This window comes from Exiguobacterium sp. GL_137 (assembly GCF_057834585.1).
This window is the reverse complement of the sequence record NZ_CM174406.1, coordinates 2206800-2264470: the sequence shown is the minus strand read 5'-3', so window position 1 is coordinate 2264470 and position 57671 is coordinate 2206800. Positions and strand designations below refer to the sequence as shown.

General features: G+C 45.9%; 57 protein-coding genes and 1 other annotated feature (1 of these 58 only partly in view). Of the genes, 35 read left to right on the top strand and 22 right to left on the bottom strand.

Features of this window, described 5'->3' with window-relative positions:
• Positions 1-95 precede the first annotated feature (95 nt).
• The gene (locus AC3IRK_RS11885; protein ID WP_131972371.1) at positions 96-1760 is read left to right on the top strand and encodes a putative polysaccharide biosynthesis protein; all 1665 of its coding nucleotides are present in this window, start codon (positions 96-98) and stop codon (positions 1758-1760) included.
• Positions 1747-2466 carry a pseudouridine synthase gene (locus AC3IRK_RS11880; RefSeq protein ID WP_131502109.1) on the top strand — a complete coding sequence of 240 codons (720 nt, stop codon included), beginning with the start codon at positions 1747-1749 and terminating at the stop codon, positions 2464-2466. Before AC3IRK_RS11885 ends, AC3IRK_RS11880 begins: the two co-directional genes overlap by 14 nt.
• A gap of 77 nt (positions 2467-2543) precedes the next feature.
• Here AC3IRK_RS11880 and AC3IRK_RS11875 read toward each other — a convergent pair whose 3' ends face one another.
• Together AC3IRK_RS11875 and AC3IRK_RS11870 are read right to left on the bottom strand one after the other, a co-directional pair.
• Positions 2544-3176, bottom strand: coding sequence for an SDR family oxidoreductase (locus AC3IRK_RS11875; protein ID WP_131502108.1), 633 nt, complete (start codon positions 3174-3176; stop codon positions 2544-2546).
• A 110-nt stretch (positions 3177-3286) separates the two neighbouring features.
• Positions 3287-3505 carry a DeoR family transcriptional regulator gene (locus AC3IRK_RS11870; RefSeq protein ID WP_012371138.1) on the bottom strand — a complete coding sequence of 73 codons (219 nt, stop codon included), beginning with the start codon at positions 3503-3505 and terminating at the stop codon, positions 3287-3289.
• 306 nt (positions 3506-3811) lie between these two features.
• On the opposite strand from AC3IRK_RS11870, the gene pepV reads away from it, so the two are divergent.
• The 6 genes from pepV to AC3IRK_RS11840 all read left to right on the top strand — a co-directional run bounded on the left by pepV (position 3812) and on the right by AC3IRK_RS11840 (position 10897).
• On the top strand, positions 3812-5209 hold the full coding sequence (gene pepV / locus AC3IRK_RS11865; protein ID WP_489169998.1) for a dipeptidase PepV: 1398 nt from the start codon (positions 3812-3814) through the stop codon (positions 5207-5209).
• Between the two features lie 90 nt (positions 5210-5299).
• The gene (locus AC3IRK_RS11860) at positions 5300-6445 is read left to right on the top strand and encodes an MFS transporter (RefSeq protein ID WP_489169997.1); all 1146 of its coding nucleotides are present in this window, start codon (positions 5300-5302) and stop codon (positions 6443-6445) included.
• Between the two features lie 5 nt (positions 6446-6450).
• Positions 6451-6963 carry an RNA 2',3'-cyclic phosphodiesterase gene (thpR, locus tag AC3IRK_RS11855; protein WP_131502105.1) on the top strand — a complete coding sequence of 171 codons (513 nt, stop codon included), beginning with the start codon at positions 6451-6453 and terminating at the stop codon, positions 6961-6963.
• 13 nt (positions 6964-6976) lie between these two features.
• A complete protein-coding gene (locus AC3IRK_RS11850; RefSeq protein ID WP_489169996.1) occupies positions 6977-7843 on the top strand; it encodes a hypothetical protein in 867 nt (288 codons plus the stop codon).
• A gap of 24 nt (positions 7844-7867) precedes the next feature.
• Complete coding sequence (gene pulA, locus AC3IRK_RS11845; RefSeq protein ID WP_489169995.1) at positions 7868-10042, top strand: type I pullulanase; 2175 nt, start codon at positions 7868-7870, stop codon at positions 10040-10042.
• A gap of 51 nt (positions 10043-10093) precedes the next feature.
• A complete protein-coding gene (locus tag AC3IRK_RS11840) occupies positions 10094-10897 on the top strand; it encodes a phosphotransferase family protein (protein WP_131502102.1) in 804 nt (267 codons plus the stop codon).
• 86 nt (positions 10898-10983) lie between these two features.
• On the opposite strand, the gene budA is transcribed toward AC3IRK_RS11840, so the two are convergent.
• From budA to AC3IRK_RS11825, 3 genes are all read right to left on the bottom strand, one after another.
• Positions 10984-11697, bottom strand: a complete 714-nt coding sequence (gene budA / locus AC3IRK_RS11835; protein ID WP_489169994.1) for an acetolactate decarboxylase — start codon at positions 11695-11697, stop codon at positions 10984-10986.
• A gap of 16 nt (positions 11698-11713) precedes the next feature.
• The gene (gene alsS / locus AC3IRK_RS11830) at positions 11714-13408 is read right to left on the bottom strand and encodes an acetolactate synthase AlsS (RefSeq protein WP_131502100.1); all 1695 of its coding nucleotides are present in this window, start codon (positions 13406-13408) and stop codon (positions 11714-11716) included.
• Positions 13409-13571: 163 nt separating this feature from the next.
• The gene (locus tag AC3IRK_RS11825) at positions 13572-13673 is read right to left on the bottom strand and encodes a cytochrome bd oxidase small subunit CydS family protein (RefSeq protein ID WP_426353925.1); all 102 of its coding nucleotides are present in this window, start codon (positions 13671-13673) and stop codon (positions 13572-13574) included.
• A gap of 175 nt (positions 13674-13848) precedes the next feature.
• Here AC3IRK_RS11825 and trmB point away from each other — a divergent pair, with 175 nt between their 5' ends.
• Positions 13849-14490 (top strand): tRNA (guanosine(46)-N7)-methyltransferase TrmB, encoded by a 642-nt coding sequence (gene trmB / locus AC3IRK_RS11820; RefSeq protein ID WP_114595216.1) that lies wholly within the window; start codon positions 13849-13851, stop codon positions 14488-14490.
• 115 nt (positions 14491-14605) lie between these two features.
• On the top strand, positions 14606-15121 hold the full coding sequence (locus AC3IRK_RS11815; RefSeq protein ID WP_131502099.1) for a hypothetical protein: 516 nt from the start codon (positions 14606-14608) through the stop codon (positions 15119-15121).
• A 65-nt stretch (positions 15122-15186) separates the two neighbouring features.
• On the opposite strand, the gene AC3IRK_RS11810 is transcribed toward AC3IRK_RS11815, so the two are convergent.
• Together AC3IRK_RS11810 and AC3IRK_RS11805 are read right to left on the bottom strand one after the other, a co-directional pair.
• Positions 15187-15543, bottom strand: a complete 357-nt coding sequence (locus tag AC3IRK_RS11810; protein WP_188004604.1) for a DUF1304 domain-containing protein — start codon at positions 15541-15543, stop codon at positions 15187-15189.
• Between the two features lie 59 nt (positions 15544-15602).
• A complete protein-coding gene (locus AC3IRK_RS11805) occupies positions 15603-15905 on the bottom strand; it encodes a PepSY domain-containing protein (protein WP_012371126.1) in 303 nt (100 codons plus the stop codon).
• Positions 15906-16025: 120 nt separating this feature from the next.
• Here AC3IRK_RS11805 and AC3IRK_RS11800 point away from each other — a divergent pair, with 120 nt between their 5' ends.
• Both AC3IRK_RS11800 and AC3IRK_RS11795 read left to right on the top strand, forming a co-directional pair.
• The gene (locus AC3IRK_RS11800) at positions 16026-17096 is read left to right on the top strand and encodes a M42 family metallopeptidase (RefSeq protein WP_131502097.1); all 1071 of its coding nucleotides are present in this window, start codon (positions 16026-16028) and stop codon (positions 17094-17096) included.
• Positions 17097-17227: 131 nt separating this feature from the next.
• Positions 17228-18241, top strand: a complete 1014-nt coding sequence (locus AC3IRK_RS11795; RefSeq protein WP_489169993.1) for a PTS sugar transporter subunit IIC — start codon at positions 17228-17230, stop codon at positions 18239-18241.
• A gap of 99 nt (positions 18242-18340) precedes the next feature.
• Here the strand turns inward: AC3IRK_RS11795 and AC3IRK_RS11790 are convergent, their stop codons facing one another.
• The gene (locus AC3IRK_RS11790; RefSeq protein ID WP_026827701.1) at positions 18341-18631 is read right to left on the bottom strand and encodes a hypothetical protein; all 291 of its coding nucleotides are present in this window, start codon (positions 18629-18631) and stop codon (positions 18341-18343) included.
• A gap of 124 nt (positions 18632-18755) precedes the next feature.
• On the opposite strand from AC3IRK_RS11790, the gene AC3IRK_RS11785 reads away from it, so the two are divergent.
• From AC3IRK_RS11785 to AC3IRK_RS11755, 7 genes are all read left to right on the top strand, one after another.
• Positions 18756-19064, top strand: a complete 309-nt coding sequence (locus AC3IRK_RS11785; RefSeq protein ID WP_131972375.1) for a thioredoxin family protein — start codon at positions 18756-18758, stop codon at positions 19062-19064.
• Between the two features lie 54 nt (positions 19065-19118).
• Complete coding sequence (locus AC3IRK_RS11780; protein WP_131972376.1) at positions 19119-19916, top strand: DUF1444 domain-containing protein; 798 nt, start codon at positions 19119-19121, stop codon at positions 19914-19916.
• Positions 19917-19969: 53 nt separating this feature from the next.
• Positions 19970-20578, top strand: a complete 609-nt coding sequence (gene ytpR / locus AC3IRK_RS11775) for a YtpR family tRNA-binding protein (protein WP_131972377.1) — start codon at positions 19970-19972, stop codon at positions 20576-20578.
• Positions 20579-20615: 37 nt separating this feature from the next.
• Entirely contained in the window at positions 20616-21515 is a 900-nt protein-coding gene (locus AC3IRK_RS11770) for a hypothetical protein (protein WP_131502092.1), read from the top strand.
• 81 nt (positions 21516-21596) lie between these two features.
• Positions 21597-22892 carry a UDP-N-acetylmuramate--L-alanine ligase gene (murC, locus tag AC3IRK_RS11765; protein ID WP_131502091.1) on the top strand — a complete coding sequence of 432 codons (1296 nt, stop codon included), beginning with the start codon at positions 21597-21599 and terminating at the stop codon, positions 22890-22892.
• Between the two features lie 170 nt (positions 22893-23062).
• Complete coding sequence (locus tag AC3IRK_RS11760) at positions 23063-23578, top strand: DUF2179 domain-containing protein (RefSeq protein ID WP_026827707.1); 516 nt, start codon at positions 23063-23065, stop codon at positions 23576-23578.
• Between the two features lie 116 nt (positions 23579-23694).
• Positions 23695-24135 carry a Dps family protein gene (locus AC3IRK_RS11755; RefSeq protein WP_026827708.1) on the top strand — a complete coding sequence of 147 codons (441 nt, stop codon included), beginning with the start codon at positions 23695-23697 and terminating at the stop codon, positions 24133-24135.
• A 53-nt stretch (positions 24136-24188) separates the two neighbouring features.
• Here the strand turns inward: AC3IRK_RS11755 and AC3IRK_RS11750 are convergent, their stop codons facing one another.
• Entirely contained in the window at positions 24189-25301 is a 1113-nt protein-coding gene (locus tag AC3IRK_RS11750; RefSeq protein ID WP_131502090.1) for an aminopeptidase, read from the bottom strand.
• A gap of 140 nt (positions 25302-25441) precedes the next feature.
• Between AC3IRK_RS11750 and AC3IRK_RS11745 the strand changes: the two genes are divergently transcribed.
• From AC3IRK_RS11745 to ccpA, 4 genes are all read left to right on the top strand, one after another.
• Entirely contained in the window at positions 25442-26011 is a 570-nt protein-coding gene (locus tag AC3IRK_RS11745; RefSeq protein WP_114595229.1) for a DUF948 domain-containing protein, read from the top strand.
• The gene (locus AC3IRK_RS11740) at positions 26011-26577 is read left to right on the top strand and encodes a YtxH domain-containing protein (RefSeq protein WP_131972381.1); all 567 of its coding nucleotides are present in this window, start codon (positions 26011-26013) and stop codon (positions 26575-26577) included. The genes AC3IRK_RS11745 and AC3IRK_RS11740 overlap by 1 nt, the downstream gene beginning before the upstream one ends.
• Before the next feature lie 125 nt (positions 26578-26702).
• Positions 26703-27788 (top strand): bifunctional 3-deoxy-7-phosphoheptulonate synthase/chorismate mutase, encoded by a 1086-nt coding sequence (locus AC3IRK_RS11735; RefSeq protein WP_131502087.1) that lies wholly within the window; start codon positions 26703-26705, stop codon positions 27786-27788.
• A 157-nt stretch (positions 27789-27945) separates the two neighbouring features.
• Positions 27946-28956 (top strand): catabolite control protein A, encoded by a 1011-nt coding sequence (ccpA, locus tag AC3IRK_RS11730; RefSeq protein WP_131502086.1) that lies wholly within the window; start codon positions 27946-27948, stop codon positions 28954-28956.
• A 50-nt stretch (positions 28957-29006) separates the two neighbouring features.
• Here the strand turns inward: ccpA and AC3IRK_RS11725 are convergent, their stop codons facing one another.
• From AC3IRK_RS11725 to AC3IRK_RS11710, 4 genes are all read right to left on the bottom strand, one after another.
• Positions 29007-29771, bottom strand: a complete 765-nt coding sequence (locus tag AC3IRK_RS11725) for a FixH family protein (RefSeq protein ID WP_489169992.1) — start codon at positions 29769-29771, stop codon at positions 29007-29009.
• 106 nt (positions 29772-29877) lie between these two features.
• Positions 29878-31071, bottom strand: coding sequence for an acetoin utilization protein AcuC (locus AC3IRK_RS11720; RefSeq protein WP_426353917.1), 1194 nt, complete (start codon positions 31069-31071; stop codon positions 29878-29880).
• The gene (locus AC3IRK_RS11715) at positions 31068-31700 is read right to left on the bottom strand and encodes an acetoin utilization AcuB family protein (RefSeq protein ID WP_131502083.1); all 633 of its coding nucleotides are present in this window, start codon (positions 31698-31700) and stop codon (positions 31068-31070) included. Before AC3IRK_RS11715 ends, AC3IRK_RS11720 begins: the two co-directional genes overlap by 4 nt.
• Before the next feature lie 11 nt (positions 31701-31711).
• Positions 31712-32344 (bottom strand): GNAT family N-acetyltransferase, encoded by a 633-nt coding sequence (locus AC3IRK_RS11710; RefSeq protein ID WP_489169991.1) that lies wholly within the window; start codon positions 32342-32344, stop codon positions 31712-31714.
• Between the two features lie 146 nt (positions 32345-32490).
• On the opposite strand from AC3IRK_RS11710, the gene acsA reads away from it, so the two are divergent.
• On the top strand, positions 32491-34194 hold the full coding sequence (acsA, locus tag AC3IRK_RS11705; RefSeq protein ID WP_489169990.1) for an acetate--CoA ligase: 1704 nt from the start codon (positions 32491-32493) through the stop codon (positions 34192-34194).
• A 130-nt stretch (positions 34195-34324) separates the two neighbouring features.
• Here the strand turns inward: acsA and AC3IRK_RS11700 are convergent, their stop codons facing one another.
• Entirely contained in the window at positions 34325-36991 is a 2667-nt protein-coding gene (locus tag AC3IRK_RS11700; RefSeq protein WP_131502807.1) for a transglycosylase domain-containing protein, read from the bottom strand.
• Positions 36992-37141: 150 nt separating this feature from the next.
• Positions 37142-37343, top strand: a binding site (T-box leader).
• A 48-nt stretch (positions 37344-37391) separates the two neighbouring features.
• Here AC3IRK_RS11700 and tyrS point away from each other — a divergent pair.
• Positions 37392-38639, top strand: coding sequence for a tyrosine--tRNA ligase (gene tyrS, locus AC3IRK_RS11695; protein ID WP_426353911.1), 1248 nt, complete (start codon positions 37392-37394; stop codon positions 38637-38639).
• Between the two features lie 49 nt (positions 38640-38688).
• On the opposite strand, the gene AC3IRK_RS11690 is transcribed toward tyrS, so the two are convergent.
• The 3 genes from AC3IRK_RS11690 to AC3IRK_RS11680 form a co-directional block, all read right to left on the bottom strand.
• Positions 38689-39216: a biotin transporter BioY gene (locus AC3IRK_RS11690; RefSeq protein WP_131502805.1), complete on the bottom strand. Its 528-nt coding sequence runs from the start codon at positions 39214-39216 to the stop codon at positions 38689-38691.
• 115 nt (positions 39217-39331) lie between these two features.
• A complete protein-coding gene (gene rpsD, locus AC3IRK_RS11685; protein ID WP_012371102.1) occupies positions 39332-39931 on the bottom strand; it encodes a 30S ribosomal protein S4 in 600 nt (199 codons plus the stop codon).
• Between the two features lie 225 nt (positions 39932-40156).
• The gene (locus AC3IRK_RS11680) at positions 40157-40642 is read right to left on the bottom strand and encodes a GAF domain-containing protein (RefSeq protein ID WP_114595241.1); all 486 of its coding nucleotides are present in this window, start codon (positions 40640-40642) and stop codon (positions 40157-40159) included.
• A 219-nt stretch (positions 40643-40861) separates the two neighbouring features.
• Between AC3IRK_RS11680 and ezrA the strand changes: the two genes are divergently transcribed.
• Together ezrA and AC3IRK_RS11670 are read left to right on the top strand one after the other, a co-directional pair.
• Positions 40862-42568, top strand: coding sequence for a septation ring formation regulator EzrA (gene ezrA / locus AC3IRK_RS11675; protein WP_426353908.1), 1707 nt, complete (start codon positions 40862-40864; stop codon positions 42566-42568).
• A 67-nt stretch (positions 42569-42635) separates the two neighbouring features.
• Complete coding sequence (locus AC3IRK_RS11670; RefSeq protein ID WP_489169989.1) at positions 42636-44195, top strand: amidohydrolase; 1560 nt, start codon at positions 42636-42638, stop codon at positions 44193-44195.
• Between the two features lie 35 nt (positions 44196-44230).
• Here AC3IRK_RS11670 and AC3IRK_RS11665 read toward each other — a convergent pair whose 3' ends face one another.
• Positions 44231-45046 (bottom strand): NAD kinase, encoded by an 816-nt coding sequence (locus AC3IRK_RS11665; RefSeq protein WP_489169988.1) that lies wholly within the window; start codon positions 45044-45046, stop codon positions 44231-44233.
• Positions 45047-45210: 164 nt separating this feature from the next.
• Between AC3IRK_RS11665 and tpx the strand changes: the two genes are divergently transcribed.
• From tpx to AC3IRK_RS11645, 4 genes are all read left to right on the top strand, one after another.
• A complete protein-coding gene (gene tpx, locus AC3IRK_RS11660; protein ID WP_489170730.1) occupies positions 45211-45717 on the top strand; it encodes a thiol peroxidase in 507 nt (168 codons plus the stop codon).
• 103 nt (positions 45718-45820) lie between these two features.
• Positions 45821-46729 (top strand): class I SAM-dependent methyltransferase, encoded by a 909-nt coding sequence (locus AC3IRK_RS11655; protein WP_114595244.1) that lies wholly within the window; start codon positions 45821-45823, stop codon positions 46727-46729.
• A 120-nt stretch (positions 46730-46849) separates the two neighbouring features.
• On the top strand, positions 46850-48061 hold the full coding sequence (locus AC3IRK_RS11650; protein WP_114595245.1) for an acetate kinase: 1212 nt from the start codon (positions 46850-46852) through the stop codon (positions 48059-48061).
• 340 nt (positions 48062-48401) lie between these two features.
• Positions 48402-49007, top strand: a complete 606-nt coding sequence (locus AC3IRK_RS11645; RefSeq protein WP_233494505.1) for a 3D domain-containing protein — start codon at positions 48402-48404, stop codon at positions 49005-49007.
• Positions 49008-49100: 93 nt separating this feature from the next.
• On the opposite strand, the gene AC3IRK_RS11640 is transcribed toward AC3IRK_RS11645, so the two are convergent.
• A complete protein-coding gene (locus tag AC3IRK_RS11640; protein WP_026827730.1) occupies positions 49101-49538 on the bottom strand; it encodes a universal stress protein in 438 nt (145 codons plus the stop codon).
• Positions 49539-49690: 152 nt separating this feature from the next.
• Here AC3IRK_RS11640 and AC3IRK_RS11635 point away from each other — a divergent pair, with 152 nt between their 5' ends.
• Positions 49691-50416 carry an SDR family oxidoreductase gene (locus AC3IRK_RS11635; protein ID WP_131502801.1) on the top strand — a complete coding sequence of 242 codons (726 nt, stop codon included), beginning with the start codon at positions 49691-49693 and terminating at the stop codon, positions 50414-50416.
• A 109-nt stretch (positions 50417-50525) separates the two neighbouring features.
• Here AC3IRK_RS11635 and AC3IRK_RS11630 read toward each other — a convergent pair whose 3' ends face one another.
• Entirely contained in the window at positions 50526-51638 is a 1113-nt protein-coding gene (locus tag AC3IRK_RS11630; protein WP_131972390.1) for a M24 family metallopeptidase, read from the bottom strand.
• Positions 51639-51794: 156 nt separating this feature from the next.
• On the opposite strand from AC3IRK_RS11630, the gene AC3IRK_RS11625 reads away from it, so the two are divergent.
• Entirely contained in the window at positions 51795-53105 is a 1311-nt protein-coding gene (locus tag AC3IRK_RS11625) for a DRTGG domain-containing protein (RefSeq protein WP_026827733.1), read from the top strand.
• A 41-nt stretch (positions 53106-53146) separates the two neighbouring features.
• Here the strand turns inward: AC3IRK_RS11625 and AC3IRK_RS11620 are convergent, their stop codons facing one another.
• Positions 53147-53464: a YtpI family protein gene (locus AC3IRK_RS11620; protein ID WP_131502799.1), complete on the bottom strand. Its 318-nt coding sequence runs from the start codon at positions 53462-53464 to the stop codon at positions 53147-53149.
• 66 nt (positions 53465-53530) lie between these two features.
• Here AC3IRK_RS11620 and AC3IRK_RS11615 point away from each other — a divergent pair, with 66 nt between their 5' ends.
• Positions 53531-54466, top strand: coding sequence for a DHH family phosphoesterase (locus AC3IRK_RS11615; protein WP_131972391.1), 936 nt, complete (start codon positions 53531-53533; stop codon positions 54464-54466).
• 61 nt (positions 54467-54527) lie between these two features.
• On the opposite strand, the gene AC3IRK_RS11610 is transcribed toward AC3IRK_RS11615, so the two are convergent.
• Positions 54528-54722 (bottom strand): YtzJ family protein, encoded by a 195-nt coding sequence (locus tag AC3IRK_RS11610; protein WP_114595250.1) that lies wholly within the window; start codon positions 54720-54722, stop codon positions 54528-54530.
• A gap of 154 nt (positions 54723-54876) precedes the next feature.
• On the opposite strand from AC3IRK_RS11610, the gene dnaE reads away from it, so the two are divergent.
• On the top strand, positions 54877-57671 hold the 5' portion of the coding sequence (gene dnaE / locus AC3IRK_RS11605; protein WP_131502797.1) for a DNA polymerase III subunit alpha. It continues 373 nt past the right edge of the window; the window shows 2795 of its 3168 coding nt (coding positions 1-2795); it begins with the start codon at positions 54877-54879; its stop codon lies beyond the right edge, outside the window.

Below are 57671 nucleotides of genomic sequence, written 5' to 3'. Positions count from 1 at the left end.
AGCGGTATAATGATTTGCAATTGTGCAAGAGAGAACTTGTATATTGAGACGTTTATTGAGTTAAGAAAAAATAGAAAGTGCGAGGAAGGTTATCCATGTCGACTGTGAGCAAAAAGCAAGAAACTTCATCCAGTAATACCGGATTCGTTCGTGGAACGATGTTGTTATCCGGTGCATCACTCATTTCCCGTGCCCTTGGTCTGATTTATCTGTTTCCGTTTCAGTTCATGGTCGGAGCGACGGGAATCATGTTCTACACGTATGCCTATAATTATTATGCCATCATGATTGGTCTCGCAACAGCCGGTATTCCGGTCGCCGTTTCGAAGTTCGTCGCAAAGTATAATGCGATGGGGGAATACGACACAAGCGAACGATTATACCGATCCGGATTAAAAATCATGTCCATCACCGGTGTAGTTTCCTTTCTGGCCTTATTTTTACTGGCTCCGTATTTGGCTCACCGGGCAATACCCGGAGGAGATGTCGATTCGGCTTCATATGTCGATGCTGTCACGATGACGATCCGTGGTGTCAGCTTTGCCTTGATTCTGATTCCGGCGATGAGTATGACACGGGGTTATTTTCAAGGGTATCAATCGATGGGACCGACAGCGATTTCGCAGATCCTGGAGCAAATCGTGCGAATCATCTTTTTACTGGCCGGTGTCAGCATCGCGATTTATCTGTTTGACACGGATGCAGCGTGGGCAGCAACGATTGCGACGTTCAGTGCCTTCATCGGGGCAATCGGCAGTGTTGTCGTACTCGTTTATTATTTCCGAAAACGTGCACCCGGTTTAAAAGCCTTACGCGATGGTCAGACGACGATATCGCCGGATCGTCCGTTAGCAGGACTGTACAAAGAATTGTTGACGTATGCGATCCCAATCGTCATGGTCGGGTTATCAACACCGCTTTATCAGGTCATTGATCAAAACACGATGAATGCGGCTTTACAAAGTATTGGTTACACGCTGGAAGCAGCGGGGAATGCAACGGCCTATCTGATTGCAGATAGTCATAAGATTGTCCTGATTCCGGTTTCGGTCGCGACGGGGTTATCCTTATCCGCGACACCATTGTTGACGGCCTCGTTTACACAAGGGGATATGCGGAAAGTCCGGAAACAAATCTCGCAAATTTATCAACTGGCCTTTTTCGTAACAATTCCAGCGGTCGTCGGTATGATTTTGCTGAGTGAAGAGACGTTCCATGTCTTATTCCCGAAAGATCAGGCTGCCTGGGTCTATTTATTGAGTTATGCACCAAGTGCGCTGTTCCTTGCGCTGTATTCCGTCACGGCCGCTGTATTGCAAGGCATCAACCGGCAGTATTTCACGATTGTTGCGACATTGGCAGGATTGCTGACGAAATATCTGTTGAATGCTCCCCTGATTCACTGGACAGGAGACGGAACGGGTGCCGGATATGCAACGATTCTCGGATACGTCGTCGCGACGGGATTGATGTTCTTCCGGATTACGCAAACGGTTCAGTTTCCGTTCAGTACGGTCTTACGCCGGACGTCACTGATCATGATCATCAGTGCCATCATGGGTGCGAGCGTCGCGCTGGTGAAATGGGGATTATCGGTCATGTTACCCGCTACGACGGTCGGTTCGCTCGTCATTTTAATCGTCGGAGCAGGAATTGGAATCGTCGTCTTTGCAGGTCTTGCCATTTGGAGCGGATTAGCGGAAGCTGTATTAGGAAGAAAATTTTCAATGAAACGAGGACGAGGAAATGCGTCTAGATAAATTACTCTCAAACATGGGAGCCGGATCGCGGAAAGAAGTAAAACAATTACTCAAATCCGGTGCGATTCAAGTTGACGGAGAAATCGTGTATGATCCGAAGCAACATGTTGATACCGAACAGCAACACGTACTTTTATACGGGGAACCGGTCACGTATCAAAAGTTCATCTACTTGATGATGAACAAACCGCCGGGCGTAATCAGTGCGACTGAAGATAAGCGGGATCAAACCGTCATTGATTTACTGTTTGAAGATGTGACGTACTTTAAACCCTTTCCGGTCGGACGACTCGACAAGGATACGGAAGGATTGTTGCTGTTGACAAATGACGGATCCTTTAATCATGCGTTGATGTCACCGAAGAAACACGTTGAAAAAGTCTACTATGCGGAAGTCATCGGTACGCTGACGGAAGAGGACGTGGAAGAAGTTGCAGAAGGGGTCACGCTTGAAGACGGGTATAAAACAAAACCGGGAAAGCTGGTCATCCTGGAAGCGACGGATGAAACGTCTACACTCGAGCTGACGATTACCGAAGGGAAGTTCCATCAAGTCAAACGGATGATGTTGGCTCTCGGAAAAGAAGTGACGTATTTGAAACGCTTGTCGATTGGACAACTGCCGCTCGATTCGACACTCGAAGCAGGCGAATACCGGGAACTCACACGTGGTGAATTAGCCCTGTTCGACTGGAAACCGGAATAAGTAAAGACCCTCGAAACGAAAAAAGTTTCGAGGGTCTTTTTATTTAAAGCCGAGTTATGTCCCAGCCTCTTTGTCGATTACTGGTTACGAAGGGCTTCCGCAATCGGGAAGGGACCACTGAGTACTTCAAACTGACGTGTTTGAGTCGGATGATCAATCAATGTGACGAACAGAGCCGCAATATCATCTCGTGAGACTTCGCGTCCCTCATATGAATCAAAATGTTCTTGTGTCTCGATCGAGCCGCTCGGCTCATCGTAACTGAGTGGACCCGGCCGAACAATCGTATAATCAAGGCCACTGTCTTTTAAATGACGGTCCGCCGCACCCTTAGATTCCAGATAAACTTTCAAATCACCTTGCGGGTGATCAGCGCCAACTGAACTGAGCATCAAGAAACGCTCAATTCCGCTTGCTTTAGCCGCATCGATGACTTTGATTGCGCCATCCTGGTCAACGGCACGTGTCAATTCTTCGGAAGCGCCACCGGCACCAGCAGCGAAAATGACAACATCGGCATCTTTGACGACGTCCGTGACATCTTTCGTTAAATCACCAAGGCGGACTTCAGATGCTCCAAGTGCAATCAAGTCATTGATCTGGTTTTCTTCCCGGACTACAGCGATGGCTTGATGCTGACCTTGCTTGCCGATCAGCTCAACCATTTTCCGCCCGGTTGTTCCGTTTGCTCCAATAATTAAAATATTCATCTCATCATCTCCTTCTCAAACTAGATATACCCTGCCTGAAAAAAAAATAACAAAAAAAAGACGCGAAGAATTCGCGTCGTAACAGAAAATAGTCTGATGAAACATCTTAATCAGCCGGCTTGTCGTTGTTTTTTACTTGATGTCCAAGTACCGCGTCTTGGGCTTACAATGAGGTTGTTGTATTCAAGCACATTCAAGTCACGCTGGACGGTCCTTGAAGTAATGCCGAACTCTTCAACCAAGTCTGCTGTCGTAGTAGCTCCGTTCTCATTGATATAGAGATAAATCGATTTAATCCGGGTCAACATACGGTCTGTAGAATCTTTCATTGGTATAACCACTCCCCCAATGGATAGAATAGTGTTCTAAAGCTTCGGGTGACAAAAGACGATGATTAATTAAGTTGTTTCGCCTTTAGTATAACTCTTTTAGTATAGAATGCAAGTAATTTAACCGAACGTTTGCAAAAACAACACAAACTTTCAACACCCAATAGCGAATGAAAGATGTTTTTTATCTTTCAATGTTCGTTAAAAACGTAATAACAAAAGATTTGGTATTTTGGATGTTCGTAATTGTCAAATTTTCGCTATACTTAAAGGTGAACGAATCAGCGGATAAGGGAGAGAAGTCATATGGTCAATTGGAAAGAAGAAGTCATGGCACGACGCGAAGATCTTTTAGTTGATTTAAAGGAATTGTTACGCATACCTAGTATTCTCGATGAAACAACGATTCAGGAAGGAGCTCCATTCGGAACCGAAGTCAAACGTGCGCTCGATTGGATGCTCGCGCTCGGGGACCGCGATGGATTCATCACGAAAAACGTTGATGGGTATGCCGGTCACCTTGAATATGGTCAAGGAGATGAATTGCTCGGTATTCTTTGCCACTTGGACGTCGTCCCAGCGGGCGGGGATAACTGGACGTACGGCCCATTTAATCCGACATTGGCTGACGGAAAATTGATTGCGCGGGGTGCGATTGATGACAAAGGACCGACGATGGCAGCATATTATGCCTTAAAAATCGTTAAAGAGTTGGGACTTCCGCTTTCAAAACGAATTCGTCTGATTGCCGGCGGGGACGAAGAAAGTGAATGGCGGTGTGTGAATCATTACTTCAAGCATGAAGAAATGCCGACGCTTGGATTTGCACCGGATGCCGATTTTCCAATCATCAATGCAGAAAAAGGATTGTACGATGGTCTGCTGACTCAAGGTAAACCGGTTAAAGCCGCAGATACAGGCTACCAACTGATTCGCTTCGAAGGCGGAGAACGTCCGAATATGGTACCGGGTCACGCGACAGCGACGGTACATGTCGCTGAGCGGGGAACGGTTGAAGAAGATTTCCACCAGTATTTAGAAAAGCAAGGTGTGACAGGGACAATCAAGGAGACGGCAGAAGGCCTCATCTTTGATGTGATTGGCGTCGCCGCCCATGCGATGGAACCGGACAACGGGAAAAATGCCGCCCTTCATCTGGCGCGTTTCTTGCATACGCTCCACTTGGATTACAGCGGCCGCCGTTATCTTGAAATGATCGTGCACATGTTCCGCGACTCACGCGGTGTTGCACTCGGAGTGGCGGCATCTGATGAAACAGGCGACCTGACGATCAACGGTGGAGTGTTCCGTTACGAAAACGGACAAGGGACAGCTTCAATCAATATCCGTTACCCTTACAGTACCGATTTCACAGAACGGTTGCAATTGATTAAAGAAGCCGCGATTGCATACGGATTCGAACTTCAAACACGGACGCATATGCCACCGCATCACGTCGATCCGAACCATGAACTGATCCGGACGCTCAGTGCGGTTTACGAACGGCAAACGAATCAAAAGGCCGACTTAATTGCGATCGGCGGCGGAACCTATGCCCGTTCATTGACAGCAGGTGTCGCATTTGGACCTGTTTTCCCTGGTGGACCGGAAGTCGCGCACCAGGTGGATGAGTATGTTGATTTTGAAGAACTCTTATTAGCCGTTGCCATCTATGCAGAGGCGATTTACGAATTGGCGAAATAAGCATCAGTGCATCTTAAAAAAATAGTATAACGAAATGAATCCCCCAAATCCGTTGTGATAGGGGGATTGATTCTTGAAGGAGACTCAGTTGTGATCCATCGTCAAAAATATCATTTTCAAGCCCTTTATTTTTTCATCTTCTTTGGGCAAGGTGCACTTATTCCATACTTGGCACTCTATTTTTCCAATGATGCCTTTCAATTATCGGCATCCGAAATCGGAACGATTGTTGCAGTAGGTCCAGTGTTATCAATTGTTTTACAACCGGTTTGGGGCATGGCGGCAGACCGCTTCGGACGACCGAAACGTCTGTTGTTAGTGGCTTTACTCGCTGCGGGGCTCTTAACGCTCAGTTATTTATTGACGTCTGTCTACTTATTCCTGTTATTAATTTCTTCACTTTGGGCATTGTTCCAGTGTGCACATATTCCGCTTGTCGATACGTTGGCCATCGAATTTTCCAAAAGAAAATCAGTCGACTACGGAGCATTACGCTTATTTGGTTCCGCCGGTTTTGCACTGGCTGTCTTTATCCTTGGACAGGTAACGGAACAAGGATCACTCGGTGCGATTTTTTATGCTAGCGGAGCTGCGCTTGTTCTTGGATTTCTTGTGTTGATCGGAATTGAAGAAACGCCGGTTTCGACCGTCGAGCGTGAACATATTCCGCTGAAATCGTTATTTTCAAACAAACGTTTTTTACTGTTTTTAGCAGGTGGAAGTTTAGTATTCGGACCAATTTTTGCGAATAACTATTACTTTGGAAGTTATGTGACGATTCGTGGGGAATCAACAGCACTCGTCGGAACACTGTTTTTTGTCGCTGTCTTATGCGAAATACCGTTCATGCGGGTTGCGACGCGTGTCATGATGCGGTTTGGACCGATTCCTGTCCTGGTGTTCATCTCTGTTTTATCCGCGGTACGGACAGGGGTACTGGCGCTTGAGCCGCCGATTTTTACACTCTGGATATTGGCAGCATTACAAGGATTCATCATCGGTCTGTTGATTCCGGTCGCACTTGAGTATGTTCGCTCGCTCGTTCCACCTTCGACAGTGGCGACGGCAGTCAGTACATATATGGCGACGACGACCGGTCTTGCGACGGCATTGTTTAATTTAATGAGTGGGATTGTTTTTGATCAATGGACCATCTATGCCGTATTTTGGGTATATACAGGTAGTAGCTTGTTAGGTGCTTGTTTGTATCTGGTCAGCTCAAAAATCAAGGAGTGATCCGTATGCAAAAACACTACTTCATCGCTATTCCGGTTGCTGACGAGATGTTGACGCGATTCGCGGCTCCTCTAGCGCTTGGCCGTTATTACAAAACGGTGTACGAATCAGGCGAGTATCATCTGACGCTACGTTTTTTAGGAACGTTAACAGAGGACGAGTTGAGAAATTGGCGACGTCAACTGACGGAAATTGCTCAGCTCACTTTTGCTTTTACCTTGAAATTAGATCACCTTGAACGGTTTGGATCAGCCGAGAGGCCTCGTGTCTTTGCCGTCGGACCGGCATATGAGGAAAAACTGTTTCAGCTTGCCCGACGGATTGATCCGGATCCGGCTAAACCGTTTGTTCCGCACATTACTCTTGCGAAGAAGTGGAATCAAGAAGTGGCGCTCCATCCACCCGAACAAACACCTGGCGGCAGCTTGAATGTCAATGAAATCGTTCTGTATCAGATTTGCCCCGACGATCAGCCGCGGTATCAGGCAGACACACGATTTCCATTTGGGAAGAAATAACGAGGTGATATGATTGGCATTATTGATGAAACTTTATGATTTAGAAAGCCGATATGAACGAAATCCGTTGGAAGCTTCGAAGCGTTTCAAAGAACAACAGCTGGTGGATTATGCGAATGTCCTTAAAAAATGGGAGTCGGGTGAACTGTTTCCGGGTGAGACGATCATTCGGCCGAAAAAATGGTGGCAGCCTTTTAAAAAACCAGAGAGGTTTCAGGTGCCGGGAAAACAAATCTCAAAGCCGGCGTTTGATAAATGGTATAAAAAGCGAGTAGAAGTCCAAAAATTAATTTACGTGGCAGGCGGAGCGACGGAAGAAGACATCTGGCGCTTGCCTTTAAGACGCCATCTTGACTTTTATCAAATGTTGCATCTCTTGAACGATCAATTCGGCATGTTTTATCGTGCCGTCATTCAATACCAGCAAGGAGATGTTGAACTCAGTCCGTTTGTCGTAGGACCTTCTGCCATCTATATACTGGACTGGTTAGACGGGGAAGAAAGTATCTATCATATCAAGCGAAATAAACTGTGGCGGGAACAACCCTTTAAAGCCCCGCCAAAGAATATCGTCAATCCATTAATCAGCTTAAAGCGGACGGAGGATATTCTGCGATTGATTCTAGGTTCCGAATTCATATTACCAATCGAACGTGTTGTCATTGCATCGCAAGGTTACTTCGATCAAATTCCGAAAGAGACAACGACGACATATGTCAGTAAGGTGGACTTCACGGATTGGCTACGGAAAATGAATTTGTCGGCTGTGCATACAAAAGCTTCTCAAATGCGGGTATGCGAACAGATCTTAAAAGAAACGGTTTCGGTGACCTTTCAAATGGCGCTGAACAGTCAAGAAAACGGGCGGATTCAAAAATAGGGAGGGAAGCGGCAAGATGTTTGATTGTCGCGTAAACAGATGGTAAATAATGAATCGGAAACGCAGCAAGTCGGATTGTGTTCAGTTGAGTTCGTGACATTTCAAACCATTCTAATGGAGACGACGACACCGGTTGAACAAGGTGAGTTTTTGCTCGTCTGTGATGGTCAGCCGATGAACTATTTCATTGAACGTCGAGAAGATACGGACGGAACAATCAAATTGACACTGCTGCTCGACCGGGCGGTTGAAGTAGAACGGTGTTATGAAATCATCTTACCCGATCAGGAACGAGTCCGTGTATTGCCGAACCGGATTGTCCAAACGGCGGGATTCGACCGCAAATACAGTTATGAAGGACCTTTAGGTGCCGTCTATGACACGGAAATGATTTCTTTATACGTCTGGTCACCGCTGGCAGAGAGGTTGGAGTGTATTCGCTACGATCAAGCCGGTGTCGAAATCGACAGCCGGGACTTCGAACGGCAAGAACGTGGGGCGTATCGTTTAGTAGTTCCCCGAACATGGGAAAATAGCCTTTACCGTTACCGGGTCACGACGTATCGGGGAACACATGAAGTCGTCGATCCTTATGCAAAGGCAGTCAGCGTAAATGGACAGTTTGCTGTTTTGCTTGATGTCGAGCAAGAAATTAACCGGCAGTTTCCGCATCGACAAAAACGACCGCTGTTGATCAAACCGACAGATGCCATCATTTATGAAGCGCATATCCGGGATTTTACGATTGATTCGTCTTCCGGCTCGCATCATCCCGGACAATACATGGGGATGACGGAAACAGGAACCGTTTCACCGGAAGGACGTTCGACAGGCATTGATTATTTACTTGAGTTGGGGGTGACCCATCTTCAATTGTTACCGGTTCACCTGTTTACGACGACAGAGGAAGTCAGTCGTCTTCCTTATAACTGGGGATATGATCCTGTTCAATGGTTTTCACTGACCGGATGTTATGCCAGTAACCCGACTGATCCGAAAGTCCGGATTCTTGAATATGTCGAGATGATCGAACAGTTGCACGCGGCAGGAATTCGGGTGACGTTTGATGTTGTCATGAATCATGTCTATATTCGGGAGCAATCCGCACTCGAACATCTGGTACCGGGTTACTATTTCCGTTACGAAGTGGACGGGACACTTGCCAACGGAACAGGTGTCGGGAATGATACGGCATCGGAACGGTTTATGATGAGACGGATGATTGTTGATTGCCTGACGTATTTTGCGGACATTTTTCAGGTGGATGCTTTTCGCTTTGACCTGATGGGGATTCATGATGTTGAGACGATGAACCATGTCCGGGCAGCATTGGATCATATCGATCCGACCATTCTTGTTTATGGAGAAGGCTGGGACTTGGCGACACCTTTACCGCAACGTCAAAAGGCCATCAGTTCAGTTGCTTCGCAAATGCCTCGGATTGGTCATTTTAACGATGTTTTCCGGGATGCGTTAAAAGGCTCGACGTTCAATGAAACGGATTGTGGTTTTGTATCGGGTAATGGTTGGTGGGAAGGGGAAGTGCGAAACGGGATGGCTGGGAGTATCACATTGGACGGTCAAACGACCGGGCGTTTTCCTGAGCCGACGTATTCGATCAATTATGTCGAAGCACATGACAACCATACCTTGTATGATAAGTTAGCGCTCGCCCGACCGGATTTGGATGAAGTGACACGGTTACAAATGAGTCGACTGGCTCAGACGATTATTTTCTTAGCGGCCGGTATTCCGTTTATTCACGCCGGACAGGAGTTCGGACGGACAAAACAAGGGGTCGAGAACAGTTACAATGCACCTGATACGATCAATCGGATGGATTGGACGTTACGCGATCGCCATGCGCATATGGTCGATTATTTAAAAAATATCTTACAAATCCGTCGAATGCACGGAGGATTCCGATTACACCGAGCCAACCAGGTGCAAGAACTGATGCATTTTTTGCCGATGCATCCGGGTGTCATCGCCTACGAAGTAGGGGCCGTTCATTCATATGATGCCTGGCAACGGACGCTTGTCGTTCATAATGTGACGTTTGAAAAAATTGAAATTGTGCTCGATCATCCGAGATGGAATGTACATGTCCACGGCAACGAAGCATCCGTTACGCCACTTGAAAAGGGTGTTTCGCAGATCACGGTCCTTCCGTTGTCAACAACGATCGCCACATGTTAAGATAATCATTGTGCCTTAAGGCAAATCTACTAAAAAGTTGAGCGGATTATAATGGAATTAGATATTTTAGATGCGCTTGGCGAAGGCTGGACCCTTACGCCAGCAGGCGGAATCACGGGAGAAGCATATATTGCCTCGACAGGGCAGTCAAAACTCTTTTTAAAACGAAACTCCTCGCCATTTTTGGCGATTTTATCAGCGGATGGAATCGTACCGAAGCTGCTTTGGACGAAGCGGATTTATAGCGGAGATGTCATCAGTGCCCAACAATTCATTGAGGGACAAGAACTGGAACCGGAAATGATGGAACGGCCGGAAGTCGCAAGGTTGCTCGGAAAAATTCATGACTCGAAGGAATTGCTGTTCATGTTACAACAACTGGATCAGCGTCCGATCGAACCGGATGAACTTTTACGGCAATGCCGGCTGTATTTTCAACCTGCTGAACTGGAACAACCGGAATTGATTGAACAGGCAATCGACTATCTGTCAGAACAATTACCTTTTGTTAGAACGGACGAGCAAGTCGTTTGTCACTCGGATTTGAATCATAATAACTGGTTGGTCGGAACAGATGGACATCTGTATCTTAATGATTGGGATGATGCCATCATTGCGGATCGTGCTTATGATCTTGGAATGATGTTATACAGTTATGTCGACGAAGAGTGTTGGCCGGAATGGTTTGCGAATTACGGACATCCGTTGACGGCAGATCTGAAGCAGCGGATGTATTGGTATGTCGTGGCTCAGGCGGTACTCTCAATTTATTGGTATGAAGATACCGTGCATCCGGATGCAGCAGAGAGTTATCTTTTCTTGGCCCAACTGCTTGAGATGGAGCAGGAAGATTAAATCAGCGCTGGGTACTTTCGATATAACGAGCTTTAAAGGCTAAAAAAATGTGCGGACACAGAATCATTCTGTGTCCGCACATTTTTTTAGCCTTCAGCAATTTGTATTTCTTTTTCGATATCGTGATTTTCGAGATCCGCTTGACGATAAGCTTCTGTCGTCGGCAAACGTAAATCCAGCCTTGGTTTTTCTTCAAACGTGACCGTCACGTCCTGTACCGTATAGTCGAAAACATGTCCTCCACCGCTTCGTTCCTGGTCGATGAAATGAAGATGATAACCTGCGACTGCGATTCCATGACCGAACCGGGGTGTGAAGTAACCGGCCAGCGTCCCATCAATTTGTTCGAATGTCCGGGCACTTTGTGTCGCGACGGCTTCAGTAATCGGACGGAAGGGTTTTTCCTGTCGGGCGACGGTCCGTGTCTTGACCTCGGAAAATCGTCCTTCAATCCGTACCGCGTAAAAGCTGTTGACTGTACTCAGCTGCTCACTTAACCAGTGTTCGAAATCAGCTTTCGTCATCGTTTGCTTCACGGACAACGACTGTTCCGGAACAAATCGTGTCAGAGAACAGAACGGCGTCGTCGTCTCCGGATCGAGTGGACGTGCACTGCCGTCCGACCGTAATTGATAAAAGAAACCATCAAAACCGATCATTTCCCCGTCGAGATGATCAAATGTTCCGATCCCGAAATCATGTCCGGGAAGAATAGACTCGTAGCGTGTCTCACTTTCGAACACGCCGTCGAGTAAAGCCATCATTGTCGAAATCTGAAGTAACGTATCCTCGTGTTGCATCGCTTCCATCTCCTTATCAGTTCAGTTGATCCAAGTGTACCTCTTTGCCGAGTGTAATGTTATCGCTGTAGTCAATCGGGACATCAACGATTACAGGACCGTCTGTTTGCCATGCTTCTTCCATGACCGAGATGAGCTCTGACGGATGATTGACACGAAGTCCTTTTGCACCAAAACTTTCAGCATATTTCACTAAATCGACTTCACCGAACGATGTACCGGATTTTCGGTTGTACTTCATTTCCTGCTGGAATGCTACCATATCAAAGCCGCTGTCACGCCAGACGAAATGGACGAGCGGGGCATTCAGACGGACTGCCGTCTCCAGTTCCATTGCAGAAAAGAGGAAGCCGCCATCTCCGGAAATCGAGACGGCTTTTTTACCGGGACGAACGAGTGTCGCCGCAATCGCCCATGGTAATGCAACACCAAGCGTCTGCATCCCGTTACTGAATAGAAGGTGACGTGGTTCATACGAACGGAAGTGACGCGCCATCCAAATATAATGTGAACCGACATCGACTGTGACCGTCACATCGTCAGCAATTTGTTCGCGTAACGTTTTCATAAAGTAAAGCGGATGAGTGAGTGGCGAGTCTTTGACGATTGGCGGGATGTCCCGTTCTTCCAACCGTTGTTGAAGACCACGTAAAAACTCAGTTGAACTTTCTGGAAGTGTCAATGCGTTTAACCGTTCTGATAAAGCATTGATGGTTGCTGCGACATCACCGACAAGCTCGCGGTCAGGACGATAGAAATGATCAATTTCAGCCCGCATTTGATCGAGGTGGATTAATGTCCGCTCCTGAGACGGTTGATTCCAGAATTTCGGATCGTACCCAATTGGATCGTATCCGATCGACAAGACAAGATCGGCTTCAGCAAGCAAAGCATCTCCCGGTTGGTTACGGAAAAGACCGACTCGGCCATAAAAATTGGATTCAAGCTCGCGCGACAGTGTGCCGGCCGCTTGGAATGTCTGAACGACTGGAATCGAAACGCGTGTTAACAAAGCACGGATTGCTTCGACGACACGGGGTTGACTTGAACGCATACCAAGTAATAAGACCGGTAATTTCGCTTGTTCGATTAAGGTAGCTGTCTCATCGATCCATTCTTCCGGTGCAATTCCGAGTTTAGGGGTTTGGACGGCTTTAAACGAAGTGACGTTTGCTTCATTTAATCCGACATCTTGCGGAATGCTGACGAACGCAGCACCTGATGTCGTTTCGGCCGTCCGGAAAGCATTGGATAACACTTCGGGAATGTTATCGGCATCTTGAACTTCAGCACTGAAGTTCGTGATCGGTTTGAACAGTGCTTGGTTATCCATCGATTGATGTGTTCGTTTCAAACGATCAGCTCTTGTGACGGCGCCGGCAATCGCGACGACAGGATCGCCTTCAGAGTTTGCCGTGACAAGACCGGTCGCAAGATTCGAAGCACCTGGTCCTGACGTGACAAGAACCACACCGGGTTTATCCGTCAAGCGACCGATCGCCTGCGCCATGAAAGCAGCGTTCTGCTCATGACGTGCGACGATCAGTTCTGGTCCGCGGTCTTGCAAAACGTTAAAGACAGAATCAATTTTAGCTCCAGGAATTCCGAAAATGTAATCGACACCCTGTTCGATGAGAGTATCCACGACCAAATCGGCCCCTGTTTTCTTCTGTACTAATTCTTCTGATTCGCTGTTTTGTTTTTCAATCATTACAATTCTCCTTTTCTACCAGTAGTTTTGGTTGTTCGATAGCTGTAATATAAAAACTGTTTCGTGAAAAGTATACATCTGTTTTAATGAGAAACCAAGGTGAATCGTTCAGAAACTAAAAAAGACACCTTGTGATCTACACAAGATGTCTGACACGTCAGCATTATTCCGCATTAACTTTCCCGAATGTCGCCCAAACAAAGAGGGCTGCTACACCCATGACAAGGACGATCGGAGAACCCCAGGCAATTAAGAAGTCATCCATCATTAAAACCTCCTTCAAGAAACTTTGTACTGTAAGTGTAGTAGATTGCTCAGTTATTCTCAAGTGACGATCTGCTGAACTTTCTTTTTGGCGTCAATCAAGAACATCTTATATATTTACCCGAATCATGATAAACTTATCTGCGGATAATTTAAGAATCGAAAGGATGAACAATATGCGTTTACGCCACAAACCATGGGCGCTGGATTATATGAAAGAGCAATCCTCCATCTATATAGCAGACCCGTCGACTTTAAAAGGAAACTGGTCGAATGAATTTAAAAATGAAAATCCGATTTACATCGAAGTCGGATCAGGCAAAGGGGCCTTCATCACAGGGATGGCAAAACAGTATCCGGAGGTCAACTTTATCGCGATCGAGTTGTTTGAAAGCGTTGCGGTCGCAATCGTTCAAAAGATGGTGGAAGAACCACTTGAAAACGTTCGTGTCTTGACGGTTGATGCAAAAGATTTGCGTGACTTCTTTGAAAAAGGAGAGGTTGCCCGTGTTTATTTGAACTTCTCCGATCCTTGGCCGAAATCACGCCATGCCAAACGCCGCTTGACGTACAAAACGTTTTTAGCGACGTATGAAGATATTTTACCGGAAAAAGGGCAGATTCATTTTAAGACGGATAACCGGAAATTATTTGAATCCAGTCTGATGACGATGTCTGCTTACGGCATGACATTCGATTGGATGTCGCTTGATTTACATGCCAATGAGCCGGAAAATAACGTCAGAACGGAATACGAAGAACGTTTTTCAGCACTGGGTCAACCGATTTATCGGATGGAAGCAACGTATACGAAATAATTTAGACAAAAAGTTTTCTTATTTTCCTAGCATTTCTTTCACACTTTTTTCTTATTAATTGGTACAATGTTGTTGACTGAAGAACTGTATTTACAGGTAAAGGGGGAAATTGGGGATGTGGCAAAAAAGCTTAGCCTTCGTAACGGCACTCTTTCTCGCATTGAGTATCGGACAATCGGTATTCGCTGCGATTGATACGTCATCTATGCAAAAAGCACTTGACGAGGATTTGAAGAGTACACATTACGACTATAAAAAAGGTTCTGTAGAAATTGAAGATCCAAAAACATTCACTGGTGAAAAAGGTGAACAGATTATCGGCGGAATCGCGGTAATCGAGACTGTTCGTGATGGAATCTTCATCACGATCAAACGTGAAATCCATTTCTTTAACGCAGACAGCGGTAAATTACTTACAAGCGCAGATGCGGCTAAAGTAGACGGCGTCAAAGAATACATTGACAGCAACTCGGATAACCTGCACCAAAAAGTAGTCTACTGGTTGCCGATGTTACTCATGATCTTATTAATTGCTGTACCAGCTATCATGCTATACGTTGTTGTACCGCGTCTGTACTCTACTACGGAATACATGAACCCGATCTACGAGCGTAATGATAACCCGCGTTAATCTTTTTTAAACAAATGAAAATCCCTTGTCTGACCCGATTCGTCGGGACGGACAAGGGATTTTTTTTAGATAAATAAAACGAGTAAAAAAGCGATGATGGCTGGAAGTCCTTGTTTGAAAAGAATCGAGACATTTGCAGTAGCTGCACCGTAAAGGGCAGCAACGATGACGCATCCGAGGAAATACAACTGAACAGCCGGGGAATCAAGAATCAGTCCGAAGATCAGACCGGCGGCAAGAAAACCGTTGTAAAGACCTTGATTGGCGAATAATGTCCGGATTTGCGGATTTGAGACCGCTTCTTCGGTCAGTCCGAATGTACGTTTGGCAGACTTAGATGATAGAAGAAACATTTCAAGTACCATGATATAAAAATGTTCCACAGCGACTAGCAGTACAAAGAAGATAGCGAGTAAAGACATGTCGTGACTCCTTTCTTTATAAAAGACCATACTTCGTCGATCGAAGTATGGTCCGTCTATTATGCGTATTCGAGTAAAGCACCTGTTTCCGCATCAACTGTGAATTGATACGTTTTTTCATCGTCACCTTCAAGGACCGAGATGCCACCTTTGTAGCTTTGGTAGTCACGTGACTCGTATGCGTACGCCTCTGGTGTTGCAGAGATCCATGCACCTTGGACACGTCCTTTTGCTGAAAATGTGCGTTTCGTGATTTCGAGCGCTTCCTCGGCAGAGAGTTGTTTGTTGTCGACAGCCTTCTTGACTGCGAAAGCGGCAACGACCGCTGCTGCGAGACCGATAATCCAATAGCGTTTTTTCATTAAAATTCCCCTCCTTACAGGTTCTATTCCTACTGTACCAAATAATTCGTCCAGTGAGAAACAAAAGGTTAAGTGATTGAAGCAAAATTTTGTATAATGAATGAACAGGGGGCGATACATATGAATGAAAAAACAAGAGACTTGTTTCGAACGTTGACAGAATTAAATGGTGCACCTGGATTTGAACACGATGTCAGACGCTTTGTCAAAGAACGCATTACACCGGTGACGGATGAAATCGTCATGGACGGTCTCGGTTCGATTTTTGGCAAACGGACGGGACAGGAAAATGGTCCGAAGGTTATGGTTGCCGGTCATATGGACGAAGTGGCCTTCATGGTAACGCAGATTACGAAAAACGGCATGCTCCGGATTCAACCGCTCGGCGGTTGGTGGAGTCAGGTACTGCTCGCACAACGGTTCTCGATTTGTGGGGATAACGGCATCATTCCCGGTGTCATTGCCTCGATACCACCACATTTATTGACGGATGAAGTCCGGAATAAGCCGATGGCAATCAAAGATATGTTCATCGATGTCGGGGCAGACTCAAAAGAAGAAGCGGAATCTTTCGGCATCCGTCCGGGTATTCCGGCTGTTCCGTTCTTCCCGTTCACACCGATGGCCAATCCTAAAAAAATCATGGCGAAAGCATGGGATAACCGGTACGGCGTCGGTATGGCGATCGAGTTGTTGGAAGAGACGACAGCGTCGGATCATCCAAACATCTTATTCTCAGGAGCGACGGTTCAAGAAGAGGTCGGCTTACGCGGCGCACAAACAGCAACGAATCTGATCGATCCGGATGTTGCCTTTGTCGTCGACGCCTCACCGGCCAACGATGCTTCAGGTGATAAAACAGAATTTGGTCAGCTCGGTCAAGGACCGTTGTTACGGATTAAGGACAGCGTCATGATTTTATCGAAAGAAATGACAGATTATGTTCTTGATACGGCAGAATCGAACAAGATTCCGTATCAATACTATGTTGGTGCAGGCGGAACGGACGGGGGAGTCATTCATCGTTCAAACAACGGTATTCCGACGACGGTCGTCGGTCTTCCGGCACGTTATATTCATACGCATGCCTCGATCATGCACACGGATGACTACGATGCGGCAAAAGAATTGCTCAAGAAACTTGTCACGCAACTCGATGCGACGACGCTCGCAACATTACAAATCAAATGAAGATAATGGAGGATGCCTTTGTGCATCCTCTTTTTACATCCCGACTGTCTTGTCACATGAAAAACAAATGTATGACCTTTTTTGGGGGTTTGTTATAATGAATCTGATTTCAAACAGAAGGAAGTGGCATCTTGTTAAAAAGAAAAGGGATTTTACTTAGTCCGAAAGTATATTTTATTACAGTGCTCAGCTATATGGCATTAGGGTTATTCAGTTCTTTGATTATGGGATTAATTTTAAAGACGATAGGTGAAGGATTGATTGCAAGAGGTATTGAAGCGGGAATGCTCGTTACGGTCGGAGAACAGGCAATCGCGCTGACGGGTCCGGCAATCGGAGTGGCTGTCGCGTTTGCACTTGAAGCGCCACCACTCGTTTTGTTTTCTGCCGTTGCTGTCGGTGCATTTGGTTATGAAGCAGGAGGCCCTGCCGGAAGTTATGTCGCAGCGGTCATTGCTACCGAAATCGGAAAATTGATTTCAAAGACGACGCGTCTTGATATCATCTTGACGCCATTGATCACGTTGCTCGTCGGTTTTGTGAGTGGTAAGTACGTCGGAGCTTGGATTGGAACATTGATGACCGATTTAGGAGAAGTCATCCGGTGGGGAACAGAAAGAGAACCCTTGATCATGGGGATTTTTGTCGCGACCGTCATGGGTCTCGCCTTAACAGCTCCGATTTCAAGTGCTGCCCTCGGTATCATGTTAGGTCTTGACGGACTGGCGGCCGGTGCTGCAACGATTGGCTGTGCGGCACAGATGATCGGATTTGGTGTCATCAGTTACAGGGATAACGGGATTGGCGGATTAATTGCCCAAGGAATCGGCACGTCGATGTTACAAGTGGGTAATATCATTCGAAATCCATGGACGATTGTCCCGCCGACACTGGCAGGAGCACTGCTCGCACCGTTCGCGACCGTCTTGTTGACACTCGAAAGTAATCCTGAAGGATCGGGTATGGGGACAAGCGGACTTGTCGGTCCGCTGATGATGTTAAAAACGATGGGATTTGAAGCGGAGTATTATTTAGCTGTCTTTGTTTTATGTTTCTTGGCACCAGCGCTGCTGAGTTATTTGATTTATCGGGCCCTTCATCGCATGGGACGGATTAAAGACGGAGATTTGAAAATCGAGTACTAATGAGAATATGCTTGTTCATTGGCTTTTTGAAAGAGGCAAAGAAAGAGAAACAGGCGGTGGATGCGCATCCACCGCCTGTTTCTCTTTACATACGTATACTTACAGGGAAAAACCAAACGAGCTGGAGTAAAAACTTGTGAAAAAGACATACAAGTACAATAGATAGAGCGGAATCAAGTAACGCATCCGAACGATTGGTAATTTTCTGGCGAGCCGTTTCCCGATGGCTTCGAGTAACATGATGATGGCGAATCCGACCACAAGAAAAATAAGAATTTGAGGCAGGCTACGCTCGGAATCGATGAACGAATATCCATATCGGAGACAACTTGTCATGCCGACAAAACCTACAAATCGTTCGAAAGGATGTTTAACAGGTTGATCAGTCATAATAATTTCCTTTCAGGACATTTTCTAGTTGCAGTATAGCAAACAGAGCGCCAAAACGCACAGAAACATTCGAATATGCTATGATGAACCCAATGAAAAAGCAAGTATTGAGGGAGTGTAACAGATGGAAAAATTAGAATCAAAAGAACAATTTGACCAAGCAAAAAAAGAAAAATCGATTTTCCTTTTCTCGGCGGATTGGTGCCCGGATTGCCGGTTTTTAGATCCGTTCATGCCGGAGATGGAACAGACGTTTAATGAATTCAATTTTTATTACGTCGATCGCGATCAGCACATTGAAATTGCCCAGGAAATGGACATCTTCGGAATCCCGAGTTTCGTCGCGTATCGTGAAAATGAAGAGACAGGCCGTTATGTCGGGAAAGAACGAAAAACACCTGAACAGGTTACAGCCTTTTTAGAAACAGTCTGAGACAAAAGCGAGTGCTGACTCGCTTTTTTTAATAGGAAAGGATGAAATGGATTCATGGAACTACAACAAATTCGTCGCCTTGTTACTGAGGCATTTGATACAACCCACTATACAACGTATTTCGATCGTGAAAAATCGGTGCTTCGCATCGAACGGAAAAAAGATCGTACAGGAGTCGATCTGGGATTAAATCCACTTGTAGCGAAAGCGAAGCGTCGCGGTGTCATCGCAGTCGAAGAGACAATCGAATACATCAAAGCCGTTTTGGAACAGACGGAACCGGTTTCTTTAATTGGTCATGAGCAACAAGTCTTTCCGGTCATTCGGGCAAAATCTTTTGCGGATGAAACGAAAGATGGTAAGAAAATCATCAGCACCCCCCATACCGGTGAAACGAAAATCATGTACGCGCTTGATTTAGGTGCCACGTACCGGTTGATTGACGAAGAATTGTTACATCAGGCAGGGTGGACGACCGAACATTTGTCAGAAGCAGCCCGCTTTAATTTAAAAACACTGGAAGCCCCCTTTAAAATGGACGAAGTAGCCGGGAACATCTTTTACTTCCTGAGTACGGGTGATGGATATGAAGCAAGTCGTGTCTTAAATAAACAATTATTGAGCGATTACGCTGAAAAAATGACAGGTGAGTTTGCTGTCGGGATTCCGCATCAGGATGTGCTGATTTTTGCCGATATCCGAAATGATGCAGGATACGATGTTTTACAACAATTGATGTTCGATTTCTTCACGAACGGACGGGTTCCGGTAACGGCGCTTCCGTTCATGTATGAAGAAGGTAAACTGGAACCTGTCTTCGTTCTTGCAAAAAACAAGCATCCGAAAAGTTGAATAATCTGCTACAATAGGCATTGTGAGAAAGTTTGAAGGGAGTCATGGATTGCATGAATGTTTTTTATAATAAAGAAGGTGTCGGGGACGTCCTGATGGTCATCTTGGCAGATGCACCACGCGCTGAAATCACTGCCGAAAGAAAAGGCGATGTAGCAACGATTTTCCATGGCGAAGACGTCATTGGCTATAACATCTTCGAAGCATCAAAGCAGTTTGAATTGAACGCTGTAGGACCGGTCGAATTGACACCGGAACTTGTTGAAACGGTTCAACGCGTACTAGGAGAAAACGGAGTCGATTTCGAAGCACGTGAAATTGATTATTCACCTAAATTCGTAGTCGGATTCGTAGCATCTGCTGAAAAACATCCAGATGCGGACAAGTTGTCGGTCTGTCAAGTAGAGGTGGATGGTCAGACATTGCAAATCGTCTGTGGAGCACCAAACGTTGCTGCCGGACAAAAAGTAGTGGTCGCTAAACCTGGCGCAGTCATGCCGTCCGGATTAATCATTCGTCCGTCCGCGTTACGTGGAGTGGCTTCGAGCGGAATGCTTTGTTCTGCACGGGAACTCGCATTGCCGGATGCACCGCAGGAAAAAGGAATTCTTGTCCTTGAGGATACGGCGAAAACGGGAGAAGCATTTTTAATCGGTCGATAATTCGGCCGATTTTTTAACAAGATGGAGGGGTGAGGGAATGAGCAATCGTTATGAACAGTCGTTAAAGGAACAGGCAGCACGAATTCGACGTGAATTAGCAGGCGAAAAAGAAACAAAACCCGTTGAACGGCCTAAAAAAGAAGAGCGTGAAGATCGTTTCGTGTTGACGGATGTTCCATCGCCTATTTACGGATTCCAACGACCTAGAAAGCAACGGTCGATCCAAGAGGAAATCCATTCTGACGAATCTGAAGTCGATGTTTCAAGTGTACAGGAAGAGGAAAAATCAGAAGAGTCGCTTGAACATGAGACATCAGAATTGAACGAAGAGTCGCGGATCGAGACGATGGAACAGACGGATCTAACCGAAGCGGATGCTGGCTTAGTACCGACGACAGATGCAGACATCCTCGTTCCAGAACCGACAATCGAAGAAAATTCTCCGTCAGATGTTTCGGAAGAACAAGTCGAAGCAGAAGTGACGACGGAAAGTTCTCTTCCTGCAGCAGACGATATTGTTGAAGTAAACGATACCGTTCAAGCGTTAGAAAATCCTGCTACAGAAGAAATGAGTAAAGAAGAGACGATGGAAGAATTAACCGAAGAGAGTCCTGTGGAAGAAAAGTCTGAAATGACTTTGAAAGAGCACGCTGTTCACGGAGAAGATGCGGAACCTGTCCAGTTATCAACAGGTACTTTACACGTTGATCACAAAACGGAGGAACCGGTCACACAGGTAGAAGAACTGCCCTCTGCTGAAAACGATTTAGTCGCTGAAATCAAAGTAGAAAATAGTGGGGCAGAAAAGGTACCTACAGACCAGTCGGTTCAAATTAAAAAACCGGTCGGACCACCGGTAAACGTCGTGATGACGACGAAAGACTTGATGGCCATGTATCGTGCACGTCGGGAACAAAATAATTTAAATGGTAAATAATAAGTCGGTTTGCTATAATGGTACAGGTTTTGTACCCAAGCCCGATGGTACGGACCGGAACGTGAATTGGAGGGCTCATATATGACAAATTATCATTTTGTAGGGATTAAAGGGACAGGGATGAGTGCACTCGCCCAAGTACTGCATGAAATGAATCATCAAGTACAAGGTTCTGATATTGACAAGCATATTTTTACAGAAGATGCCTTGCGGGCAAAAGGAATTCCGTTTTTCCCGTTCAGTGCGGACAACATTAAAGAAAATCAAGTCATCATCCAAGGAAATGCTTTTGGAGATGATCATCCAGAAATTGCTCGGGCAAAGGAACTGGATTTAACGATTTATCATTATTATGATTTCTTAGGCTATTTAGCAGATGAGTACCGGTCTGTCGCCATTACCGGTTCGCATGGTAAAACATCGACGACCGGGTTACTGTCACATGTCTTGAGTGGAATTACACCAACGGCATTTTTGATTGGTGATGGAACGGGTGCCGGTGTAGAAGATGCGAAAGCATTTGTTTTTGAAGCGTGTGAATACAAACGCCACTTCCTGTATTACAAACCGGACTATGCCATCATGACGAATATTGACTTTGATCATTCCGATTACTTTACAGGCATTGATGACGTCGTATCTGCATTCCAGGAGATGGCGATGCAGGTCAAACAAGCAATCGTAGCTTGTGGAGATGACGAACATCTTCAAAACCTTCAGGCGAATGTTCCGATTCTGTATTACGGTTTTGGCGAAAATAATGATTTCCGTGCAGAAAATGCAACGTCGACTCCAGATGGAACATCGTTTGACGTATATCTCCGGGATGACTTCTACGGGACATTCCTGATTCCTGGATTTGGTCGCCACCATGTCTTGAATGCACTGTCTGTCATCGCAATCTGCCAGTATGAAGGATTGAACAAAGAAGAGGTAGCGGCGCGTCTGTCTACATTCGGCGGAGTGAAACGCCGTTTTAGTGAATCTAACTTCGGTTCGCAGATTCTTGTTGACGATTATGCACACCATCCGAAAGAAATCAGTGCGACGATTGAGTCTGCACGAAAGAAATATCCGGATCGTGAAGTCGTAGCGATTTTTCAACCGCATACGTATACTCGCTTGAAGTCATTCATGGATGATTTTGCGACATCGTTACGCGAGGCAGATGCCACATATCTGTGTGAAATCTTTGGATCGGCACGTGAGCAGGAAGGCCAGGTCCGGGTAGAAGACTTACAAGAAAAAGTGCCGGGCTCGGATATTTTGACACGGGACAATGTATCACTCTTAAGTAAACACGAAAATGCCGTATTGCTCTTTATGGGAGCAGGAGACATTCAAACGTATCAACACCAGTACGAAAACACGAAATAACATCCTGAGTAAGAACGGGCACTGACATTCATTTGTCAGTGTCTTTTTTGTCGGTTTCATGAAACAAAAAAACTGAAGTGATTTTGAGGTAGGTTGTTGTAAATTTTTGATTGCATCTTGAATTGATTTTTGGAATAGTGGGGGTATGTTATTTAGAAAGGAAAGACGTCATGGGACAAATCTTACTCATCTTACTCTTACAGCTGATTTACGTACCTGTTTTGACATTACGTACCATCATGCTCGTCAAAGGAAGAACAATCATTGCAGGTGTGTTAGGAACGGTTGAAACGTTGATTTATATCTTTGCGCTCGGTATCGTATTCCGTGACTTGACGACAGTCGGAATGATTGTCTATGCGCTTGGATTCGGTCTTGGTATTCTGATTGGAGGATTCGTCGAACGGAAGCTGGCGATTGGATACAATATGATTCAAGTTCACACACAAGAGTTTCCGGCAGAATTGATTCAAGTTATCCGGGATAACGGATTCGGAGTCACACATTATCAAGGTCAGGGTCGTGATGGAATTCGTTATCGACTGGATGTACTGGCAGCCCGGACAAGAATGAAAGTATTGCGTAACCTGGTCGAGGAGTATGAACCGAAAGCGTTTCTTGTCGCTTTTGATTCGGTGGATTTCAAAGGCGGTTATATGCTCAAAGGATTGAAACGGTCTCAGTAAGAAATTTTTTTACTGCATGCTCGAAGAATCTCTCATGAAATCATGTTTAAGTTTTGTTATTTAAGGATAAAGATGAAATAGAACAAAACATAGTTTTATGAGAGGAGAAATCGATAATGATTAGTAATCATGCTAAGACGGCTTTAAATCAACAGGTGGCAAACTATGGTGTCCTGTTTGTAAAACTCCATAACTACCACTGGTACATTAAAGGTCCTGATTTCTTGACGTTACATGTAAAGCTTGAAGAATTATACACATGGGTTTCGGAACAGTACGATGTCGTGGCAGAACGTCTGTTGATGAACAACGGAATGCCTTCTGCAACACTGAAGGAATATTTGGAGCAAACGACGCTTGAAGAAGCTAAACCAGGCTTATCAGCAGATGAGATGGTCGAGTCGGTCATCAGTGACTTCCAACAGATTCGCAAGGAAATGCTGGATGCAATCGTACATCTTGAATCGCAGGATGTGACGGTTGAAGACGATTTATTGGCACAAGCGAAAGAAATTGAAAAACAAATTTGGATGTTGCGTGCAACATTAAAAAAATAAGTCAAAAAAAACGGATGGCTGCATCCTCTATGGAATGAGCCGTCCGTTTTTCCTTACTTTAAGTTTTCAGGATTCAAGACATCGAGTTCAGGTAAAACGAATCGACCGTCTTTACGAATCAAGACATCATCAAACCAAATTTCTCCGCCACCGTAATCAGGACGTTGGATGTTCACCAAATCCCAATGGATGGATGAGTCATTTCCGTTGTAAGCCTCGGCATATGCTTGACCGGGTGTAAAGTGGAAACTACCATCAATCTTTTCATCAAACAAGATATCCTTCATCGGATGTTGGATGAACGGATTAACACCGATTGCGAATTCGCCGACAAAACGTGCTCCGGCATCTGTATCAAATACTTGATTGATCCGTTCCGTATCGTTTGCTGTTGCTTCTACGATTTTACCGTCTTTAAATGTCAGTTTGACGTTCTCGAAGGTAAAGCCCTGGTAAGGGGAAGGCGTATTGTATGAAATCGTTCCGTTGATCGAATCTTTGACAGGCGCCGTAAAGACTTCTCCGTCCGGAATATTGGCATTGCCGGCACACTTGATGGCTGGAATGTCCTTGATTGAGAAAGTCAGGTCTGTTCCGGGACCGACGAGACGAACGCGATCAGTTTTATTCATCAAATCGACGAGGGGCGTCATGGCTTCACCCATCTTCGCGTAGTTAAGCGTACAGACATCGAAGTAAAAATCTTCGAAAGCTTCTGTCGACTGGTTCGCCAGTTGTGCCATTGAAGTCGTCGGGAAGCGTAACACGACCCATTTCGTGCCTTTGACACGATCTTCGGTATGCATTTTACCGAGCGTTTTACCGTACAGCTTCATTTTGTCAGACGGGACATCGGAAAGTTCATTGATATTGTCTCCGGCACGCAGACCGATATAAGCATCCATCGCCTGCATTTGTTTTTGTTCGATGTCTGCCATTAACTGAAGTTGTTCTTCCGACGCATTGCGGTACAATTTCCGTAACACACGGTTATCCTTTAAGAGGACGAATGGAAGACCACCGGCTTCATAAGCGGCATCAACGAGTGCTTCGACAAGTTCACGTTCGATTCCGAAATTCTCGATCAAGACTTTTTCACCAGGAGCAAGTGCTACTGAATAATTGATAAGATTCGTTGCGAGTTGTGTTAGGCGCGGGTCACGCATGAAAAGTTCCTCCTCAAAATGATGTATGTAGGTTTCATTTATCATTGTAACGGAAATAAACCATTTGGAGTAGCAGGAACAACTGCCCCGACGTCGAACTACCAACTAGACACTAGCAAAAGAAATTGGAGGCACGAACCATGGAAATTACATTAGGCGGAATTGCCGGACTGGTTGCTGCGATTGCATTCGTAGTACTCGTCATCTTCCTCGCACGCGTATTGAGCGCAGCAGGTAAGACACTTAACAACGTAGCGGATACGACAGCAGGGCTCGAGCGTCAATTAGACGGCATCATGATGGAGACGACAGCGTTGTTACACAAAACGAATCGTCTTGTCGATACGATTGAAGAAAAAACAGAATTGCTTGCACCGGTTGCGAACTCAATCGAAGAACTCGGAACATCGCTCAATAAAGTAACTGATTCAGTTCGGACTGTGTCTGACACGGTCGCAGGTGCTGCGGATACAAACAAAGAACAAATCGCACAAGCCGTCCGTTGGGGATCAGTCGCGGTGGAACTCTTTAAGAAAAATAAGCCTGAACCAGGCCAAGACGTGACTTCTTCGACAACAGCTACAACAACAGTCGAAAAGAAACCGCGTCGTCGCTTCCGTAAAAAAGCAGAAACACCGGTTACACCGGAAATCGTTTCTGTTCCGGATGTCGAAAGTATTCCAGATGAGTTGAAGGGAGATCGTTCATAATGACAAAACAACATCCATACCAAACACAAGATACTTCTAAAGGTGGCGGATTCCTTGCCGGCATCATCGTCGGTGGCCTAATCGGCGCAGCAGCCGCTTTATTATCAAGTCCGAAATCAGGCCGTGAAATGCGCGGAATGCTCGATGAGCGGACAGCGCCAGCACGCCAACGTTTAAACGAACAGACACAAGTCGTTCGCGAAAAAGCAGAACCACTCGTCGGCGAATGGATTCAATTAGCAAAAGATAAAGCAGCACCTGTCATTGAAAAAGCGAAAAAGAATCCGACGGTCCAGGAAGCGGCACAATATGCCGGTTTTGAAAAAGACCAATCGAGCATCGATGCTGCACTTGCAGAAGCGGAACAATTGGTCCGTGATATCGAACGAGAAATCGGTGACGAAGTGGACGGGGCTCCGGTAGCAGAACAACTTGATACTGAAACGGTTGCTGAGCTATCTGAATTACGTGAAGATCTCGAAGGAGAAGAGAACGAAGAAGATACAGAAGATGAGGACAATGATCCCCAGGCAAAGTTAAGTCATGAAAAACAACCTAAAAAATAAGCAACGTTTTAGCGTACTCACTGACTTTAAATAGTGAGTACGCTTTATTTATGTACAATTTCACAAGAGTTCGCTATAATTAGTTGCTATTACGAGCTATATGCTGATTAGGGAGTGGTAGAAGAATGGATCAACATGCAGAATTGAAACGTTTACGGGATGAACTTGATTTAGTAAACGCTGAGTTACTGGCGTTAATCAATAAACGAGGGGAAATAGCGGTTGAAATCGGTGAAGTCAAACGTGCCCAGGGAATCGATCGGTATGATCCGGTCCGTGAACGTCAGATGCTTGAATCGATTGCAGCGAGCAATCATGGTCCATTTGAAACAGGACGCCTACAGCACGTATTTAAAGAAATTTTCAAAGCTTCACTTGAACTTCAAGGGGAGGATCGGACACGGAAGTTGTTGGTCTCCCGAAAACAAAAACCGACGAATACGATCATTCGCATCGGGGATGATGTGATTGGTGACGGTTCCCAACAATTGATTGCAGGACCGTGTGCGGTCGAAAGTGAAGAACAGGTCTTTGAGGTGGCAGAACAACTGGCAAAGCATGGTGTACGCTTCATGCGTGGCGGTGCTTACAAACCGCGGACATCACCATATGATTTCCAAGGTCTTGGATTAGACGGATTAAAGATGTTGAAAAAAGCAGCTGATGCGCACGGTCTTCATGTCATTACTGAAATCATGACACCAAGCGCAGTTGAATCAGCTCTGCCTTACGTGGACATCATTCAAGTCGGTGCCCGCAACATGCAAAACTTCGACTTGTTGAAAGAAGTAGGGCGAACGAACAAGCCGGTTCTGTTGAAACGGGGTTTGTCTGCTACACTTGAAGAGTTCATGTACGCTGCGGAATACATCATGGCAAGCGGGAATGAACAGGTCATCTTATGCGAACGCGGAATTCGGACGTATGAACGGGCGACCCGCAATACACTCGATATCTCTGCCGTTCCGATTCTCAAACAAGAAACACATCTTCCGGTCATGGTCGATGTAACCCATTCGACGGGCCGTAAAGATTTACTTCTTCCGACTGCAAAAGCAGCGTATGCGATCGGAGCAGATGCTGTTATGGTAGAAGTCCATCCGTTTCCGGCGCTTGCGTTATCGGATGCAAACCAACAATTAGATTTTAATGAGTTCGATTCGTTCATCGAGAATCTGACTTCTACTTTTCCGGCACTAAACGTTCAATGATTTTCTAAAAAGACTGTTCTTTAGCGAATGAAAACGTTTTACAATGAGGGAAGAATGGGAAAAGAAAGTTATCTTTTCCTGTCTTCCTTTCGTGTTGCCTAAAAATGAAAACAAGAATGAAAACAAAAAGGTTGTCTAAAATAAGGAGGAATTTGTTTTGAACAGTAATATAACGATTTATGATGTCGCACGGGAAGCCGCGGTCTCCATGGCGACCGTCTCGCGTGTAGTGAATGGAAATCCGAATGTCAAACCGTCGACGCGGAAAAAAGTACAGGATGCCATCGACCAACTCGGCTACCGTCCGAACGCCGTCGCACGAGGTCTTGCCAGTAAGAAAACGACGACTGTCGGCGTCATCGTACCGGATATTTCAAATATCTTTTTTGCAGATTTAGCACGGGGAATTGAAGACGTTGCAACGATGTATAAGTACAATATCATCCTATGTAACTCGGACCAAAATCCTGAAAAAGAAATTCATTTGTTGAATACGTTACTTGGTAAACAAGTCGATGGAATCATCTTCATGGGTGGGCGTCTTCATGAAGATCTTGTCCGTGAATTTAAAACATCACCTGTTCCAATCGTATTGGCGGCTACTTTAAACCAAGATTATGATCTTCCGGCCGTTAATATTGATTACGAAAGTGCTGCACATGATGCTGTAAAATCTCTGATTGACAATGGTCATAAGCGGATTGGATTCATTACTGGACCACTTGAACAACAGATTAATGGAGAAAAGAAATTTGCCGGCTACCGGAGCGCGTTGGAAGAAGCCAATTTACCGTTTGATGAGCAAAATGTTGTCCTTGGAAACTACACGTACGATTCAGGCATGAAAGCGATGAACCAATTACTTGAACTTGGCGATGCTTGTCCACGTGCGATTTTTGCAGGGACAGATGAAATGGCGCTTGGTGTCATTCATGCTCTTCAAGACGCTGGTCATCAAGTTCCGGCAGACTTCGAAGTCATCGGTCATGATAACACGCGTCTTGCAACGATGATTCGTCCAAAACTGACGACGGTCGTTCAACCGATGTATGATATCGGAGCCGTTTCAATGCGTTTGTTGACGAAAATCCTCAACAAAGAAGAAATCGAGACAAACGATGTGACCTTACCACACCGAATCGAACAACGGGATTCTACCCGTTCTTGATCAAAAAAAAGTCTGTTCTTTTTCCAACCGGAAAAGAAACAGACTTTTTTTCATCGTTTAACGACTATCGTTTGGTCTTGGTGATGGTGTAATTGATCGTTCTCGACATGAAGTCGGACGATGGTCTCTCCTGGATGTGTCAACGAGACTTCACCTACGTATTGATCCGATTTTTTAGTGAGCGGCAGATACGTATGTTTTTCGACACCGGGTTCGATGACTTCAATTTGAACATCTGCCTTGAGTGGTTTGCCGTTTAGAAAGACATGAAAGGAGACGGGGAATTTTGCCCCGGCCTTCACTGTTTTAGCGCCCATATAATGAACGGATAATCCTTCAATGGTAGCGTGTTTGTGTGTATGTTCAGTCGTGTTCTTTTTCGCGCCTTCGTGCGAGTGGTCCATGACGACGAATGAGATTTTATCCATATGGTGAAGTCCGTTTTTATCATTGATATGATAAAGTCCTTCGTATTCGCCTTCAGCAAGCTTGGCTTCAGCTTGATAAGTACCTGTCTTTTTCAATGCCGCTTTAAACTTTTGATGAACCGCTTCTTTTTCATCCGCTTTCCAAACTTCGAAAGCTACGTTTTCCAGATTAACAGCCTTTTTATTTTCAAGTGCTGTCGCTTGGAAAACCACTTTTTGATTTTCCATCGTCTTCGCCGGTACATCAACCTTAACGTCGACTGTTTTTTTTCCGGATCCTTGCATTGTATCGTGATCCATTGCTTGTTTGTCATTCGCGCATCCGGCAAGCAAAAGTCCTGTCGCGAAAAACATCCCCATGAAGCCTATTGTTTTTTTCTTCAACACGGATTCCCCCAATTTTCGTTTACTAAATAAAGTAATGAAAGCTTATTTAGTATAACAAGAACTTGTGAAATGCCCACGAAGTAATTGTGAAAAGAACAAGACATTTTTAATCATTTGAATAAGGGGAGGAGAACGATAAGTGTTCTTTTTTAGAATCATCGACGAACGGCCACAGTAATCGTTTAACGGTCTCCCAGTTTTTTTCTTCGATTTCCGGACGACGAGGAATCATCGGATACAGTGGAACAGGATCGGCCCATGTCACCGGAACATTCGGACTCTCTTTCTGCCATCGCTTAATCCATTCTTCCGGAAGATTCCCCTGGAAGGGAGATTGATTCGTTAAAGCAGCAAATACTTGACTCCAGGCGCGAGGGACGACGCGGTACCAGTCGTAACCGCCACCACCTAAAGCTACAATCCGGCCGCCTGTGTACCGGTCAGCAGCCTCAACGGCGATTTGAGGAATCTGTTCGTAGCTCTCCATCGTTAACGACAGATGGGTCAACGGGTCAAGGGCATGTGCGTCGGCGCCATTTTGAGTAATGATCAAATCCGGCTTAAAGAGTTCACATGCTTCAAACAGGACAGTCCGGTAGGCATGTAAAAAAGAAGCGTCTTCCGTAAAGGCGTCAAAGGGAACGTTCCAGCTCCAACCATAACCTTCTTCTGCTCCACGCTCCGTCACCATTCCGGTTCCGGGAAATAAGTAACGTCCGGTTTCATGAAGTGACAACGTCATGACATCCGCCCGGTTGTAAAACGCCCATTGAACACCATCGCCGTGATGGGCATCGGTATCGACATATAAAATCCGGCAATCGTATTTTTGAATCATGGCTGCCATCGCGACGGCAGTGTCGTTGTAGATACAAAAACCGGAAGCCCGTCCGCGAAAGCCGTGATGCAGACCTCCTCCGATATGGAATGTCCGCCGGTATTGACCGGACAGGACAAGCTCGCATGCTTCAATCGTTCCGCCGACGAGCAAGGCTGCACTTTCATGCATCTGGTCAAAAAGAGGGGTGTCTTCGGTTCCTAATCCGTACATTTGCGCCTTCATCGGAGAAAGTTCGCCGTGTCCTGCGAGTTTCACCGCCTGTATGTAATCCGGATCGTGAATCAACGATAATTCCTCGTCTGTTGCCGGACGGGGGACGATGCAGTCGATATTCTCGAGGGCACCGGTTGCTTCCAATAAGGACAGGGTTAATTCGAGTCGAATCGGATTAAACGGATGGGAGTCGGAGAAGCGGTAGGCAGCCTCTTCTTTGCTGTATACATAAGCAAACTCTTTCATCGGCTCATATCAGGACCAACCACATCAAATCCTTCCTTTCGTAATTTTTCGATGACGCGAATCGGGTTCATCGTTTGGACACGAAAAGCAACGATCCGAACGTATGGATCATCTGTCGGATAGACTAAGACGTTTAAAATATTGACGTTTGTTTTCGCCAGGAGTCCAGCGATTTTAGCGAGTGTTCCTGCCGTGTTTTCGACACGGACTTCGATTTGTGAACTCGGTTCTAGTGCACCGGTTAATTGGACGAAGGTCCGGAGCAAATCCGTTTCTGTTATTAAACCGACTAAGCGACGTCCCCGAACAATCGGAAGACAGGAGAGGCGATGTTCATAAAATAAGACAGCCGCATCTTCGATGAAATCAAGAGGGTGAGCCGTGATTGGTATTCGTTGCATGATGCTTGATACCGCATTTTGTTGATCCTTTAAAAAAGTTTCCGGGTGAAACACACTGCTGGCACTTTGTATCTCCTGCAGACCAATTAAGCCTAACAGTTCCTGTCGGGCATTTATCACAGGCAAATGCCGAATTTGGTGACGGCGCATCAACTCGGCGGCGTGAGCAATCGAGTTTGTAGGTTGAATCGTAATACAATGTGTCTTCATGATTTGTTCGATTAACATGCGAGCCCTCCTTAATCGTACATGAAGCGACGACGGAGCCGTAATGCATCAAAATGCGCGACGACTTCAGGTGCGACATGTTTACCGATTCGTGCCATCAAACAGTTGGCAGGGTGCGAGGCGATTTCTGGATCATCCGTCGGGAAAAAGACCAACCCACCGTGGTTCATCATTTTTTCCATGATTTTACGGTAATCCCAAACAGACAAACCACTTCCTTTTAAATCCCAGTGCCAATAATATTCTGTCGTTAAAATTAAATATTGTTCCATCGCTGGATCAAGCATCGAAACTTCTAAGAGTTTTTTTCCGATTTGTTGTCCCCGGAAGCGGGCCGCTACTTCGATGGCACCGAGTTCCAATATATACGGATTATTCCCCTCGCTCCATGTCTCATAAGGATCGGGATACAGAAACGTTACATAGCCAATGATGTCATTTCCTTGTCGGGCGATGATGATACGTCCTTCTTCCAAAGCGGCGATTTCAACGAGTGCTTCATGCTGTTCCGCAGGTTGTCGAAAAGCTGTTAGGCCTGGATCAAGTGTATAAGCAGCAAGTACCTGGCTTGTGACTGGTCCTTCGATTTCTACTGGACCAAGCGATGTTTCATGAGCACGATGATTGAATTGTTTTTCAAACATGTAAGCGTCACCACCTTCCTGTTCATTATAATCGAAAGCAGAGAAAGAAAGAGAGGGATTTTTTAACAAATTGACGGCAAATTGATTGAACTACAGGCTAACTAGCTTATAATGTAGGAGAGAACAGCGAAGGGGAGGAACGAGACATGAAAGTTTTGAAAGCGCTTCCGGGGAAGCATTGGTTATCCGAATATGATGGTTCAGATTCATACGATTGGCAAGAAGCGGAACAATATTTTTCGTGGTCGACGACGGGGAAAGTCAACATGGCCTACGAAGCAATCGATCGTCATGCAGAAGGTGAACGTGCCAATAAGACGGCGCTGATTTATTTTGACGGGACAACGGAACAAACGTTTACGTATGCTGATATGAAACGAATGACAAATAAAGCGGCCAACGTCTTAAAAGATGCGGGTATCGAAGCTGGAGATCGGATTTTCATTTTCATGCCACGTTCGCCGGAATTGTATTTTGCTTTACTCGGTGCGTTGAAAGTCGGTGCGATCGTCGGCCCGTTATTTGAAGCTTTCATGGAACAAGCAGTCCGGGATCGCTTGTTGGATTCGGAAGCAAAAATGTTGATTACGACAAAAGCATTATTACCACGCGTCCCTGTTGATGAACTGACATCACTCGAACAGATTCTCTTAGTTGATGAAGACGTAGAGGAAGGTGATAAAATCAAGGATTTCCGACAAGCGTTCAATCAAGCATCGGAATCATTTGAACCGGTCTGGTTAGACCGGGAAGATGGTTTAATCCTTCATTATACATCGGGCTCGACCGGTAAACCGAAAGGGGTCTTACATGTTCAGAACGCAATGATTCAACATATGATGACAGGACGTTGGGTCCTCGACTTACAAGAAGAAGATGTTTATTGGTGTACAGCTGATCCAGGTTGGGTCACAGGAACAAGCTACGGTATCTTTGCACCTTTTTTGAACGGTGCGACGAATGTTGTCGTTGGCGGTCGATTTAATCCTGACTTCTGGTACAGTGTCATCGAGAAATATAAAGTGACTGTGTGGTACAGTGCACCAACAGCTTTCCGGATGTTGATGGGTGCTGGGGCGGAAATTGCAAATACACATGATCTGTCCAGTTTACGGCATGTCCTTTCGGTCGGAGAACCACTTAACCCGGAAGTCATCCGGTGGGGAAAAGAAGCTTTCGATCAACGCATTCACGATACATGGTGGATGACGGAGACGGGTGCTATGATGATCTGTAACTACAAATCAATGGATATCAAACCAGGATCGATGGGGAAACCGATTCCGGGAACGCAAGCAGCGATTGTAGATGATCAAGGAAACGAGTTGCCTCCTTTCCGGATGGGGAATTTAGCGTTAAAAACACCATGGCCTTCGATGATGCGTCAAATTTGGAACAATCCACAAAAATACGAGTCGTATTTCTTCAAAGGATGGTATGTATCAGGTGATTCGGCCTATATGGACGATGAAGGCTACTTTTGGTTCCAAGGTCGTGTCGATGATGTGATCATGACTGCCGGAGAACGTGTTGGACCATTCGAAGTAGAAAGTCGCTTGGTTGAGCATCCGGCTGTTGCAGAAGCGGGTGTCATCGGGAAACCGGATCCGGTTCGTGGTGAAATCATCAAAGCTTTCATTTCGCTAAGAGATGGATATGAGCCGACAGAAGAACTTAAACAAGAAATCCAAAAATTCGTTAAAGAGGGGCTGGCAGCCCACGCGGCTCCTCGCGAAATCGACTTCCGCGATAAACTGCCTAAAACACGCAGCGGTAAAATCATGCGCCGTGTCTTAAAGGCTTGGGAATTGAATCTTGAAACAGGAGATCTTTCGACGATGGAAGACTAAGTTTATCTTATAAAAACAGACCACTTATTTCCGGAGAAAGCGGAAGTAGGTGGTCTTGTTTTTTGTTTTGAACGGAAACTAAAAAAACACCGACTCTTTTAGAGTCGATGCTTTAGTGACGGAACTTGGATTACTCAGCGTTTTTCTGCTTTTCATCCGCTTTGCGTTTGGCATCCGCGTCGGCTTTCGCTTTTGCTTCATCTGCTTTGCGTTTGGCATCCGCGTCGGCTTTCGCTTTTGCTTCATCTGCTTTGCGTTTGGCATCCGCGTCGGCTTTCGCTTTTGCTTCGTCTGCTTTGCGTTTGGCATCCGCGTCGGCTTTCGCTTTTGCTTCGTCTGCTTTGCGTTTGGCATCCGCATCGGCTTTCGCTTTTGCTTCGTCTGCTTTGCGTTTGGCATCCGCATCGGCTTTCGCTTTTGCTTCGTCTGCTTTCTGTTTAGCATCCGCGTCGGCATTGGCTTTTGTATCGTCCGCTTTCTGTTTGGCATCCGCTTCCGCTTTGGCTTTTGCTTCATCCGCTTTCTTTTTATCTTGTTCGGCTTGTTTTTTCTTTTCTGCTTCTGCTTCTGCTTTTTTCTTTGCTTCCGCTTCTTTTTTCTTTTGGTCTTCCTCTTTGAAACGACCGGTGTTTTTGAAGTCATCTGCACTGACAGAGGCCGGCTGATTGAATCGGGCACCTGACTTAAAGTAACTGCTGTTTGCGTTATACGTCAGATTCGCCATTTGAGCCCAAAGATTTTGTGTCCGTTGATAGTACGTGGTTGCACCCATCAATGAGTTGTTTTGGTCATGTCCGGTCCAGACGGCAAGGGTGACACCAGGTGTTGAACCGACCAGGTACGAGTCTTTGATTTCATTGGTCGTCCCGGTTTTACCTGCCCAATCACCAGGTACCTTGAGTAATGAATTGGCATATTGCGCCGTTCCTTTATCAAAGACACCCCGCATCATATCAAGCGTCAAATAAGCGGTACGATCTTGGTAGATACGCTTTTTCTTTGATTTTGCTTTATAGATGTTTTTACCGTCTTTCGTAATCTTCGAAATGACATACGGTTTGACGTATTCACCGTAGTTGGCAAGCGTTGCATAAGCTCCGGCAAGTTCAACTGGTGTAATTTCCATCGTTCCTAAAGCGGCAGATGGGGCATAGCGGATATTATCCGGAATTTCAATTCCCATATCGACTAATTTTTGAATCGAATTCGACATATTCATCTTCTCGTACGTTTTAACGGCAGGAACGTTTAGAGACAGTTCCAATGCTTCGCGTACGGTGACGTTTCCACGGTAACGTCCGCCTTCATTGTTGATTGGATTATCACCGGGTTGACGCGGAACGGTCTGGTAATAATACTCTTCGTCATTAATGGTCGATGCCGGTGTGATTAATCCATTTTCAATTCCGTTCGAATAAACAAGAATTGGTTTAGCAGTCGAACCGATTTGACGTTTCGCCTGGAAAGCACGGTTGAAGTCATCGGCTGTTCCATCCGTATAACGTCCACCAACAAATCCTAAAATCCGACCTGTTTCATTTTGAACCATGACAGCAGCGGTTTCTTCCGGATCTTTTTTCGTGACTGTCTTTTTCGTTTTTGGATTGACGACTTGTTTGTATTGCGGCGCACTCGGGAAGTTCGACGCATTTTTAGCCGGTGTTTGCATCGCTTCGTGAATCTTTTTATCCAGTGTCAAATGAATTTTATATCCGCCTTGTCGCATCGCAATCAATGCCTGATCCCGATAATTGGCTTTGACTTCGGCAAGTTCAGAAGGTTTAACCTCATCTTCTTTGATCCCGTCCTGTTTCATGAAATAGCTTGTCATGATTTTAAGTGCTTCTTTTTCAGCTAAATCATAGACATACGGATACGTATCACGTGAACGTTTTGATGTTTTAGAAAAATCTTTTGTAATATCGTATTTTACAGCTTTCTCATATTGTGCTTTTGTAATGCTTTTCGCGACATACATTCGCTTTAAGACCGTTTTCATCCGGTTGGTACTCGGCGTCAAATCTTTTTTGACCACTCCACCTTGAAGGTAAGGTGTGTAGTAGTAAGGATTTTTTGGAATACCTGCGAGGAAAGCAGCTTGTGGTAACGTCAGTTTTTTGGCCGGTTTGTTAAACACACCACGTGACGCAGCTTCGATTCCGGCGATATTTCGTCCCAGTGAATTTCGACCAAACGAAACGACATTCAGATAAGCTTGCAGGATCTCATCTTTTGTCATCGCATTTTCGAGACGCAGAGCCAAAATGATTTCTTTGGCTTTCCGTTCAAACGAGACTTCATTCGTGAGGATTTGGTTTTTGATCAACTGTTGTGTCAACGTACTTCCGCCTGTCCGGGAAGACGAGTTCGTCACCTCTTGTAAGACGGCACGTAATGTAGCTTTTGGTACGACTCCATCATGCTCGTAAAAATCAACATCTTCTGTCGATAGGACAGCATCGAGCAGATAAGGAGAAATTTCCTTAATATTGACAGGTTGACGTTCTTCGTCCGTGGCAATGTTCGTCAGCTTTTCGCCACTTCCCCAATAAATCTCACTCGTAATGGCATAACTGTTTACTTGTTGTTTCATTTCTGTCAGTTTCGGTGCTTTTGTATCTTTGACAAGCGAAGCGAAATAACCGCCCGCTGCTCCGACAGAAAAACTTCCGACTAACAAGACCCCTATGATGAGGAATAAAATGATATTCCAAGATACGTCGTATGTGATATTCGACCAGTGCCGAACGGCTTTCGTCCGGGGATGATTCCAAAACTTGAACCAGTTCTCGCGCATAAATGATCTCCTTTACATCTTAAACTTGGGTGTAAATTAACATTAAATCACAGATAGACGTATTATACCATAACTGAAGTATTAGAAAATGGCTTGACAGTGGATTCTGCTTCAACGTATCATGGAAACATCTTAATCAAACGTATAGTAGAATCAGCTGTGATTGGAAAAAAGTAATGAACCGCTCCCTGTATCAGAGACCTAGTGGTGCTGCGAACTAGGACATAGCGCTTCATGAATTACGCTTCCAGGAGCTTCTTGAGAAATCAGGCGGTCTGCCCCGTTATCGGCAATCTAAGTGGCATGATGTTCATGCAATTAGGGTGGTACCACGGAATATTCCGTCCCTTCGTTCAGACGAGGGGACGGTTTTTTTTAGACTATTTTAGGGGGAAGACAGATGACGTTACTGGAAGATTTAGAGTTTCGCGGATTGATCAGTCAAATGACGGACGAAGAAGGAATTAAAGAATTACTTGAAAGTCCGACGACACTATACACTGGATTTGATCCAACAGCAGATTCACTCCACATCGGACACTTATTGCCGATTCTTGTGTTAAAACGTTTCCAACAAGCGGGACACCAGGCGATTGGATTAGTCGGAGGGGCAACGGGAATGATTGGTGATCCGAGTGGCCGATCGACAGAACGTTCATTGAATACATCGGATATCGTCGAAGAATTCGCCAACCGGATTAAAGGACAATTGTCACGCTTTTTGCCGCTTGATGGCGAAAATCCCGTAACGATTGCAAACAATCTTGACTGGACAAAGGATTTGACAATCATTGATTTCTTGCGCGACATCGGGAAACATTTCCCGATCAGCTACATGTTGGCGAAAGACTCCGTTGACTCACGTCTGCAAAACGGAATCTCGTTCACGGAGTTCTCCTACATGTTGCTTCAATCGTTCGATTTCTTGAAGCTGTACGAAAATGAAGGATGTCGCCTGCAGGTCGGTGGAAGTGATCAGTGGGGAAACATCACGGCAGGAATGGAATTGATTCGCCGCGTCGGTCATGACCAAAAGGCTTTCGGAATCACAGTGCCGCTCGTTACGAAATCGGATGGTCAAAAATTCGGGAAAACGGCCGGTGGAGCAGTTTGGCTCGATGCTGATAAAACGACACCGTACGAGTTTTACCAGTTTTGGTTCAACGTCGATGACCTTGATGTCATCAAGTTCTTAAAATATTTTACGTTCCTGACACCTGACGAAATCAACGCCCTTCAACAGGAAGTCGAGACGGCACCTGAAAAACGAGTTGCACAACGCCGGTTGGCAGAAGAAATGACAGTTCTCGTTCATGGCGCAGAGGCACTCGAACAAGCGGAACGGATTACAAAAGCATTGTTCAGCGGTGAAATCAAATCGTTGAAAGCAGAAGATATTGCCGATGCCTTCAAAGGAATGCCACGTTTCGCACTGGGAGAGGCAACAAACCTGGTCGACATCCTTGTCGAAGCCCAAATCAGTCCGTCGAAGCGTCAAGCACGCGAAGATGTGACAAACGGTGCGATTTACATCAATGGGGACCGAGAACAGGAATTGACAAAAGAGATTACGAAACAAGATGCGATTGGTGATTTCACGATCATCCGTCGTGGGAAAAAGAAATACTTCGTGCTCGAGCACGCTTGAAGCGAATAAAAAACAACGCTGGCGATTTCGTCAGCGTTGTTTTTTTTGTTTAAGCGACACGGAACAGGCGAAGGGGAAGCAAACGGACGGCGATCGTTGTTGCGAGCAACGCTTTTAGGACATCACCGAGAATAAACGGAATGTTGATTGTCAGGGCATCGAGGAACGACAGATGCAAGACGGCCATCAAACCGAACGTGCCGAGCAGATAAACGAGTCCGAGTCCAAACACGAGCATCCCGATGAATAGCGGAATGAAACGGCGTGTCCTTTCAGCGACGAGACCGATGAAGAAACCGGCAATCGGGAACGCAATCAGATAACCGACGGTCGGACCGACGAATGGGGCAAGTCCTCCTTTTCCACCAAGTAAGGGAAGACCGGCAGCGGCAAGCAATAAGAAGATCAGGACAGCCAGTCCACCGCGTTTGGCACCGAGAATGGCACTGACCGTCATGATGGCGAGCATTTGAAGCGTGATTGGTACCGGACCGACGAGTTGAAGTTGCGGCAGTAAACTGACCGCAGAAATGATGGCAGCACCTAAAGCGATAAATGTAAGATCTTTTGTTTTCATAAGATGACACGTCCTCTATGTTTTGTGTTAACCAATATAAAATAAAGGTTAACACAAAACGTGAAAAAGGGAAACAAAAAAAGCACCCACCGGAGTGGATGCTTGAAACAACTGATTAACGTGAGTAGTACTCAACGACGAGTTGTTCTTGGATTTGATCGTTCAATTCAGAACGCTCTGGAAGACGGACGAACGTTCCTTCGAGCTTCTCAGCATCGAAAGTAACGAAGTCTTTAGTTGCTGGTGCAACTTCGAGTGCTTCTTTGATAACGACAAAGTTCTTTGATTTTTCGCGAACTGAGATCGTTTGACCTGGTTTCACGCGGAACGACGGGATGTCGACGCGAGCGCCATCAACTTGGATGTGACCGTGGTTGACGAGCTGACGAGCAGCACGGCGTGTACGAGCCATACCCATACGGTAAACAACGTTGTCAAGACGTGCTTCAAGTAAGAACATGAAGTTCTCACCGTGGATACCAGGCATTTTGCCAGCATCGTTGAAGATACGGTTGAATTGGCGTTCGTTTACTCCGTACATGTGACGAAGCGTTTGCTTCGCTTGAAGTTGGAGACCGTACTCAGACATTTTGCGACGGCTGTTACCGTGTTGTCCTGGAGCGTACGGACGTTTTGCGATTTCTTTTCCTGTTTCAGTAAGTGAGATACCGAGACGACGTGAAAGTTTCCAAGCTGGACCTGTATAGCGAGCCATAATAAGACTCCTCCTTAGTGTTCGTTATTATTTGCATAAAAATAATAACGCCATCAAACCCACGTTACGCCCATTTCATGATGTGGCACCCTCGCTTGATAGCAAAGTTACACGATGCCCCTCCGGCAAAGCCGAGTCATGAAATGTGATACGTAAGCGATTTGACCGCTATCGTTATCATTTCTGCACTTTTACAAGTATACGTCTGCTGATTCCTGCTGTCAATCAAATATGGCGAAGAAGAATTTCGCTGAATGCTTCAAGACCGGCTTGATCCGTTTCGTCGAAGCGGTTGAGTTCAGGACTGTCGATGTCGAGGACGCCGATCGTTTTTCCGTCTTTGATCAACGGCACGACGATTTCCGAATTAGTTGCTGCGTCACAGGCGATATGTCCCGGGAACGCATGGACATCCATGACGAGTTGTGTTGTTTGATCCTGAGCGGCTGTTCCGCAAACTCCCCGTCCGAGCGGAATCCGGACACACGCCGGCAGTCCCTGGAATGGACCAAGGACCAACTCGTTTTGTTCCGGGTCCATTAAATAGAACCCGACCCAGTTCGTCCGGTCGAGAAATTGACCGAGTAAGGCACTTGCATTTGAAAGGTTGGCAATCTGATTCGTTTCCCCAGTCAGTAACGCATCAAGCTGTTTATTCAGCATTTCGTATTGTTTTGTCCGGTCACCATCATAAGTCGTTGTCTCAAACATATAGAATTCCTCCTGAAAAATCATATTTTAATCATCTTATCGGGTTTTCACACGACTGACAAACAATTGATTTCAAGAAACCCGGCTAAAAATTCGGAAGAAATTAGTAAAAGCCCGAGTAAATCTATGCAAATCGGTTGCGCTATACTATTATAAGGATAAGATTAAAGCGAATTTCTCAAAATATAAAGTCGCTTGATAGGGTGGAGGTCGTAGCAAATGTGGGCATGGGTGATTGGTGTCATCGTCATCGTATTACTCGTCATGCTGTTTAGCATGATCAGTCGGAAAAAATATTATACGAAAATCGATGAACTTGATCTTCGGAAACAAGGAATCATCAGCGCGTCGATTCCGAAGGAGTTGCAAGAACTGAAGGAACTCCCGATGGCGGGTGAGACGGAGACGAAATTCACTTCCTGGCATCAGGCATGGGAGGAGTTAGTGACAGTCCACGTCGCACAAATCGATGAGACATTATATCGAGCGGAAGAAGGGCTGGATCGTTACCGGTTTGTTGCGGTTAAAAATGATCTGGAGGTAACAGAACAATTAATTGCCGAACTCGAGGGATTAATTGATGGGATGCTGGTAGACATGTCGACGTTCAAGACAAATCAATCGGTCTTGGCGGAGCTTAAGGCACAAGGCGAAACAAACTCCAGTCAAATTCGTAAATCGTTATTGTTGCAGGCGACGTCATTCGGACCTGCGTTACCTAAATTGGAAGAACAGGCGGAACAGATTGACCAGTTACGGATTGAGATGGTTGCCTTTGAAGAAGCGGGTGAAGTGACGAAAGCCTATGAGACAAGTTTGTTACTTGAAACAAAAGTAGAAGAAACACGTCAACTCGTCGAAGTGATTCCACAGCAGTGGAAGACACTCGCTCACGAATTGAGACAGCGCATTGATCAGCTCGGAGCCGGCTATAAAGAGATGACATTAGATGGGTATCCGCTTGAACCACTCGGTATGCAATCTGATATCAAACGATTTGAAGAACAACGTTTGAGTCTCGTCAAGAAGCTCGAATTCCTTGAAATTAACGGACTTGAAGAGCAGGTGCAGCAACTTGCTTCAGATATCGACCAAATGTACGATACGTTCCGTCGTGAAGTCGATGCCCGGCACCATGTGAAAAAAGAAAATCAATCATTGAAGCAAAAAGCATTACGGATGCGTGAAAAGGTTCATCAATTGGCACAAGAATTCAGCATGTTGCGGGAAAACTATGAGATTTCGGCAGATTTAGGAGAACATTACGAATCGATTCAACGGGATGAAGAAATGTTATTTGGAGCAGCGAAAGATTTGGATGAATCGATTGCAAGCCGGATCATCCCCTTCAGTATGCTGGAAGATCAAATGCGGGATGCTGTCCGATTGGAAGAACAATTGATGCTTCAATACGAACGATTCGCGGTTGAATTGCAGGCGTTACGGAAAGAAGAAACAGAAGTCCGTCAACGTGTTGCCGAATGGCGACAATTGTTATCGACCATCCGCTTGCGCTTAAAACGACTCGGTCTTCCGAAAATCCCTGCAGACGTCGAAGAAGCTTTACAAGCATCAAGTCGTTCGCTGCAGACGCTTGAAACACGGCTCGAAGAGTTACCGTTTAACGTCCATTACATCGTTTCCCAAAGCGAAGATGTCAACGGAACGTTTAAAACATTGCAAGAACGGATAGATAAAGTAGTATTCGAAGTCACTTATGCAGAACGGCTCGTTCAATACGCCAATCGATTCCGCCGACAAGATAACGAGATACATATGTCGTTGACGATTGCTGAGACGAAGTTCCTTGCAGGAGACTATGAACGGACGATTGCGTTAGGAGAACAAGTACTGCAACAATTTGATCCTAATTCGATTGAACGTATTCGAAAAGCATGTGGTCAACCGGAAACGATGCATGCATAATCATCACTGACAATTCAGGGTGGCCGTCCAGGTCACCCTGTTTTTGTAAAAAAAGGGAGCGATTGAGATGGGGAAACTGTACGTAAACGGAATCATTCGAACGATGACGCACGAAACAGATATTCACTCGGCGATGTTCATTGAAGGAGAACGGATCATTGCCATGGGTGAAGAAAGCAAGTTACGACGGCGGTTTGGAAGACGGATTCTGTCGATCGTTGATTTGAACGGGAAAGCGGTTTATCCGGCTTTCACCGATGCACATATTCATTTGATCGGATACGGTGAAGCCATCGGACGTGTGGATGCGTCGCGTTATGCAACGTTAGCGGAATTGGGAAAAGCATTCGTCGAGGCAGAAGCCGTTAACGGATTACATGTGGCAGAAGGATACGATGAAACGAAGCTTGACCGGGCACCGACGAAAGCATGGTTAAATCAGCTCTTTCCGACAGAACCGGCCTTGTTGAAGCGGACGGATCGGCATACCGTACTCGTCAACGATGTTTTGTTCAAACAGTTGGGATACAAAGCGTCAACCGTCATTGAAGGTGGGAAAATCGGGTTACTCGAATCGGGAGAAGCGGACGGATTTCTTTATGATGCGGCGATCGAACCATTGTATGCCCTGCAATCGGGCTCAGTCGAGCGGAATAAATCCTCGTTGCGGTCAGCCATTAAAGATTTGTACCGTCATGGTATTGTTGCTGCGCATACGGAAGATTTGGCGTATCATGGCGATTTAGAAGAAGTCTTGCAAGCATACCGGGAAGTGACGGAAGAAACGGGATTCCATGCTCATCTGCTCGTTCATCATTTAGTCATTGATCAACTTATTCAACTGAATCCCGTCCTGCCGCCGACGTTGTCGACCGGTGCGATGAAACTGTTCGTCGACGGGGCGCTCGGAGGACGGACGGCACTGCTTGGCAGAGGATATTCGGATGATGCGACGACACGCGGCATCGAAGTCCATTCTCCGGAACAGTTGGAACAACTCGTCAAACGGGCCCGGAGTTACGGCTTTACGGTAGCGGCACACGTCATCGGGGACTTGGCGATCGAACGTTTCGTAGCCGTCCTTGAAAAATACCCGGCTCCAAAAGGGGCACGGGACCGAATCATTCATGCAACGGTCGTACGTCCGGAGTTGTTGGCACGAATTCGAAAATTGCCGGTCTTGATCGATGTCCAACCGGTCTTCCTGCTCGATGATGCTGATTTTGCGCAAGACCGACTCGGGTTGAATCGCTTGGACTGGGCCTATCGGCTGAAATCTCTTGCGGATACGGGAGCGCTTCTGTGCGGTGGATCCGATGCGCCGATTTCAAGTCCGGATGTCCGGCGTGCCTTGTATGCTGCGACGACGGGGACAGCAGGTAACATCAATAAGACGGACGAAGTATTATCAATGTATGAAGCCCTGCTGTTGTTCACGAAAAATCCACATATCGCAACCGATACACATGGACGAAAAGGAATGTTGCTTCCGGGATACGATGCAGACTTCGTCATCTTTGAACAGGATTTCTACATGTTAAGCGGGGAAGCTGTCTTAACCAACCGGTTGCTGGAGACTGTTCAGGCAGGAAGAACTGTTTTTGAGGCGACACCAGTCATGAATTAAAATAAAAAAAACTGCCAATCGGCAGTTTTTTTGTTTTACAGGAAAGAACGTTGGATTTTATGCCAAAATGTATTATTCGTTAATTTAACGGTCTTGAGTTCTTTTTCCGATAATTGAATATCGACGGAATCTGTCCGTTTTAAACTGAGCGCTTCATTGTCCATTCCGATGATCGGATAGTCGTTGCCATCTTCGATGATGCGTAAAGACAACTTACGACCGCGATTCAAGAGGAATGCCGATCCGAGTGTCCGGTACCGGTTGTTGTTGACGGAAGCAATCTCACTGACTTGAAGACAATGGATTAATGGATCAACGATTGCCCCTGATAATGATTTGTTGTAAGCCGTTGAACCGGTTGGTGTCGAGATGACCATACCGTCCCCGCGGAATGTCTCAAACAGGAACCCGTCGATATAGACCTCAATTGCCAGCGACTTGATGATGCTCGACTTAACGGAACATTCATTTAGACACAACATACCCGGTCCACCGTTAATTGAAGCTTCGAGGAGCGGATAGCGACGGACTTCAATTTCACCTTCAGAAGCACGGCTTCCGGTTTCCTTGAATATGGCTTCAACCGAAGAGAGATCGTTGATATCGAAGTCACAATAAAATGAGTTCGGTCCTTCGGCAAAACCGACATAAATCGCGTCTTCCCGGAATCCTGTAAAGCGTGCCGCTTGAAGGAAGGCACCGTCTCCGCCGATCGAGACAATGATGTTGGCTTGTTTGTGGTTCTGAACGACATTCAGTCCATACCGATTTCCTACTTCAATCAGTTTACGTACCTGCGTCTCGTGTCTTTGTTTGTTACGGTAATACAGGTAGACATTGTTTCGAGCCATGGTCAATTCCCCCTTGAAAGCGTTTCATGAACTCCTTTATTATACCCGTCTTTGACAAAAATCGGTACTGCCAGCTCGAAGTGCGGGCAGAAATCTTGTGTTACCGTGGTGGCATTTCTATAGTAGAATGGAAAACGACATATGAATCTATCGGGAAATGGGGAATTTACATGGCAACATTTAAAGGGAACGCAATCACATTAATCGGAACACCTGTTGAAATCGGACAAGAGGCACCGGATTTCGAAGTATTAGCAAACGATCTTTCACCGGTGACACGCGATACGTATGAAGGAGTTCGAATTATCAGTGTCGTACCATCAATCGATACAGGTGTCTGTGATGCCCAAACACGTAAATTCAACGAAGAAGCAGCGGCTATTGAAGGTGTAACAGTCTTGACGATTTCAAACGACTTACCGTTTGCACAACGTCGTTGGTGTGCGGCGAGTGGACTCGACAACGTCGTGACGCTGTCAGATCACCGTGATCTTTCGTTCGGTACACAGTACGGAGTCGCAATCGAAGAACTTCGTTTACTGACTCGTTCGGTCTTCGTCATCGACGCAGCAAATGAAGTCGTTTATGCGGAATATCTAGAAGAGTCAACGAATGAAGTTGATTTTGAATCAGCACTTGCGGCTGCCAAAGGAGCCAAAACAACGAAGTAAGAATGGTTTACAAACGGCGTAAAACCGCTACAATGAAAGTAATGAGAAAGAACGGCTCCCAAGAAGTGCGGGGGCCGTTTCGTTTTGAAAGGATGGAACACACATGGAATCACTAGAAAAATTATATAAAGAATTGACACAGCAAACGCGTAAATTAGAACGTGATTTAGACATGCCGTACCTTGAAGGTCTGACGGAAGTCATCGACCGTTTGAATGAACGGCATACGGAAAACGTAGAACCGGAAACCGTCCGAAAAGCCGTATCACTTGCCATTCTCGAAGGAATGAAACAGGCACAACCGAATCACTTGCCGACACCGGACAGCGTCGCATTGTTTGCGGGTTATTTAATCGGGAAACTAATCAAGAAGGAGGATGTCCGTCTGCTGGATCTTGGCAGCGGGACAGGCGGTATGTTGCATGCTGTCCTCAGTCAACTTCCGAAAGATACGGTTGCCGAAGCCGTTGAGGTGGATGAAACATTAATTCGATTGTCGGCATCTGTTTCTGAACTCATGGATTATCCGGTCAACTATACGCATCAGGATGCTTTGCGTCCGCTTTTGCTTGATCCGGTCGATTTAGCTATGGCAGATTTGCCGATCGGCTATTATCCGGATGAAGAAGTCTCGAAAACATACGTTTTAAAACGGGATGAAGGTATGAGTTACAGCCATTTCCTGTTGATCGAACAAGCAATGAATTATGTGAAACCGGGCGGGTTTGGAGTGTTTGTCATTCCGAACGGACTCTTTCAACATGATACAGAAGGTAAGCTGAAGCAATATTTCGAAACAAAAGCCCATGTCGTCGGAATCCTCCAGTTACCGTTGACGATGTTCAAGCAGGAACAAGCAGCTAAAAGTTATTTGATTGTCCGGAACCACTTGGCGGGTATGACGATGCCAAAACAGGCATTGTTGGCCGAGTTGCCATCGTTTACCGACGCCCGTGCCTTCGGCGGGATGGTGAAACAGATTGATGAATGGATTAACACAGAATTAAAATGAAATGCGCAAAGTGATTGAAATCTGTCGTTAATTTGACTATTCTAGTGTAGAACAGAAAAAGAGCAAGACTCATACAGATGTGAATGTCGATCGATTTGAATGGAAAAGGGGAAATAAATCATGGCAAAGATTATGGCAGTAAACGCCGGTAGTTCGTCACTGAAGTTCCAATTACTTGAGATGCCGAATGAAACGATGATTGCAGTTGGTTTAGTAGAGCGCGTCGGAAAAGACGATGCCATCTTTACGATTAAATATGGCGAAGGACAGAAATACACGGATGTTCTTCCGCTTGCGACACATAAAGAAGCAGTTGAATTATCACTTGAGAAACTCATGGAATTCGGCATCATCTCATCGTATGATGAGATCAAAGGTGTCGGACACCGTGTGTTACACGGTAAAGAAAAATATGCGGACTCTGTTGTCATTACAGAAGAAGTCATGCAAGACATCGAATCTTACACGGAGCTCGGTCCGTTACACATTCCGCCAAACTTGATCGGAATTCGTGCGTTCCAAGCGATTTTACCGGAAGTACCGCAAGTCGCTGTTTTTGATACAGCTTTCCACCAAACAATGCCGGAAGAAAACTTCCTGTACAGTCTTCCGTACGAATACTACACAGAGTACGGCATCCGGAAGTACGGTTTCCACGGAACAAGCCATAAATATGTCACGGAACGTGCTTCTGAATTGTTGGGCCGTCCATTACAAGACTTGCGTCTGATTTCATGTCACCTCGGTAGCGGAGCATCGATCGCAGCTGTCGCAGGCGGAGAATCACTTGATACAACAATGGGCTTCACACCACTCGAAGGAATCACGATGGGAACGCGCTCTGGTTCGCTTGACCCAGCCTTGATCCCATTCTTGATGGAGAAAACCGGCAAGACAGCAGAAGACGTTCTAAATGTCATGAACAAAGAGTCAGGCATCTACGGTCTTTCTGGTCTTTCAAGTGACCTGCGTGATGTTGAATCTGCAGCGACAGAAGGAAATCACCGTTCGGAAATGGCGTTACGAATCTTCGCTAACCGGATTCATGGCTATATCGGTCAGTATGCAGCAGAGATGAATGGCGTCGATGCCATCATCTTTACAGCAGGTGTCGGTGAAAACTCGGATTCGATCCGTGAGCGTGTCTTACGTGGCCTTGAATTCATGGGCGTTTATTGGGATCCTTCACTCAACAACGGTGCACGCGGAGAAGAATTGTTCATCAACTATCCGCATTCACCGGTCAAAGTCATCATCATTCCGACGAATGAAGAATTGATGATTGCCCGTGACACGGTTCGTATCGGTGGATTGGTCGAGCAAAACGCATAATTAAATCTTTTTGAGCAAACGTCTGGATCACAACGAAAGTTGTATTCAGGCGTTTTTTTGTTTGAAGAAAATCATCTCAACGGAGTGAAAACAGGTGAGATGATTTCTCGTAATAAAAACGTTTGTTACAAGGTTTGTCATATAAAAAACGTGAAAACGAAAGTTAAACCGATTATTGTCGAAAAAACGGTTTGAAACCGATAAAAATGAGACTTTTGTAATATAAAAGTAACAATGACGTCATCTTTTTGTGGTCTATATGTAACGGCACAGCTTCATTTTGTCATGTATATTAATGTAAGTTACAAAACAGGGACAATTATGGAGGAGAGATTACATGATGATGAAACGAATAATCGCTAGTGTTTTAGCAGTCTTGTTAGCACTCAGTTCGTTTGCAGGTCTTCAAGCGGAAGCTGCAACTAAAAAAAATGTCAAGTCGTCGGTCGATAGTCTGATTGTTCGCCAGAAAGCTACCACAGCGTCCAAGAAACTCGGTCTTCTATATAAGAATCAAACGTTACCGTACAAAGCTAAAACAGGAAACTGGTATAAAGTAAGTTATAAAGGAAAAACGGCGTACCTCAGTGCCCGTTATTCGAAAGTCGTCACATCAAGCGGATCGAAAAAACAATCAACAGGTGGTTGGAAAACAATCACAAACGTAAGTGCAACAGCTTATACACCATACGATCCAGGTAGCGGTAATTTAACGGCAATCGGCTGGAACATCAAGAGCTCGAAAAAGAAAGTCGTAGCAGTTGATCCACGTGTGATTCCGCTTCGTTCAACAGTCAAAGTGTATTACAAAGGGAAATTAAAAGGGACATATACAGCAGCAGATACAGGTGGTGCCATCAAAGGCAAGAAGATGGACATTTTGTACTACTCACGTGCCGAAGCATTTAACTGGGGTCGTCGTAACGTCACTGTTAAATACAAATAAGTCATTTCAATCAATCGTACATTGGTGCGATTGATTTTTTTTGTCCAAAAAAGCACTTCCTCTTGAAAGAGAAAGTGCTCAAAATGAGTTCAATTAAAGACGAACAATCAAGACATCACACTTCGCGTAACGTGTGATACTTTCTGAAACGCTACCGATAAAGAAACGTTCAACAGCGTTTAAGCCGGTTGCTCCACAGATAATCAAATCGACATTATGGTTGGGTGCAAGTTTTTTGGCGATGGTTACTTTCGGGGAACCGTATTCAATAGCGACTTCAACATCTTTTACACCACGCTCCTGAGCTGTCTTGACGTAATCATCGAGCAGTTCTTTTGCATAGGATTCGGCACGTTCGGTAATCGTCCGATCGTAGGCCTCGACAGTTGCGAAAGTCCGTGTATCGATGACGTGAGCAATGACGAGTTTGGCATTGTTTCGAAGTGAGACGTCAATCGCCGTTTCAAAAGCACGTTCTGCCTCTTTTGATCCGTCGACTGCTACTAAAATGTTATGATATACGATTGCCATCTTGTATCCATCCCTTCGTCTTCCTCTGATTTTACACCCTTATTATACCATTCCCTCAAGTAGAAGGTGAGGAACATTTAAGGAGATTTTAAAATTGTTCTTCGCCAGCGGAACCCGTAAGATGGAAAGAGATGAAAGGAGGCGATGCCAAGATGAGGCACGCGTTAATTACAGCAGGAACAAAAGGACTCGGTGAAATGGTGACCCGTCGTTTACTCGAGGAGGGGTGGCACGTCACTGCGCTTCACCGCTCGGAGCCGACATTTGTTCACGAACGACTTCATTTGATTAAAGCGGACGTCACGCAGCAAAATCAATTGATGGATGCGGTTGAACAAACGATGACTGCCCACGGTCGGATTGACGCGTTAATTTTAAACGCGGGACCGTATATCTTCGAACGGAAATCGCTTGTCGACTATTCGGATGAAGAGTGGAATGAAGTAGTGACCGGTAACCTGACAGCCAGTTTTTGGTTATTGCGAAAAATCCTTCCGATTATGCGCGAACAACAATACGGACGTATCATTACATACGGTTTTCCGGAGAGTGCATCTGCACCCGGGTGGGTGGAGCGAGCTGCATTCGCCGCTGCGAAAAGCGGTATGGTCAGTTTGACGAAAAGTGTAGCGCTTGAAGAGGCGGAATACGGAATTACGGTAAACATGGTCAATCCCGGTAATATTGTGGGCGACAATAAGTCAAAACGGATTGAAGAGGCGACGGCGGATGAACAGACGCCGGTCGGACGGACAGGTGTCGGAGAAGATATCGCGCGGACGATTTCATTTTTAGTAGCGGAAGAATCCAGTCTGATTACAGGGGCGATTCTTGATGTGACCGGTGGTGTCAATGTTGTGCATCAATCACGACCGTGATTTTTCGGAAGAAGGATTAACAGCTGGATTTGGCTGTGTATACAAATCAGGTGGGCGGAATTCGAATTCCGTCCACCTGATTTTTGTTTTTATTAGATTCTGATTTCGTTTACTGTACGGCTGTTACCGGTAAGGATTGGAGGTGCTTCGGATAGCGGGTCAGTGCTTCCGGTCCGCTCTCGGTTAAATGAATGTCATCTTCAATACGGACACCGCCGACGTTCGGGACATAGATCCCTGGCTCCAGTGTATATACGATTCCAGACTCCGCTGTCAGCAAGTTGTTCGATGCGAGTGACGGGAATTCATGGACATCGATGCCGAGACCGTGTCCAACACGATGGGTGAAATAGTCACCGTAACCGGCTTGTTCAATCACCTTCCGGGCAGCTTGATCTAATGTACCAAGAGTCACGCCGACCCGGCTGGCTTCCGTTGCTGCTTCAAGTGCTTGAAGAACTGTTTGATAAATAGTTTGTTGTTCTTCACTGGCTTCCCCGTAAACGAACGTCCGAGTAATGTCTGAGCAATATCCTTTCCAAACGACACCAAGGTCGAACAGAACGAAATCGCCTTCTTGAATGACTCGGTCACCGGGCACACCATGCGGATCGGCACTGTTTGCTCCGAATAAAACCAATGTATCGAACGACATCTCACGGACGCCCTTCTTTTTCATTTCGAACTCGATTGTTGAAATGACTTCCATTTCCGTGACGCCGGGACGAATCGCCTGTTTGCCGATTTCGATCGCTTCGTCAGCTAATGCTGCTGCTTCGCGGAGAATTGCAATTTCTTGAGCGTCTTTTTTTAGGCGTAGTGCTTGCAAGGGTTGACCGATATCAAGAATTGCCGCATTTTCCTGACGGGCTTCCAACTCTTTAAACCGGCTGAAAGTCATGTGTTCGCCTTCAATTCCAATTCGGTTATTGGAAATCGAAAATGTCTTCAGGGTTTCGCTAATTTTGTCAAATGGATGCTCGTGGTCCGCATACGTAATGACTTCGCCGTCCCATGGACTTGCAGCGACGATGTTGGCTTCGAGGGCTGGGCAGAAGAGGGCACGTTTTCCGTTAGCATCTACGATGACAGCCATCACACGTTCATGAGGTTCCGCATAGACACCTGAAAAATAAAACACACTCGCTTTTGACGTAATCAATGCAACGTCGATTCCTGATTCCTGTAATACACGACTAATCTGATTTGTCCGTTCTAACATATCGCTTCCACCTCTCTGTTCGTTTCAGGATTCAGTATACCATCGTTAGAAACGGAAAACATTTCTCGCAAATCGGGACTAGTACACTTTTCATTCGTTGGAGTGGTACAGTATAATGACAGAAGAGTAGAATATAGGAAAAAGAAGGGATACAGCATGCCTACAAAACATGAACAGATCATCCGGCACATTGAGGATCTCGATGTGGGCGCCAAAATATCCGTCCGGCAAATCGCAAAGGACTTAACGGTATCCGAAGGTACGGCATATCGTGCCATCAAAGAAGCGGAAAATTTAGGGTTCGTCTCAACGATTGAACGTGTCGGGACGATTCGCATTAAAAAGAAACAAAAAGAAAATATTGAAAAACTGACGTTTGCGGAAGTCGTCAATATCGTCGATGGACAGGTTCTCGGAGGACGTGACGGACTTCATAAGACATTGACGAAGTTTGTCATCGGCGCGATGAAGTTAGAAGCGATGATGCGTTATATCGATGTCGACAGTCTCGTCATCATCGGAAACCGGGAAAAAGCACATGAGCTGGTCTTGGATGCAGGAGCAGCAGTTTTAATTACCGGTGGTTTTGACACGACGGAAGACGCAAAACGATTGGCAGACGAAATGGAGTTGCCGATCATTTCCACGTCTTACGATACGTTCACTGTCGCGACGATGATCAACCGGGCCATCTATGACCGACTGATCAAAAAAGAAATTTTACTGGTCTCCGATATCTTAATTCCTTTACACGATACGTTTTATTTGCAAACGAACGACCCGATTGCCAGATGGCATGAACTTAATGAGCAGACAAAACATAACCGTTATCCGGTCATTGATGAACAGATGAAGGTTGTCGGTGTCGTGACGGCGAAGGATATCATTGACCGTCCACATGACTGGCCGGTCGAAAAAGTCATGACCCGTCACCCGATCACGGTCGGAATCCGGACAAGCGTGACGAACTCCGCGCACCAGATGGTATGGGAAGGGATTGAGATGTTACCGGTCATCGATCAGTACGGACGTCTGCTTGGCATCATCAGCCGGCAAGATGTCTTGAAAGCCCTGCAACTGGCGAACCGTCAACCGCAAGTCGGCGAAACGTTTGATGACTTGATCACAGGACAGATCAAAGCGGCAGAAGATGCGAGAGGACCTTACCTTTCACTCGAAGTCTCACCGCAGATGACGAACTTCATGGGGACGGCTTCGAGTGGTGTCTTGACGACCTTGCTCGTCGAAGGAGCGACACGGATGTTGCGTCATATGAAAAAGGGTGACCTCGTCATCGAAAATGTCAGCATTTATTTCATCAAACCTGTTCAAATCGAGAGTACGATTACGATTCGAGCCAATGTGTTTGATGTCGGACGGAAGTTCGGAAAAGTGGATGTCGAGATGTATCAAGGTACACAAATCGTGGCGAAAGCACTCGTGACGTCACAACTAATCGATCGATGACAGGGACTGGACACAAAAAAAGACGGTAGCTACCGTCTTTTTTACGATTGTTCCGACTGTTCCATTTCACGGACGACATACGGATAGATTTTCTTATAGCGGATGAAACCTGCGATAAATGAAGCGACACCGATGACAATTAGAATCGAACAGACGACTTTTCCGATCGTCGTCGTCAATCCGTCACCAGACACAAATTGGTTAACGGCAAAAAGAATGACGAACAAGCTGAGCCAGATGCTCGCTTGCGTATTGAATAAAAATTTCCGGTTCGTGCTTTTCGTATGAAACGCACGTCGTTTTGCAAGTAAATATCCACCAAGAGACAAGACGATTAACAGAATGAGAACAAACTGCATATGGATGACCTCCTTTTCTTTCTATATCTGTTTGTATCATATCAATATTTAGAGGAGCTGTGCACTGTGAAAGAACAAATCAGACAATTGATTGAACAAGCATCGACAATCATCATTCATCGGCATGAACGTCCGGACCCTGATGCGCTAGGCAGTCAGTTTGGATTACAGCTGGTTTTACAAAAGCGATTTCCCGATAAAACAATAAAGGCAGTGGGCGAGATGGCGACCTCCCTTTCATTCATGGGAGAGCTCGATGCTGTAGAAGCAGCAGAGTACGCGCATGCACTCGTCATCGTCCTGGATACCGCCAATCAAGGACGGATCGATGGAGCGGAAGCCTTAAACGGTCAACACACGATTAAAATCGACCACCATCCGGACGAAGATCCATACGCCGACGTTCAACTTGTAGATACAACCGTCAGTTCGACGTCAGAATTATTGGTTCACCTCTTAAATGAATGGGAGTACGAGATTCCGGCAACGGCGGCGATTCAATTTTATGCAGGAATTGTCGGTGATACAGGCCGCTTCCAATTCAGAGGCACGACAAGCCGGACATTTTCCGTCGCAGCGCAACTGCTGGATACAGGAATCGATACGGATTGGCTCTACCGCAACATGTATCAGACGGAACTGGTTGCTTTACAGTTACAAGGCTATGTCTTGCAACATATCCAGTTGACGAAAGCCGGCGTCGGGTATGTCGTGTTGACACAGGATACATTGGCGACATTCGATGCGACCGTTGAACAAGCGTCCCTCCTCGTCAATAGCTTCGCAGGTCTGAAAGGCTTAAAAGCATGGGCATTATTCCTCGAAACTGATAAGGAAGTTCGTGTCCGCCTGCGTTCGAAAGGTCCGGTCATCAATGAGGTAGCCAAAGAATTTAATGGTGGCGGACATCCGATGGCATCAGGTGCGACGATCAAAGATTTGACGGAAGTGGATACGGTCGTCTCCCGTTTGAATGAAGTGGCAGAAGCCTTTACGTTCTAATAAAAAAAGGCTGCTCGCCATCATCCTGTTTCGGATACATGGCGAACAGCTTTTTTTAGCATCAATGAGTGGAAGCCTCTTCTTGAGGGATGAACCAAGTTCCCCGTTCTGTGTGATCTTCAATGACGTTTAATTCAAGTTCTTTAACGGACTTCCGGATTTTTTCAGCGATTTCTTCAGTCTCGGTAAATGCGGTTACCCCTAATTTCAGTTGTTCTACTTTTTCGCGGGCAATTTGGCTACGGTTTAAAATCATGGCAAACTCTCCTTCCTTGCAAGTCATGATGTTCTCTTTTTATTGTAGCGAAAAATGATGGGGATGGCGAGACTCAGAAACGCATAGATATGAAACTTCTGAAAACGTTTCATTTATGGAAGGAATAAAAGCAGATGAGAATGGAGGAAAAAGAATGATCCAACTAAATGTCCGTACAGCATACAGTCCTTTGCAAAGTACGATTCGGATGGATCGTTATCTGGATGAGGTCAAACGACGCGGCTTTTCAGCTGCAGCCATCTGTGAAACGTCCTTGACCGGCGTGCCGGCGTTCATGGCAGGTTGTGCGCAACGGGAACTGACTCCGATCATCGGACTAGAACAAGTCATAGAACCGGATGAACTCACGATTTTGTGGTATGCGAAGACGAGTCATGGACTAAAAGCACTCTACCGGCTTGCCAGTGAAATGCCTGTTGAAGACTATTCACAATTGATCGCTGTCCTGGAACCAAAACGCCAAGCACCGGAAGATGACTCGCGCTTACGGCGTCTCATCGCCCACTGGATGGGATCAGCGCACAAAGCGAAGATTTTTCTCGGCGTCAAGGCGGTCCGGTCGACCGTTGAGCGCGACAGCAGGGAACAGTACCGTCAAGCGGCAAATGCGCTCGGAATCGAAACGATTCCCATCGATCCTGTTCGTTATCTGTTTCGGGAAGAGGCGGAAGCGTTTCAAGCTTTGCGTGCGATTGACGAAGGGTCGACGTTCGCTGATCAAAAAGTCAGTCGGACGGCTCACTTTAAACTAATGGAGGAGTTGCACGAGCAGTATACTGATCGGGAACTGCGGTTGCTGAAACAATGGGGAGAGTCGCAGGAAACATTGACGTTGCCGTTTCAATCACGTCCTCTCCCGCAAGTATCGGATGATTCGAATCATGCATTGAACCGTTTGGCGCATGATGGCTTGCTCGCACATGGACATGTCGAGGAAGAAGCGACAAAACGGTTGCAGTATGAACTGGAAGTCATTGAAAAAACGGGATTTGCTGATTACTTTCTGATCGTCGAAGATTTAGTGCGCCATGCGAAGGTAAAAGGCATCCGTGTAGGACCGGGACGGGGCTCGGCCGCAGGGTCGCTCGTCAGTTATGCTCTCGGGATTACGACGGTAGACCCACTGAAATACGGGTTGTTATTTGAACGGTTCTTAAATCCGGAGCGGATCTCGATGCCCGATATCGATATTGATATCGAAGATGAGCGGCGGGAAGAAGTGCTTGAGTACCTGGTCGAACGGTACGGGAAGCAACATGTCGGTCAGATCGGAACGTTATCGACTCTTGGAGCGAAAGCAGCATTACGCGATGTTGCACGGGTGTTGGAGTTTTCTAAAGATGAAACAGATGCGGCAGCGAAACAGTTGGGAAAAGTGACGACATTACAAGGCCTTGAACAACAGGCTTCCATTTACCGCTGGTTCTCGGGCAGTGAAAAACGACGCCAATTACTGCAGCTTGCTCAAGCAATTGAAGGATTACCACGCCAACGTTCCATTCATGCTGCCGGTGTCATCATCGGATCAGATGAGTTGATCGAGACGACACCGGTTGATTTGAATGCCAGCGGACGGTTCGTTACACAATATCTAATGAAGGCCATCGAACAACAAGGATTGCTGAAGATTGACTTATTGGGGTTACGGAATTTAACACGACTGCGGCAGATGGAACAATTGATTCAACATACGTACCCCGATTTCTTGGTGGAACGGATACCGGACGAGGACAAAGCGACGTTACGATTGTTCGCCAAAGGGGAGACGGATCACATCTTCCAATTTGAGTCGGCCGGAATGAAACAGACGTTACGGGAGGTCAAGCCCAATCAGTTCGAGGATCTGGTCGCGACGATGTCACTGTTCCGTCCGGGACCGATGAAATTCATCGATCTCTATGCGAAACGAAAAGCCGGTCAACCCTATCAAATGGTCCATCCGATTTTAGAAGAGATTTTAACCGCGACGTACGGTGTCATCGTCTATCAAGAACAAATCATGGAGATTACACGCCGGGTCGCCGGATTCACCTTGGCGCAAGCTGATTTATTACGGCGGGCAATCTCGAAAAAAAGCAGTCAGTCTGTAGAGGCGGAAAAACAACGATTTATTGAAGGGGCGCTGCAAAACGGTTTTGATTTAACGGTCGCCGAAACGTTGTACGATCAAATTGAACGGTTTGCCGGATACGGATTTAACCGTAGTCATGCCGTGGCGTATACGAAAATCAGTTATGCCCTCGGATACATGAAGGCCCATTATCCACAAATCTTTTCATTGGTATCGATCGATCAACCGGAACGTCTCGTGCGTGTCATGCGGGAAAAACGTCTTCCGGTACTGCCGCCTGATATTTGGATGTCGGATTACCGTTCGACATTAGAAGGTAAAGGAATCCGGCTCGGCGTTCAAACACTTCGGGGAATCACGGAAAAAGATTTTCAGACGTTACGGGAAGCGGCCAAAACCTCGCAAACGATTACACAATTATTGTCAGCAGTTGGTTGGGGGAAAAAAGAACGGGCTAAGATTGAACTTTTGTTATACAGCGGAGCGCTCGATCGGGCAACTCATGGAGACCGTGGGCTAGCGGAACAGGAAGTCCTTGACTACTTTACGATGGCTTCGAATACACTTCTTCCGGATGAACTCGCAAGTCTCGGGCGAAGAAAGACAACGGCACAAACGAACCGGACAGCAACGGACTGGGCACGCCTTGAGCGTGAATCACTCGGATTTTGGTTGACCTATTCCCCATTGATGACCGCGATGAAGCCGCCGGTTGAAACGACGCATTTTCAAACGGTTTCCCTTGAAGGCAATCAAACCAATTACCTGGTCTGTTATATTGAGCAAATCCGTGAATTTAAGACAAAACGCGCCCAAACGATGGCGGTCATGCATGCCGTTGATGGGTATTCGACGGA

Bases quoted from the DNA above. Each gene is read 5' to 3' on its own strand.
- AC3IRK_RS11885 (WP_131972371.1), top strand. From the start codon at position 96: ATGTCGACTGTGAGCAAAAAGCAAGAAACTTCATCCAGTAATACCGGA.
- AC3IRK_RS11880 (WP_131502109.1), top strand. From the start codon at position 1,747: ATGCGTCTAGATAAATTACTCTCAAACATGGGAGCCGGATCGCGGAAA.
- AC3IRK_RS11875 (WP_131502108.1), bottom strand. From the start codon at position 3,176: ATGAATATTTTAATTATTGGAGCAAACGGAACAACCGGGCGGAAAATG.
- AC3IRK_RS11870 (WP_012371138.1), bottom strand. From the start codon at position 3,505: ATGAAAGATTCTACAGACCGTATGTTGACCCGGATTAAATCGATTTAT.
- pepV (WP_489169998.1), top strand. From the start codon at position 3,812: ATGGTCAATTGGAAAGAAGAAGTCATGGCACGACGCGAAGATCTTTTA.
- thpR (WP_131502105.1), top strand. From the start codon at position 6,451: ATGCAAAAACACTACTTCATCGCTATTCCGGTTGCTGACGAGATGTTG.
- AC3IRK_RS11840 (WP_131502102.1), top strand. From the start codon at position 10,094: ATGGAATTAGATATTTTAGATGCGCTTGGCGAAGGCTGGACCCTTACG.
- budA (WP_489169994.1), bottom strand. From the start codon at position 11,697: ATGCAACACGAGGATACGTTACTTCAGATTTCGACAATGATGGCTTTA.
- alsS (WP_131502100.1), bottom strand. From the start codon at position 13,408: ATGATTGAAAAACAAAACAGCGAATCAGAAGAATTAGTACAGAAGAAA.
- AC3IRK_RS11825 (WP_426353925.1), bottom strand. From the start codon at position 13,673: ATGGATGACTTCTTAATTGCCTGGGGTTCTCCGATCGTCCTTGTCATG.
- trmB (WP_114595216.1), top strand. From the start codon at position 13,849: ATGCGTTTACGCCACAAACCATGGGCGCTGGATTATATGAAAGAGCAA.
- AC3IRK_RS11815 (WP_131502099.1), top strand. From the start codon at position 14,606: ATGTGGCAAAAAAGCTTAGCCTTCGTAACGGCACTCTTTCTCGCATTG.
- AC3IRK_RS11810 (WP_188004604.1), bottom strand. From the start codon at position 15,543: ATGTCTTTACTCGCTATCTTCTTTGTACTGCTAGTCGCTGTGGAACAT.
- AC3IRK_RS11805 (WP_012371126.1), bottom strand. From the start codon at position 15,905: ATGAAAAAACGCTATTGGATTATCGGTCTCGCAGCAGCGGTCGTTGCC.
- AC3IRK_RS11800 (WP_131502097.1), top strand. From the start codon at position 16,026: ATGAATGAAAAAACAAGAGACTTGTTTCGAACGTTGACAGAATTAAAT.
- AC3IRK_RS11790 (WP_026827701.1), bottom strand. From the start codon at position 18,631: ATGACTGATCAACCTGTTAAACATCCTTTCGAACGATTTGTAGGTTTT.
- AC3IRK_RS11785 (WP_131972375.1), top strand. From the start codon at position 18,756: ATGGAAAAATTAGAATCAAAAGAACAATTTGACCAAGCAAAAAAAGAA.
- AC3IRK_RS11780 (WP_131972376.1), top strand. From the start codon at position 19,119: ATGGAACTACAACAAATTCGTCGCCTTGTTACTGAGGCATTTGATACA.
- ytpR (WP_131972377.1), top strand. From the start codon at position 19,970: ATGAATGTTTTTTATAATAAAGAAGGTGTCGGGGACGTCCTGATGGTC.
- AC3IRK_RS11770 (WP_131502092.1), top strand. From the start codon at position 20,616: ATGAGCAATCGTTATGAACAGTCGTTAAAGGAACAGGCAGCACGAATT.
- murC (WP_131502091.1), top strand. From the start codon at position 21,597: ATGACAAATTATCATTTTGTAGGGATTAAAGGGACAGGGATGAGTGCA.
- AC3IRK_RS11760 (WP_026827707.1), top strand. From the start codon at position 23,063: ATGGGACAAATCTTACTCATCTTACTCTTACAGCTGATTTACGTACCT.
- AC3IRK_RS11755 (WP_026827708.1), top strand. From the start codon at position 23,695: ATGATTAGTAATCATGCTAAGACGGCTTTAAATCAACAGGTGGCAAAC.
- AC3IRK_RS11750 (WP_131502090.1), bottom strand. From the start codon at position 25,301: ATGCGTGACCCGCGCCTAACACAACTCGCAACGAATCTTATCAATTAT.
- AC3IRK_RS11745 (WP_114595229.1), top strand. From the start codon at position 25,442: ATGGAAATTACATTAGGCGGAATTGCCGGACTGGTTGCTGCGATTGCA.
- AC3IRK_RS11740 (WP_131972381.1), top strand. From the start codon at position 26,011: ATGACAAAACAACATCCATACCAAACACAAGATACTTCTAAAGGTGGC.
- AC3IRK_RS11735 (WP_131502087.1), top strand. From the start codon at position 26,703: ATGGATCAACATGCAGAATTGAAACGTTTACGGGATGAACTTGATTTA.
- AC3IRK_RS11720 (WP_426353917.1), bottom strand. From the start codon at position 31,071: ATGAAAGAGTTTGCTTATGTATACAGCAAAGAAGAGGCTGCCTACCGC.
- AC3IRK_RS11715 (WP_131502083.1), bottom strand. From the start codon at position 31,700: ATGTTAATCGAACAAATCATGAAGACACATTGTATTACGATTCAACCT.
- AC3IRK_RS11710 (WP_489169991.1), bottom strand. From the start codon at position 32,344: ATGTTTGAAAAACAATTCAATCATCGTGCTCATGAAACATCGCTTGGT.
- acsA (WP_489169990.1), top strand. From the start codon at position 32,491: ATGAAAGTTTTGAAAGCGCTTCCGGGGAAGCATTGGTTATCCGAATAT.
- AC3IRK_RS11700 (WP_131502807.1), bottom strand. From the start codon at position 36,991: ATGCGCGAGAACTGGTTCAAGTTTTGGAATCATCCCCGGACGAAAGCC.
- tyrS (WP_426353911.1), top strand. From the start codon at position 37,392: ATGACGTTACTGGAAGATTTAGAGTTTCGCGGATTGATCAGTCAAATG.
- AC3IRK_RS11690 (WP_131502805.1), bottom strand. From the start codon at position 39,216: ATGAAAACAAAAGATCTTACATTTATCGCTTTAGGTGCTGCCATCATT.
- rpsD (WP_012371102.1), bottom strand. From the start codon at position 39,931: ATGGCTCGCTATACAGGTCCAGCTTGGAAACTTTCACGTCGTCTCGGT.
- AC3IRK_RS11680 (WP_114595241.1), bottom strand. From the start codon at position 40,642: ATGTTTGAGACAACGACTTATGATGGTGACCGGACAAAACAATACGAA.
- ezrA (WP_426353908.1), top strand. From the start codon at position 40,862: ATGTGGGCATGGGTGATTGGTGTCATCGTCATCGTATTACTCGTCATG.
- AC3IRK_RS11670 (WP_489169989.1), top strand. From the start codon at position 42,636: ATGGGGAAACTGTACGTAAACGGAATCATTCGAACGATGACGCACGAA.
- AC3IRK_RS11665 (WP_489169988.1), bottom strand. From the start codon at position 45,046: ATGGCTCGAAACAATGTCTACCTGTATTACCGTAACAAACAAAGACAC.
- AC3IRK_RS11655 (WP_114595244.1), top strand. From the start codon at position 45,821: ATGGAATCACTAGAAAAATTATATAAAGAATTGACACAGCAAACGCGT.
- AC3IRK_RS11650 (WP_114595245.1), top strand. From the start codon at position 46,850: ATGGCAAAGATTATGGCAGTAAACGCCGGTAGTTCGTCACTGAAGTTC.
- AC3IRK_RS11645 (WP_233494505.1), top strand. From the start codon at position 48,402: ATGATGAAACGAATAATCGCTAGTGTTTTAGCAGTCTTGTTAGCACTC.
- AC3IRK_RS11640 (WP_026827730.1), bottom strand. From the start codon at position 49,538: ATGGCAATCGTATATCATAACATTTTAGTAGCAGTCGACGGATCAAAA.
- AC3IRK_RS11635 (WP_131502801.1), top strand. From the start codon at position 49,691: ATGAGGCACGCGTTAATTACAGCAGGAACAAAAGGACTCGGTGAAATG.
- AC3IRK_RS11630 (WP_131972390.1), bottom strand. From the start codon at position 51,638: ATGTTAGAACGGACAAATCAGATTAGTCGTGTATTACAGGAATCAGGA.
- AC3IRK_RS11625 (WP_026827733.1), top strand. From the start codon at position 51,795: ATGCCTACAAAACATGAACAGATCATCCGGCACATTGAGGATCTCGAT.
- AC3IRK_RS11620 (WP_131502799.1), bottom strand. From the start codon at position 53,464: ATGCAGTTTGTTCTCATTCTGTTAATCGTCTTGTCTCTTGGTGGATAT.
- AC3IRK_RS11610 (WP_114595250.1), bottom strand. From the start codon at position 54,722: ATGATTTTAAACCGTAGCCAAATTGCCCGCGAAAAAGTAGAACAACTG.